48 protein-coding genes and 6 pseudogenes (2 of these 54 cut by a window edge) are annotated in these 57,334 nt (G+C 66.3%); 31 read left to right on the top strand and 23 right to left on the bottom strand.

Going from position 1 to position 57,334, the window contains the following annotated elements; translation table 11 throughout:
- The 6 genes from tssM to MNOD_RS14425 form a co-directional block, all read right to left on the bottom strand.
- Positions 1-44: the start of a type VI secretion system membrane subunit TssM gene (gene tssM, locus MNOD_RS14450; protein ID WP_015929661.1), read on the bottom strand. It extends 3,571 nt beyond the left edge of the window; 44 of the gene's 3,615 nt are visible here — the first part of the coding sequence; it begins with the start codon at positions 42-44; its stop codon lies beyond the left edge, outside the window.
- Between the two features lie 18 nt (positions 45-62).
- Complete coding sequence (gene tssL / locus MNOD_RS14445; RefSeq protein WP_015929660.1) at positions 63-1,532, bottom strand: type VI secretion system protein TssL, long form; 1,470 nt, start codon at positions 1,530-1,532, stop codon at positions 63-65.
- Complete coding sequence (gene tssK / locus MNOD_RS14440) at positions 1,529-2,866, bottom strand: type VI secretion system baseplate subunit TssK (RefSeq protein WP_015929659.1); 1,338 nt, start codon at positions 2,864-2,866, stop codon at positions 1,529-1,531. The genes tssL and tssK overlap by 4 nt, the downstream gene beginning before the upstream one ends.
- Positions 2,867-2,983: 117 nt before the next feature.
- Positions 2,984-4,285, bottom strand: a complete 1,302-nt coding sequence (tagH, locus tag MNOD_RS14435; protein ID WP_015929658.1) for a type VI secretion system-associated FHA domain protein TagH — start codon at positions 4,283-4,285, stop codon at positions 2,984-2,986.
- A 12-nt stretch (positions 4,286-4,297) separates the two neighbouring features.
- Positions 4,298-4,849, bottom strand: coding sequence for a DUF6931 family protein (locus MNOD_RS14430; protein WP_015929657.1), 552 nt, complete (start codon positions 4,847-4,849; stop codon positions 4,298-4,300).
- A gap of 9 nt (positions 4,850-4,858) precedes the next feature.
- Positions 4,859-6,694, bottom strand: coding sequence for a type VI secretion system Vgr family protein (locus MNOD_RS14425; protein ID WP_015929656.1), 1,836 nt, complete (start codon positions 6,692-6,694; stop codon positions 4,859-4,861).
- Positions 6,695-6,847: 153 nt separating this feature from the next.
- On the opposite strand from MNOD_RS14425, the gene MNOD_RS14420 reads away from it, so the two are divergent.
- The 8 genes from MNOD_RS14420 (at position 6,848) to MNOD_RS14385 (ending at position 17,578) form a co-directional block, all read left to right on the top strand.
- On the top strand, positions 6,848-8,143 hold the full coding sequence (locus MNOD_RS14420; protein WP_015929655.1) for a type VI secretion system protein TssA: 1,296 nt from the start codon (positions 6,848-6,850) through the stop codon (positions 8,141-8,143).
- Between the two features lie 135 nt (positions 8,144-8,278).
- The gene (gene tssB, locus MNOD_RS14415; RefSeq protein WP_015929654.1) at positions 8,279-8,815 is read left to right on the top strand and encodes a type VI secretion system contractile sheath small subunit; all 537 of its coding nucleotides are present in this window, start codon (positions 8,279-8,281) and stop codon (positions 8,813-8,815) included.
- 86 nt (positions 8,816-8,901) lie between these two features.
- On the top strand, positions 8,902-10,359 hold the full coding sequence (tssC, locus tag MNOD_RS14410; protein WP_425277511.1) for a type VI secretion system contractile sheath large subunit: 1,458 nt from the start codon (positions 8,902-8,904) through the stop codon (positions 10,357-10,359).
- A gap of 57 nt (positions 10,360-10,416) precedes the next feature.
- Positions 10,417-10,968, top strand: coding sequence for a type VI secretion system baseplate subunit TssE (gene tssE, locus MNOD_RS14405; RefSeq protein ID WP_015929652.1), 552 nt, complete (start codon positions 10,417-10,419; stop codon positions 10,966-10,968).
- On the top strand, positions 10,965-12,908 hold the full coding sequence (gene tssF, locus MNOD_RS14400; RefSeq protein ID WP_015929651.1) for a type VI secretion system baseplate subunit TssF: 1,944 nt from the start codon (positions 10,965-10,967) through the stop codon (positions 12,906-12,908). Before tssE ends, tssF begins: the two co-directional genes overlap by 4 nt.
- Complete coding sequence (gene tssG / locus MNOD_RS14395; RefSeq protein WP_015929650.1) at positions 12,905-14,062, top strand: type VI secretion system baseplate subunit TssG; 1,158 nt, start codon at positions 12,905-12,907, stop codon at positions 14,060-14,062. The genes tssF and tssG overlap by 4 nt, the downstream gene beginning before the upstream one ends.
- On the top strand, positions 14,059-16,770 hold the full coding sequence (gene tssH / locus MNOD_RS14390) for a type VI secretion system ATPase TssH (RefSeq protein WP_015929649.1): 2,712 nt from the start codon (positions 14,059-14,061) through the stop codon (positions 16,768-16,770). Before tssG ends, tssH begins: the two co-directional genes overlap by 4 nt.
- Positions 16,771-16,903: 133 nt before the next feature.
- Positions 16,904-17,578 (top strand): Crp/Fnr family transcriptional regulator, encoded by a 675-nt coding sequence (locus MNOD_RS14385; protein WP_015929648.1) that lies wholly within the window; start codon positions 16,904-16,906, stop codon positions 17,576-17,578.
- A 12-nt stretch (positions 17,579-17,590) separates the two neighbouring features.
- On the opposite strand, the gene MNOD_RS14380 is transcribed toward MNOD_RS14385, so the two are convergent.
- Positions 17,591-18,307, bottom strand: coding sequence for a response regulator transcription factor (locus MNOD_RS14380; protein WP_015929647.1), 717 nt, complete (start codon positions 18,305-18,307; stop codon positions 17,591-17,593).
- A 110-nt stretch (positions 18,308-18,417) separates the two neighbouring features.
- Here MNOD_RS14380 and MNOD_RS14375 point away from each other — a divergent pair, with 110 nt between their 5' ends.
- The 4 genes from MNOD_RS14375 to MNOD_RS14360 all read left to right on the top strand — a co-directional run bounded on the left by MNOD_RS14375 (position 18,418) and on the right by MNOD_RS14360 (position 21,381).
- On the top strand, positions 18,418-19,104 hold the full coding sequence (locus MNOD_RS14375) for a response regulator transcription factor (protein WP_244424735.1): 687 nt from the start codon (positions 18,418-18,420) through the stop codon (positions 19,102-19,104).
- Positions 19,105-19,244: 140 nt separating this feature from the next.
- Positions 19,245-19,448 carry a M23 family metallopeptidase gene (locus MNOD_RS14370; protein WP_043748727.1) on the top strand — a complete coding sequence of 68 codons (204 nt, stop codon included), beginning with the start codon at positions 19,245-19,247 and terminating at the stop codon, positions 19,446-19,448.
- A 396-nt stretch (positions 19,449-19,844) separates the two neighbouring features.
- A complete protein-coding gene (locus MNOD_RS14365) occupies positions 19,845-20,327 on the top strand; it encodes an Hcp family type VI secretion system effector (protein ID WP_015929645.1) in 483 nt (160 codons plus the stop codon).
- Positions 20,328-20,544: 217 nt separating this feature from the next.
- The gene (locus tag MNOD_RS14360) at positions 20,545-21,381 is read left to right on the top strand and encodes a peptidoglycan-binding domain-containing protein (protein ID WP_015929644.1); all 837 of its coding nucleotides are present in this window, start codon (positions 20,545-20,547) and stop codon (positions 21,379-21,381) included.
- 51 nt (positions 21,382-21,432) lie between these two features.
- On the opposite strand, the gene MNOD_RS14355 is transcribed toward MNOD_RS14360, so the two are convergent.
- Positions 21,433-23,550 (bottom strand): hybrid sensor histidine kinase/response regulator, encoded by a 2,118-nt coding sequence (locus tag MNOD_RS14355; protein WP_244424734.1) that lies wholly within the window; start codon positions 23,548-23,550, stop codon positions 21,433-21,435.
- A gap of 701 nt (positions 23,551-24,251) precedes the next feature.
- On the opposite strand from MNOD_RS14355, the gene MNOD_RS46545 reads away from it, so the two are divergent.
- A complete protein-coding gene (locus MNOD_RS46545; protein ID WP_157091467.1) occupies positions 24,252-24,854 on the top strand; it encodes a hypothetical protein in 603 nt (200 codons plus the stop codon).
- 73 nt (positions 24,855-24,927) lie between these two features.
- Here the strand turns inward: MNOD_RS46545 and MNOD_RS14345 are convergent, their stop codons facing one another.
- Positions 24,928-27,837 carry an ATP-binding protein gene (locus tag MNOD_RS14345; protein ID WP_015929640.1) on the bottom strand — a complete coding sequence of 970 codons (2,910 nt, stop codon included), beginning with the start codon at positions 27,835-27,837 and terminating at the stop codon, positions 24,928-24,930.
- Positions 27,838-28,461: 624 nt separating this feature from the next.
- Positions 28,462-28,983 (bottom strand): annotated as a pseudogene (locus tag MNOD_RS14340) (phosphohexomutase domain-containing protein); the annotation flags it as partial.
- A gap of 687 nt (positions 28,984-29,670) precedes the next feature.
- On the opposite strand from MNOD_RS14340, the gene MNOD_RS14335 reads away from it, so the two are divergent.
- From MNOD_RS14335 to MNOD_RS46530, 7 genes and pseudogenes are all read left to right on the top strand, one after another.
- Complete coding sequence (locus MNOD_RS14335; RefSeq protein ID WP_015929638.1) at positions 29,671-33,033, top strand: polysaccharide deacetylase family protein; 3,363 nt, start codon at positions 29,671-29,673, stop codon at positions 33,031-33,033.
- Between the two features lie 34 nt (positions 33,034-33,067).
- Complete coding sequence (locus MNOD_RS14330) at positions 33,068-34,423, top strand: polysaccharide biosynthesis/export family protein (RefSeq protein ID WP_015929637.1); 1,356 nt, start codon at positions 33,068-33,070, stop codon at positions 34,421-34,423.
- The gene (locus tag MNOD_RS14325) at positions 34,420-35,412 is read left to right on the top strand and encodes a glycosyl hydrolase family 18 protein (protein WP_015929636.1); all 993 of its coding nucleotides are present in this window, start codon (positions 34,420-34,422) and stop codon (positions 35,410-35,412) included. The genes MNOD_RS14330 and MNOD_RS14325 overlap by 4 nt, the downstream gene beginning before the upstream one ends.
- Before the next feature lie 554 nt (positions 35,413-35,966).
- A complete protein-coding gene (locus MNOD_RS46540) occupies positions 35,967-36,146 on the top strand; it encodes a hypothetical protein (RefSeq protein ID WP_015929635.1) in 180 nt (59 codons plus the stop codon).
- Complete coding sequence (locus tag MNOD_RS46535; protein WP_198157605.1) at positions 36,143-36,331, top strand: hypothetical protein; 189 nt, start codon at positions 36,143-36,145, stop codon at positions 36,329-36,331. Before MNOD_RS46540 ends, MNOD_RS46535 begins: the two co-directional genes overlap by 4 nt.
- A 16-nt stretch (positions 36,332-36,347) precedes the next feature.
- Positions 36,348-36,530, top strand: coding sequence for a hypothetical protein (locus MNOD_RS14320; RefSeq protein ID WP_015929633.1), 183 nt, complete (start codon positions 36,348-36,350; stop codon positions 36,528-36,530).
- 94 nt (positions 36,531-36,624) lie between these two features.
- Positions 36,625-36,720 (top strand): annotated as a pseudogene (locus MNOD_RS46530) (IS6 family transposase); the annotation flags it as partial.
- A 29-nt stretch (positions 36,721-36,749) separates the two neighbouring features.
- On the opposite strand, the gene MNOD_RS14315 reads toward MNOD_RS46530, so the two are convergent.
- The 3 genes from MNOD_RS14315 to MNOD_RS46525 form a co-directional block, all read right to left on the bottom strand.
- Positions 36,750-39,920: an efflux RND transporter permease subunit gene (locus MNOD_RS14315; protein WP_015929631.1), complete on the bottom strand. Its 3,171-nt coding sequence runs from the start codon at positions 39,918-39,920 to the stop codon at positions 36,750-36,752.
- Positions 39,921-39,955: 35 nt separating this feature from the next.
- Entirely contained in the window at positions 39,956-41,110 is a 1,155-nt protein-coding gene (locus tag MNOD_RS14310; protein ID WP_015929630.1) for an efflux RND transporter periplasmic adaptor subunit, read from the bottom strand.
- Between the two features lie 1,228 nt (positions 41,111-42,338).
- Complete coding sequence (locus MNOD_RS46525) at positions 42,339-42,479, bottom strand: hypothetical protein (RefSeq protein ID WP_157091466.1); 141 nt, start codon at positions 42,477-42,479, stop codon at positions 42,339-42,341.
- Positions 42,480-43,063: 584 nt separating this feature from the next.
- On the opposite strand from MNOD_RS46525, the gene MNOD_RS43235 reads away from it, so the two are divergent.
- Positions 43,064-43,321, top strand: coding sequence for a DUF6894 family protein (locus MNOD_RS43235; protein WP_015929628.1), 258 nt, complete (start codon positions 43,064-43,066; stop codon positions 43,319-43,321).
- A 149-nt stretch (positions 43,322-43,470) separates the two neighbouring features.
- On the opposite strand, the gene MNOD_RS14305 is transcribed toward MNOD_RS43235, so the two are convergent.
- Positions 43,471-44,199 (bottom strand): Crp/Fnr family transcriptional regulator, encoded by a 729-nt coding sequence (locus MNOD_RS14305; RefSeq protein WP_015929627.1) that lies wholly within the window; start codon positions 44,197-44,199, stop codon positions 43,471-43,473.
- A 743-nt stretch (positions 44,200-44,942) separates the two neighbouring features.
- Positions 44,943-45,464, bottom strand: a complete 522-nt coding sequence (locus MNOD_RS14300) for a Ros/MucR family transcriptional regulator (RefSeq protein ID WP_015929626.1) — start codon at positions 45,462-45,464, stop codon at positions 44,943-44,945.
- Positions 45,465-45,827: 363 nt separating this feature from the next.
- Here MNOD_RS14300 and MNOD_RS49970 point away from each other — a divergent pair, with 363 nt between their 5' ends.
- From MNOD_RS49970 to MNOD_RS46520, 4 genes are all read left to right on the top strand, one after another.
- Positions 45,828-45,962: a hypothetical protein gene (locus tag MNOD_RS49970; RefSeq protein WP_015929625.1), complete on the top strand. Its 135-nt coding sequence runs from the start codon at positions 45,828-45,830 to the stop codon at positions 45,960-45,962.
- 159 nt (positions 45,963-46,121) lie between these two features.
- On the top strand, positions 46,122-46,310 hold the full coding sequence (locus tag MNOD_RS14295) for a hypothetical protein (RefSeq protein WP_015929624.1): 189 nt from the start codon (positions 46,122-46,124) through the stop codon (positions 46,308-46,310).
- A 428-nt stretch (positions 46,311-46,738) separates the two neighbouring features.
- The gene (locus MNOD_RS14290) at positions 46,739-47,059 is read left to right on the top strand and encodes a DMT family transporter (RefSeq protein ID WP_015929623.1); all 321 of its coding nucleotides are present in this window, start codon (positions 46,739-46,741) and stop codon (positions 47,057-47,059) included.
- Between the two features lie 431 nt (positions 47,060-47,490).
- Entirely contained in the window at positions 47,491-47,670 is a 180-nt protein-coding gene (locus MNOD_RS46520) for a hypothetical protein (protein ID WP_015929622.1), read from the top strand.
- Between the two features lie 15 nt (positions 47,671-47,685).
- Here MNOD_RS46520 and MNOD_RS14285 read toward each other — a convergent pair whose 3' ends face one another.
- Positions 47,686-47,883: a hypothetical protein gene (locus MNOD_RS14285; protein WP_043748720.1), complete on the bottom strand. Its 198-nt coding sequence runs from the start codon at positions 47,881-47,883 to the stop codon at positions 47,686-47,688.
- A gap of 477 nt (positions 47,884-48,360) precedes the next feature.
- Here MNOD_RS14285 and MNOD_RS14280 point away from each other — a divergent pair, with 477 nt between their 5' ends.
- On the top strand, positions 48,361-49,632 hold the full coding sequence (locus tag MNOD_RS14280; RefSeq protein ID WP_015929621.1) for a serine hydrolase domain-containing protein: 1,272 nt from the start codon (positions 48,361-48,363) through the stop codon (positions 49,630-49,632).
- Positions 49,633-49,950: 318 nt separating this feature from the next.
- On the opposite strand, the gene MNOD_RS14275 is transcribed toward MNOD_RS14280, so the two are convergent.
- The 3 genes from MNOD_RS14275 to MNOD_RS14265 form a co-directional block, all read right to left on the bottom strand.
- Positions 49,951-50,391 carry a hypothetical protein gene (locus MNOD_RS14275; RefSeq protein ID WP_043751221.1) on the bottom strand — a complete coding sequence of 147 codons (441 nt, stop codon included), beginning with the start codon at positions 50,389-50,391 and terminating at the stop codon, positions 49,951-49,953.
- Positions 50,392-50,810: 419 nt separating this feature from the next.
- The gene (locus MNOD_RS14270; RefSeq protein WP_244424733.1) at positions 50,811-51,434 is read right to left on the bottom strand and encodes an HAD family acid phosphatase; all 624 of its coding nucleotides are present in this window, start codon (positions 51,432-51,434) and stop codon (positions 50,811-50,813) included.
- A gap of 976 nt (positions 51,435-52,410) precedes the next feature.
- A complete protein-coding gene (locus MNOD_RS14265) occupies positions 52,411-52,623 on the bottom strand; it encodes a hypothetical protein (RefSeq protein WP_015929618.1) in 213 nt (70 codons plus the stop codon).
- Between the two features lie 783 nt (positions 52,624-53,406).
- Here MNOD_RS14265 and MNOD_RS49030 point away from each other — a divergent pair.
- The 3 genes and pseudogenes from MNOD_RS49030 to MNOD_RS50620 form a co-directional block, all read left to right on the top strand.
- Positions 53,407-53,625, top strand: coding sequence for a hypothetical protein (locus MNOD_RS49030; protein WP_244424732.1), 219 nt, complete (start codon positions 53,407-53,409; stop codon positions 53,623-53,625).
- On the top strand, positions 53,622-53,768 hold the full coding sequence (locus MNOD_RS49965) for a hypothetical protein (RefSeq protein ID WP_280113459.1): 147 nt from the start codon (positions 53,622-53,624) through the stop codon (positions 53,766-53,768). Before MNOD_RS49030 ends, MNOD_RS49965 begins: the two co-directional genes overlap by 4 nt.
- A gap of 88 nt (positions 53,769-53,856) precedes the next feature.
- Positions 53,857-53,925, top strand: a pseudogene (locus tag MNOD_RS50620) (Cache 3/Cache 2 fusion domain-containing protein); the annotation flags it as partial.
- A gap of 472 nt (positions 53,926-54,397) precedes the next feature.
- On the opposite strand, the gene MNOD_RS46515 reads toward MNOD_RS50620, so the two are convergent.
- From MNOD_RS46515 to MNOD_RS14260, 3 genes are all read right to left on the bottom strand, one after another.
- The gene (locus tag MNOD_RS46515; RefSeq protein ID WP_015929616.1) at positions 54,398-54,538 is read right to left on the bottom strand and encodes a DUF6894 family protein; all 141 of its coding nucleotides are present in this window, start codon (positions 54,536-54,538) and stop codon (positions 54,398-54,400) included.
- Between the two features lie 441 nt (positions 54,539-54,979).
- Positions 54,980-55,282, bottom strand: coding sequence for a hypothetical protein (locus MNOD_RS46510; RefSeq protein WP_157091465.1), 303 nt, complete (start codon positions 55,280-55,282; stop codon positions 54,980-54,982).
- 105 nt (positions 55,283-55,387) lie between these two features.
- A complete protein-coding gene (locus MNOD_RS14260; RefSeq protein WP_015929615.1) occupies positions 55,388-55,792 on the bottom strand; it encodes a Ros/MucR family transcriptional regulator in 405 nt (134 codons plus the stop codon).
- A 799-nt stretch (positions 55,793-56,591) separates the two neighbouring features.
- Here MNOD_RS14260 and MNOD_RS43225 point away from each other — a divergent pair.
- Positions 56,592-57,063 (top strand): annotated as a pseudogene (locus MNOD_RS43225) (Y-family DNA polymerase); the annotation flags it as partial.
- On the opposite strand, the pseudogene MNOD_RS14255 reads toward MNOD_RS43225, so the two are convergent.
- A pseudogene (locus MNOD_RS14255) lies at positions 57,037-57,239 on the bottom strand (transposase); the annotation flags it as partial. The pseudogenes MNOD_RS43225 and MNOD_RS14255 sit on opposite strands and share 27 nt — an antisense overlap.
- A 17-nt stretch (positions 57,240-57,256) precedes the next feature.
- On the opposite strand from MNOD_RS14255, the pseudogene MNOD_RS14250 reads away from it, so the two are divergent.
- Positions 57,257-57,334, top strand: a pseudogene (locus MNOD_RS14250) (DMT family transporter) (it continues 289 nt past the right edge of the window).

Here is a 57,334-nt window from a genome sequence, read left to right as displayed (position 1 = left end):
AGAAGACCGAGCCAGAGAGGGCGGGAGCGGGGCAGTGTGATCATGGTGGGGATCCTTCGGCGTCAGCTGCCGCGGGGGATGAGGATCTCGACGCGCCGGTTGCGGGCGCGTCCTTCGACGGTGTCGTTCGGGGCCACGGGCGCGTCCGGCCCCTTGCCTTCGACCTCAAGGCGCTCGGGCTTCTCCGGCGCTGCCCGGATCGCCGCTGCGACCGCCTTGGCGCGCGCGACCGAGAGGTCGAAGTTCGAGGCGAAGCGCCCGTTGCGGACCGGCGCGCTGTCGGTGTGGCCGACGATCCGGATCGGCCCCGGCTCGCGGGCGATCAGGCCGGCGACGCGCTGCAGCAGCGGGCGGAACTCCGCCGTCACGGCCGCGTCGCCGGGTGCGAAGAGCGCGGCGGCGAGCCGCACGACGACCTGGGAGTTCGTCTCCTCGACCGTGACCCGCCCGGCCGAGGCATCGGCGGCGAGCGCGTCGCGCAGGGCCGCGGCCGGGCCGCTCGGAGGCGGCGGAGGCGGAGGTGGGGGCGGCGGAACCGGGGCGCGCCGCTGAATGCCGAGTTCGGTCGTCGGGTGGAGGGTGACGAGGGTCTCGGCGGTCGTGTCGGCGTCGCGCGCCAGCAGGAGTCGCAGGGCGAGGTAGAGGGCGAGCAGCGCCGCCGCCGTGACCGCCGCCACCGTCCAGAGCGGGACCGCCGGCCGGGCTGCGGCCGCCGGGATGTCCTGGCCCTGCCAGCGCGGCGAGATCTCGGCCGGGGCGGGGCGGGCCCGCCGCAGCGTCTCGTAGAGATTGCGCTGGATCGCCTGGAGCGCGGCGGCCCCGCCCGCGGAGGTGCGGTGGATGCCCTGGAAGCCGAGCGCGAGGCAGGCATGCTGCAGTTCCAGCAGCGCGTAGTTGCCGGCCGGGTCGAGCTTGGCCCGCTCCAGCTCCTCGAAGAAGCGCACGCCGCCGACGCGCTCGCCGAAGAAGCGGCTAAGCATCGAGTACTGCGTCCAGACGTGCCGGTCCTCGGTCGGGATGTTCTGCACCACGTCGTCGGCCGTGGCGCAGACGACGTACTTGGCGGTCCGCGTCTGCTCGGGCGAGGCGCCCGCGCCGCGCACCTCGCGCTCGAACTCCTCGATCGCCGCGGCGACCTGCTCCATCAGGTTGGCGAAGGAGGCGCGCGAGAGCTGGACGCGCAGGCGCCCGATCAGCAGGAGGAGCGGCCCGGCCGCGCGCAGGAACGGGTTCTCGTTCGGCGCCACCACCACGTCGCGCCTGAGCACCAGGGCGCGCCCCGGCGGCGCGGGCTCACGGGCGGGCGGCAGCGGATCGGGGCGCGCCCAGGCGTCCTCGCCCATCGCGGGCGGCGCCGCGAAGCTGGGCGCCGGGAAGGGCGCCTGGAGGCTCGCCGGGACGCGCCGGGCGACCGGCGCCTCGGGGGCTGGGCTCGTCGCCTGCAGGGCCGCCTGCGGCGCACGCCGTCCGGCCGGGTTCGGCAGGATGATGGTGCGGTCCGAGCGGCCGAAGGGATCGAAGGGCGCGTTCATCGCCGGCCCTCCAGCACCGCCCACAATTCGAGGGCGAGGTCGGGCCAGTCGCCCGAGAAGTGCATGCCGAGCGAACTCGCGACGCTGAATTCCGGCCAGAGCGGCGATTGCCGGTCGAGCAGGAAGTAGACGTGGTCGGCCATCGCCCGGATCTGCGGCGGGGGCGTCGGGAGGTGGACGAGGCCGACGCCCGGCAGGTGGGCATGCACGATCTCGTTCATCTTCGTGTTGGGCCCGATCTTGAACAGGTGCGGGAACTGCGCCTGGATCTCGGTGAGCGGCCGGCGCGCCGAGACTTCGAGCACGAGGTTGGCGTTGCGGAAGAGGTTGCGGTCGCGGATCGTCGAGACGAAGGCGTTGGGCGCCCGCTCGACGATCTCGAGCCGGATCGCGCGCCGGCCGATCTGCGCGGACAGGAAGTCCTGGATGTCGCGCAGGAGCGGGCCGAACACCCCTTCGAGGTCGTTCTGGTTGTAGACCGGATAGGCGCGGGCGCGCCGCTCTATGGTTGCGAAGGTCGCGAGCTCGCCCGCGATGCGCAGGAACTCCTCGTAGAGCCGCTCGGGATGGACGCAGCGCGAGGCCCGGAAGTGGCGCAGCACCGGGAGGTGGCGGTTGAGGAGCTGGAGCACGAAGTAGTCCGCGCTCTGGAGGCCGCCGCCCGCCGTCGGGTCGGCGGCGTAGCGCGCGAGTTCGTCGAGCCTGGTCTCGATCCAGCCGACCACCCGGTCGATCCAGCCGTCCGCCACAGGGTGCGCCGCGCAGGACAGCACCGGCGGGACGAAGCGCTCGTCGAGCACCACGGTGTGGTCGCGGACCTCCAGCACGCGGGCGACCGGCAGCACCACGTAGCCGGGCTTGGCCGTGCGACGCAGGTCGAGGGCGAGCCGGGGATGGGCGATCTCGATCTCCTCCTCGACCCGCAGCGGCGCAGTCGAGTCGATCAAGAGTTCAGTGGCGTGGACGTAGCGGCTCGCGGTGTCGGCCTCCTCCGCGTCGAGTTCGCGGGTATTGGCGGCGGCGACCGGCAGCGTCAGCCAGAGCAGGTGCTGGCCCGCGCCCTCCGGCACCTCGACGGGGGCCGGGAGCGGGGCATGGCCCGGCACGTCGAAGGGGGTTCCGTCCGGCAGGATGCCGGCCGCGCGGCGCAGGCCGAAGCGGCCCTGCTGCGCGAGATCGTGGTCGATCTCCAGCACCGAGAAGCCCCAGGGGTAGGGCGTGACCGGCCGCACCCGCGCCTCGACGAGGTGCTCGACGTAGCGGTCCGCCTGCTGCAGGTGCTGGGGCCGGAGGAACAGGCCCTCCGACCATGCGACCTTGCTCGTCCAGGACATGAGCGGATTCCTCTTGCGTTGGTCGGGGCGCCTGCGACGGCCGGGACCGTGGCCCCCGCGTGTTTCGCGGCCGTGCCGCGCCGCGCGGGGTCTGTTGCGCCGGGGTTGCAGTGAGGCTCAGGCCGCGCCGCCGCGGTCGTAGCACTCGGCGAAGAAGGTCATGAACGCGTCCTCGACGCCGCCCTCGTAGGGCGCGGTCATCGCCTGCCAACGCAGGACGTAATGGTCCCACAGCCGGCCGCGGCGTCCCCCGAGGAGACCGCCGAGGCCGCCGCCCGCGACGCTCTCCTCAACGGCGTCGGGGGCGAGATCCTGCAGCAGCAGGCGCAATGCCCCCTGCATGGCCGCGTAGGTCTTCATTTGATGGCCCTTCAGGTCGCAGAAGCCGTCGTCGAGGGCGCGCCGGGCGTCGAGGTAGCCGCTCGGGTCGGGGCCCGCCGCGGGGCGCGTGGCGAACATCAGCCGCAGGGCGTCCTCGACGCCGGGCGAGAACTTGAGCGGGTTGTTGTTGCGCGCCCGGATCGTCGTCTGCTGCGTGGCGCGCGCGACCCGCTTCGTTTCGGCGCGGGCGGCGAGCAGGTCCTTGAGGTGCTCGGCCGTCAGCCGCAGCAGCGCGCCCGCCTCTTGCGCCACGTCCCCCGGATCGCGTTCCGCGAAGACCTCCGGCGGGAGGCCGAGGCCCGCTGCGAAACGCGCCGCGACGTCGGTCGCGGCGGGCCGCGGGGGCGGGGCGGCGGGCTCCGGGGCAGGCTCGCTCGGGGCGAGCCGCGTCTCGGGGAGGACCGGGGCGGCCTCCTGCGGTCGCTCCCAGAACTCCGCCGGCACCGCGCGCCGGGGCGTCGGGACCGGGCCTAAGGGCGCGACCGTCCGGGCGGGCGCGGGCCGCCCGGCCCAGTCCTCGGGGGCGGCCGGCAGCGGGGGCAGCACGTCGACGATCCACTCGTCGAACCCGGCATGGACGGGCCGCGAGGCGCGGGCGGGGCGCAGCTCGGCCGCCGGGATCGGGGCCGCCGCCTCGCCGGCCGGCAGCCAGTAGGCGTCGGGGGCGACGGGCTCGGGCGCGCGCGCCGCCGGGGCCGGAGCCTGCGACTCGCCCGCCTCGCCCTCGACCCGCACCGCGATGATGTAGCGGCCGATCTCGAACCGGTCCCCGTCGCGCAGGCGGTGCGGCCCGGCCATGCGGGTCTCGGCGCCGTTGACGTAGGTGCCGTTGCTGGAGACGTCGTGCAGCCAGTAGCCGCCGTCGCGGAAGCGCACCTCGCAGTGCTTGCCCGAGATCGTGCGCGACGGGTCGGGCAGGCTCCAGTCGAGATAGGCGTCGCGCCCGATGTCGATGCCGCGCCGGCCCGTCACCCTGACGGACAGGGGGCCGCCGTCGGGCAGGCAGGTCTCGTTCTCGATCGTCAGGTCCAGGATCATGGCGGTCCTCCCTCAGGAGCGCGCGGGGTCGAGGAGGCCGAGCGCAGCCTCGACACAGGCGCCGAGGCGGGCGGCGCGCTCGCGCGCCGTCACCCGCGCGAGCGCGGTCAGGATGGCGATGGTGGCGGCCCGCGCGGTCATGTGCGGCAGGGCGGGGCGCGGCGGCTCGCCGGGTGGCGCGAGGCTGCCGCCCGACCACGCGGCGGCGAGCGCGAGCCACGCTGTCGCGAGGCGCCGGTCGCCCTCGCCGCGGGCGAGCGCCGCCCGCCGCTGCGCCTCGCCCGGGTCGCTCCCCCAGGCCTCGGCGGCCCGCAGGGCGTCGTCCTCCTCGCCCGGCCGGATGCCGAGGAGGGCCCGCACGCAGACGCAGGCCCACCACACGGCCTCGCGGCGCGGGAGCGCGTGGGCGCAGAAGGCCACCGCGTCTTCCGGGGTCGGCCCGGCCGCGAGCGCGCGGGCGAAGCGGGCCGGGGCCTCGTCTGTGGGTGGGGTGGCGATCATCTCGGCGACCGGCGGGAAGGCCTCGAAGACCTCGCGGGCGCGGGTGAAGCGGGGCTGGGGCATGGGACGGCCTCACCCGATGCTCAGCTGCGCGCTCGTGAGGGCGAGATGCGCCGCCCCGTCGATCGCGATGTCGCCGGATTCGATGCGGATCCTGGCGGGCTCCATGACGATGCGGCTCGCCCCGACCTGAAGCACGAGCCGCGTGCCGGCCTTGATCGAGACCGTGCCGGCGGCCTCGACGCTCCAGTTGCCGTTCTCGATGCTGAGCCGGTCGTCCCCGTTCCGGAGCGTCGTGGTGCGCGAGGGCGCGCCCGCGGCCGGCGCGAAGGCCTCGCCGATGGTGCGCGTCTCGGCCCGCCGCACCAAGGTCTCGTGGTCGCGCTCGGCCCGCAGCCGCACCAGCTCGCCGCCCTTGCGGTCGTCGAGTGCGAACTCGTTGTGGCCGTTGTGACCCTTGCTCGCGTCCGACTTGACGCCCGAGACGGTCTTGTCGTCGAGCAGCGCGTAGGGGAATCGGTTGTTCTTGTTGTAGACGGCGCCGACGACGAGCGGCCGGTCGGGATCGCCTTCGAGGAACTCGACCACCACCTCCTGGCCGACGCGTGGGATGACCTGCCAGCCCCAGGACTTGCCCGCCCACATCTGGGCGACCCGGACGGGCCGGGAGATCACGTCGCGCTCGCGGTTCCAGTGGAACTGCACGAAGACGCGCCCCTCCTCGTCCACGTCGATCTCCTCGCCCTCCTTGCCCTTGCGGGCGACGACGGTCGCGGTCTGCGGGCCGTGCACGAGGGCGCGCGGGGTGACGGGGGGCGCCCGGAACGGGATGTCGCTGCGCAGGAATTCGTACTGCCCGCGATAGGCGGCGCCGGCCGCGACCGGTTCGGCCCCGGTGCGGTAGGCCTCGCCCGCGAAGACGTGGCGGGCGCTCACCACGAGGTACTCGCCGTCGTCGGTCGGGTGGCCCTGCACCGTGGCGAGGCCGCCCGGCGCGAGGCTCACGGCGTCGCCCGCGACGTGCTTGCGGTGATCGAGCGCCTGCTCGGCCTGGAGCCGCACCCGCGCGAGGCGCCGGCCGCGCTCCTGCTCGGTGTAGCGGCCGGGATAGTCGTAGGCTTCGAGCAAGGCGCGCGCGTAGCCCTCGGAGGCTTGCGCGTCCGCCTTCAGGTCGGCGGCGGGCTTCATCGGGTCGAAGTCGTTGAGCGCCATCCGGCCGGTGCGGAAGCGCCGCTCGGCCTCCCAGGAGTGGATGTGCTCCGCCTCGGGCTGGTCGCTGCCGGCAAGCGCCACGAAGGGGATCCGCCCGCCCGCGGCGGCGACCGGCTTGTGGCAGGAGCGGGCATCGGCGAGGACGAGGACGTGGCGGTCCTCGCCGTGCTCGTGGAAGGTGTAGATCCCGTAGAGCTCCATCAGCCGCGACACGAAGGCGAGGTCGCTCTCGCGGTACTGCACGCAGTAGTCGAGCTTCGGGTAGTCGCCCCGGCTCGCCCGCACCTCGAAATCCGGGAAGCCGCCGCGCTGGAACACGTCCTCGATGATGTCGAGGGGCGTCTTGTCCTTGAAGATCCGGCAATCGGCCTTGCGCCCGAGGAGCCAGAGCCAGGGACGCAGGGTGAGCCGGTAGGCGTGGTAGGCCGACTGCTCGATCCCGGCCCAGCGCGCCTCGGTGAGCACGCCGTTGAAGTGGCGCGTCGCGCCTCCGTAGCTCGCGACCGACACCGTGCAGGTGCGGCCGAGCGCGCGGGTGAAGTCGAGGTTCGCCTGCGTGCTCAGCGCGTCGACGCGGAACTCGAACAGGGTGCTCAGGCCCTCCTCGGCCTCGAAGCGGGCGAGCACGAGCCGGTCCGCCCCGAGCGGCGTGGTCAGCCGGGCGATGCGCTGGGTCTGTTTCGGCTCGTCGGGCACGGTGGCCTCTCCTGCCTTTCGGGGCGGCGCGAGGGCGCCGGTTCATCCGGCCCGGACCCTCGCATCTCCGGCGGCGGGCTTCCGTGACGGCGTTCACAGACCCCGGCCGGCGGACGGGCCAGGGTTCGGGCGACTTCAGCGCGGATGCCGCCCATGCCGACCTCCGACCTCCCGTTCGCCGCCGCCCGCCTCCTCGACGCGGTCGCGCCCGACGCCCCCTGCGGGCCGGACCTCGACGCGGCGGGCGATCCCGACTTCCTGACCCTCGTGGCGCGGGCCGAGGGGCTGCTGCCCGCTTCCTTCTTCACCCGCGACGAGGAGGGGCGGCCGGTTCCCTTCGACCGCACGAGCCTCGATGCCGCCGCCGAGCTCACGGCGATCGGGGCGATGCTGGCGCGGACGCGCGACCTGCGGCTCCTTACCCTCGCGGCGCGCTTCGGCGCCCTCGACCGCGACCTGCCCGGCCTTGCCGCGTGCCTGACCGGCATCGCGGCGCTCCTCGCCGAGCGCTGGGACGGCGTGCACCCGCAGGCGGAGGAGGGCGACCACGCGCTGCGGGCCGCCACCCTGCAGGCGCTCGACGACATGCCGACCGTGGTCCTGCCGCTCCAGCACGTCGTCCTCGCCGAGAGCCGGCGGCACGGGCCGCTCACCTTCCGGCGCGTGATGGCCGCCGCGGGCGAGGTCGCGCCGGGCGCCGACGAGCCCCTCGATCCCGGCACGGTCGAGCGGATCCTCGCCGACGCCGACCCGGAGGCGCTCGCCGCGCGCCGCGCGGCGCTTGCGGAGATCCGGGACGCCGCGCAGGCGATCCGGCGCGTCACCGCAGAGCGGATCGGGCCGTCCGGCGCCGTGAGCCTCGATCGCCTCTCGGCGCTCGCCGGCCGGATGCTGGCGCTCCTCGGCTCCGCCGCGCCCGTACCGGCACCCGCGCAGGCCCTGGAGCCCGACGCGACGCCGCTGCCGCGGGACGAGACCGTGCCCCCCGGGAGCGTGGCGGAGGCCGCGGGCGCGCTCGCGTCCGTCGCCGCCTACTTCGCGCGGGCCGAGCCCTCCTGCCCGGCGGCGCTCCTCGTGGCGCAGGCGCGCCAGCTCGTGGGCCGCTCCTTCGCGGAGGCGATCGCGATCCTGCTGCCCGCCCACGCGGACCAGGCGCAGATCACGGTCGGGCGCCGGGGCGAGACAGGCTTCGCGCTGCCGGTCGCGCAACTCGCGAGCCTCGACGCGCCCGCGCCCCCCGCCGAGGCGGAGGAGGAGGCGCCCGCCGCCGCGAGCCGGGCCGAGGCGCTCGGCCTCCTGCGCCGCGTCGCCGCCTTCTACCGCTTGGCTGAGCCGTCGAGCCCGGTCGCGCTGCTCGCCGAGCAGGCCTGCGGCCTCGTCGACCGCGACTTCCTGAGCCTGCTGCGGGACGCCCTGCCGGGCGCCTCGCTCGCGGAGCCGGCTTCATGACCGGGGCGAAAATCGGGCTTTTCCCCGACATCCGCCTGAAACATCGAAGCTTCAGCCAGAAGACTGACTGATGGTGCGGCCGATCATCCAGCCTGAATACAGAACGGTGGATGATCAAAAGACAAGGAGAACGTCATGTCCGATACCGGTGGCAAGTTCATCAAGCGAAACCGTCCGCCGCGGGTGCACATCACCTACCAGGACCCGTACGACGCAGAAAAGAACATCGAGCTGCCGTTCGTAATGGGCGTGATGGCGGACCTCTCCGGCAACGATGCCGGGGTGGAGAAGCCGGACGTCGCCGAGCGCAAGTTCGTCGAGTTCGATATGGACAATTTCGACCAGCGCATGGCGGCGATCGAGCCCGGCATCGCGTTCCGGGTCGAGAACCGGCTCGGCGAGGGCGACGGGATGCTCTCGCTCAACTTGCGCTTCCGCAAGATGAGCGATTTCGGCCCCGCCGCCATTGCCCGGCAGGTGCCGGCGCTCGCCACCCTGCTGGAGGCGCGCGAGCAGCTCGCCAACCTCATGCGCTATATGGACGGCAAGGCGGCCGCGAGCGACCAGCTCAAAGCCCTGCTGAGCGATCCGCGTCTGATGCAGGCCCTGCGCGAGCGCACGGCCGGTCCGGAGGCGCCGGCCGAGGACGATCCGCCGGCCTCCGACGCCTGAACCCCGAAACAAGGAGAACCCCGATGTCCCTCGACGCCGTCGAGCGCGCCTCCGCGCGCGACCTCGCCCCCGCTCCGCCCCCCGGGATGCCCGACGCGGACGAGTTCAAGGCCCTGCTCAAGCAGAGCTTCCGGCCGCGCACCGAGCGCGCCGCCACCGAGGTGGAGAACGCCGTCTCCACCCTCGTCTCTCAGGCGCTCGCGGACGCGAGCCTCGTCAAGGACGATGTCCTCGACACGATCGAGGAGATGATCGCCCGCATCGACGAGAAGCTCACCGCCCAGGTCAACGCGATCCTGCACGCGCCCGAGTTCCAGAAGATGGAGAGCGCGTGGCGCGGGCTCCACTACCTCGTGTTCAACTCCGAGACGGACGCGACGCTCAAGATCCGCGTCATGAACGTCTCGAAGTCGGAACTCTCGCGCAACCTGAAGCTGTTTCCGGGGGCGCGCTGGGATCAGAGCCCGCTGTTCAAGAAGGTCTACGAGGCGGAGTTCGGGCAGCTCGGCGGCGAGCCGTTCGGCTGCCTGATCGCCGACTACCATTTCAGCCACGTCCCGACCGACATCCAGTTGCTGCGGGACTTGAGCAAGATCGCGGGCTCGGCCCACGCGCCGTTCTTCGCGGGCGCCGATCCGGCGCTCCTCGGCATGGACAGCTTCACGGAACTCGCCAACCCGCGCGACCTCGGCAAGATCTTCGAGACGCCGGATTACGGGCCGTGGAAGTCCCTGCGCGACGCGCCGGACGCCCGCTACCTCGGCCTGTGCATGCCCCGCGTGCTGGCCCGGCTGCCCTACGGGGCCAAGACCGAGCCGGTCGAGGAATTCGCCTTCGAAGAGGAGACGGACGGGCACGCGGGCGAGGCCTACGCCTGGATGAACGCAGCCTACGCCATGGCGGTGAACATCAACCGCTCCTACAAGGAGAACGGCTGGACCGTGCGCATCCGCGGCGTGCAGTCGGGCGGCGAGGTCGTCAACCTCCCCAACCACACCTTCCCGACCGACGACGGCGGTGTCGACCTCAAGTGCCCGACCGAGATCGCGATCTCGGACCGCCGCGAGGCCGAACTCGCCAAGGCGGGGCTCATCCCGCTCATCCACCGCAAGAACACCGACAAGGCGGCCTTCATCGGCGCGCAGTCGGTCTACCGGCCCAAGACCTATTTCGGCGAGAAGGGCGTCGAGGCGACCGCCTCCGACAACCTCTCGGCGCGCCTTCCCTACATCTTCGCGGTCTCGCGCTTCGCCCATTACCTGAAGTGCATGGTCCGCGACAAGATCGGCTCGACGAAGGAGAAGGACCAGCTCACGAAGTGGCTGCAGGAGTGGATCAACCAGTACGTCGACGGTGATCCGACCAACTCAAGCGAGCAGACCAAGGCGCGCAAGCCCTTGGCCGATGCCCGGGTGGACATCTTCGAGGACGAGGAGAACCCGGGCTACTACTCGGCGAAGTTCTACCTGCGGCCGCATTACCAGCTCGAAGGCATGGATATCGGCATGAGCCTCGTCTCGCGCCTGCCCGCGCCGAAGGAGTGACGCCACCCGCCCCGCCTCCGGGCGGGGCGCCCCTTCCCTCGACACCGCGACCAAGCCATGTCGTCCCTGCTGCGCGAACGGCGCGTGCGCGCCTCCCTGATATCGGCCTTCCGGACGGCCCATGCTGCGCACGACGCGCGCAAACCCGCGCCCGCGCGCGAGGCCGGCGGCGAGCGCGTGGTGGCCGGGCGCCGGAGCGCGGCCCGCGCGGCGATTCCCGAAGCCGAGCTGCGCCGGGCGGTCGCGGGCGACGTCGAGACCCTGATGAACACGATCCGCCTCGGGGCGAGCCTCGACCTCGCGGCGCATCCGCACGTCGCCCGCTCGGTCCTCAATTACGGCCTGCCCGACCTCGTCCACCGCTCCATCGACGAGGGGGCGGTGCGCGGCCTCGCCGAGGAGATCCGCGCGACGCTGGAAGCCCACGAGCCGCGCCTCGTCCCGGGCTCGATCCGGGTGGCGCGCGACCCCGCGGCGAGCGCCGCCGCGCTCAAGCTGCGCTTCCTCATCACCGCGGCGCTCGACGCCGAACCCCTCAACCTGCCGGTCGAGTTCGTAGCCGACCTCGAACGCGACACCGGCAAGATCGTGCTCGGGCGGCGGTCATGAACCGGGAATTCCTCGACCTCTACAACCGCGAACTCGGCGTCCTGAACGAGGACGCGCGTGCCTTCGCGCAGGAATATCCGGGCATCGCGGAACGCCTCGGCGGCCTCGTCGAGGACCGCGCCGACCCGATGATCGCCGGCCTCCTCGAAGGCGCGGCGTTCCTGGCCGCGCGCGTGCAGCTCAAGCTCAAGCACGAATTCCCCGAATTCACCGCGAGCCTGCTCGAACAGCTCGTGCCGCACTACCTCGCGCCGACGCCCTCGGTGCTGCTCGCCCGAATCGGGGCGCCCTACGGCGACCCGGCCCTGCGCGCCGGGCGCCGGATCGCCCGCGGGGCGATCCTGGATGCCGCCTACAGCGAGCGCGAGCGCCGGGTCGCCTGCCGCTACCGCCTGACGCGCGACGTGGTGCTGTGGCCCTTCGCGATCACCGCCGCGGAGTACTGCGCGACCCCGGCGGGCTTGAGCGCGCTCGGCCTCCCGGTCGAGGCGGACGTCGCGGCGGGCCTGCGCCTGACGCTGACGCACCGCACCGCCGCCGATCCGGCGCAGGAGGAGGGCGCGGACCCGGAGGCCGCCTCGATCGCGGGGTGCGCCGTCGACGACCTGCCGGTCCACCTCGTCGGCCCGGAGGCGGACGCGGTCGCGATCTACGAGGCGCTGTTCTCGGCCTCCGCGCGCGTCGCCTTCCGGGTGCTCGACGCCTTCGGGGACCCGGTCGTGGTGCCGGCGCCGCCCGGCTGCCTCGCGCCAGTCGGCTTCGAGCGCGAGGAGGCGCTGCTGCCGAACGACCTGCGGGTCTTCGAGGGCTTTGATCTCCTGCGCGAGTACTTCATGTTCCCGCGCAAGTTCCTGGGCTTCCGCCTCACCGGCCTGCGCGAGGTGCTGCCGCGGCTCACGGCGCGCAGCGTCGACGTGATCGTGACCTTCCGGGAGTGCAATGCCCGCCTCGCCGCGGCCGTGCGGCCGGAGGCCTTCGCGCTCTATGCGGCGCCGGCCGTCAACCTGTTCGAGATGACGACGGACCGCGTGCCGGTGCGGGCCGGCGAGCACGAGCACCACCTCGTGCCCGACCGCAGCCGCATGCTCGACTTCGAGCCGCACCGCGTGCTCGACGTCTACGCCCACGTCGCGGGCCGGTCCGAGAAGCGCCGGGTCGAGCCGCTGCACGCGGCGCAGGGCGCCGCGCGGGCGACGGGCCCATCCTATACTCTACGCCGCCTGCCGCGCCGCCGCTCGTCGGCAGAGCGGCAGGCGGCGCAGACCTCGGATTACTGCGGGACCGAGATCTTCCTCACCCTCGTCGACTCGGCGCGCGAGGACGAGGAGCGCATCGCCGAACTCAGCGTGCGGGCGCTCTGCTCGAACCGGCACCTGCCCGAGCACCTGCCGGTCGGGGCGGGCGGCACCGACTTCCGCCTCGCGGACGACGCCGACCTGGAGGTGCTGTGCGTCGCCGGCCCGACGCGCCCGCGCGAGCCCGTGGTGGCGCAGATGCGCGGCCGGGCCGGGACCGCCTGGACCGGCGAGGTGGCGTGGCGCCTCGTGAACATGCTGAGCCTCAACCACCTCGGGCTGGTGCGCCGCGGGGCGGGGGCGAGCGCCGAGGCGCTGCGGGAGATGCTGTCGCTCTTCGCCGACCTCTCCGACGCGGCGGTGGAGCGCCGCATCCGCGGCGTGCGCAGCGTCGACAGCCGCCCGGTGGTGCGGCGGCTGCGCCAGCGCCTCGGCACCGGCACGGCGCGCGGCACCGAAGTGACCGTCACTCTCGACGAGCGCGCCTTCGAGGGCACCGGCGCCTTCCTGCTCGGCGCCGTGCTCGACCGCTTCTACGCCGAATATGCCGGGATCAACCACTTCACCCAGACCGTGATCCGCACGACGGACCGCGGCGAGATCATGCGCTGGCCGCCCCGGGCCGGCGCGAGGGCGCCGCTGTGAGCGCCGCCGCTCTCCTCGCGGCCGGCACCGCGCCCGCCGAAGCCGCGGCGACCGAGGCTCCGCCCCGGGCGGCCCGCCCCGCCCCGCCTCCGGCCTCCGCGCCGCACACGGCCCCCGTGTCGCCCGCGCTCGCGGCGCGGCCCGGCGCGCACGACCTCTTCGCGCTGCTGCGGCGTCTGGAGCGCGAGCATCCCGACCGGCCGCGGATCGGCGACAGTGCAGCGCGGCGCGAGGAATACGTCGCGCTCGGGGAGGATCCTTTTCTCGACTTCCCCGCCTCCACGCTCTCGCGCGTCGACCGCGACGCGGACGGGCGCCTGCGGCTCTTCGTGCGGTTCCTCGGGCTCCTCGGCCCACAGGGAGCACTGCCGCTCGCCGTGACGGACGAGGCGCATGGCTGGCATCTTGCGCATGACGACGCCTTCCCGCGCTTCCTCGACATCCTCAACAACCGCTTCCTGCAGCTCTTCTTTCGCGCCTGGGCGGATGCGCGGCCCGCCGCTCAGGCCGACCGGCCGGACCAGGACCGCTTCGTCGCCTATGTGGGCTCCGCGATCGGGCTGGGTTCGGCGCCCTACCGCAACCGGGGCGCAGTGCCGGATTCGGCCAAGCTCGCCTTCGCGGGCCTGCTCGCCCCGAAGGCGAAGTCGCCGGCGCGGCTGCGCGCGGCGGTGGCCGGGCTGTTCGGGGTCGCGGTCGAGATCGACTCCTTCGTCGGCACGCAGCTCGCCTTCGAGCCCGGCGACCGCTCCCGCCTCGGGCGCGCCCATGCGCGGCTCGGCGCGGACCTCCTCCTCGGGAGCCGCGTGTTCAGCGTCGAGGACAGGTTCCGCATCCGGATCATCGCGGCGGATCTCGCCCAGTACGAGCGCTTCCTGCCGACGGGCGAATCCTGCGCGCTGCTCGCCGACCTCGTCTTCTTCCACCTCGGCGAGGAACTCGACTGGGAGCTCGAACTCGCGCTGCCGGCGCACGCGGTGCGGCCCGCCCGCCTCGGGCGCGGGGGGCGGCTCGGCTACACCGCCTGGATCACCCGCCCGCCGGATCCCGACGCCCCCGGCCTGCGCCGGGACGCCCGGCTCAATCCCGCCGAACGCATCCGGGTCCTTGAGGCCCACCCCAACCCCCACCGCACCGACAGGAGGCCGTCATGACCGAGATCAGCATCGAGACCGTCACCGGCAAGCTCAACCGCGTCGGTTACGACGCCTTCATCCAGGCCCTGCGCGCCGCCCGGGCGGCAGGCCACCGCAACGTCGAACTCGCGCACTGGCTCGCGCGGCTCCTCGACGCGCGCGACAGCGACCTGTCCCTGACGGTCGACCATTACGGCCTCGACCGCGGGCGCCTCTCGGCCGACCTCGCCCGCGCGCTGGAGAGCTTGCGGCGGGGTGGGACCGAGCTGCCGGGCGTGGCGCCCTCGATCATTGATGCCCTCGACCGCGGCTGGCACCAGGCGACGCTCTTGTTCGGCGAGACGCAGATCCGCTCCGGCCACCTCCTCGTCGGCGCCCTGCGCTCGGGCGAACTGCGCCGCGCCCTCCTCGCCCTCTCGCCCGAGTTCGGCCGCCTCCCGGTCGACGCGCTCGTCGCAAATCATCGCGCCATCTGGGCCTGCTCAGAGGAGGAGAACCTGCAGCCGATGGACGGAGCTGGCCTCGTCGCCGGCTCTTCTGACGCGGCGGGGCCGGCGGGCCGCACGGCGCTCGATCGCTTCTCGCAGGACCTCACGGCTCGGGCGGCCCGCGGCGACATGGATCCCGTGCGCGGTCGCGACGAGGAGATTCGGCAGGTTACGGACGTGCTCATGCGGCGGCGGCAGAACAACCCGATCCTCACTGGCGAGGCGGGAGTCGGCAAGACCGCCGTGGTCGAAGGCTTCGCGCAGGCCGTCGTGGCCGGCCGCGTGCCACCCACGCTCCGGGAGGTGCGCGTCTGTGCCCTCGATATCGGCCTCATGCAGGCCGGCGCGTCGATGAAGGGCGAGTTCGAACAGCGGCTGCGCGCCGTGATCGACGAGGTGCAATCCTCGCCCAAGCCCATCATCCTGTTCATCGATGAGGCGCACACCCTCATCGGCGCGGGAGGCCAAGCCGGAACCGGGGACGCGGCAAATCTGCTCAAGCCGGCGCTCGCACGCGGCGGCCTGCGCACGATCGCGGCGACCACCTGGGCGGAGTACCGTCAGCACATCGAGAAGGATCCCGCGCTCACCCGCCGCTTCCAGCCGATCCACATCGGCGAGCCCGGGATCGACCAATGCCGTGACATGGTGCGCGGGCTTATCGGGGTAATGGAAACGCATCATGGCGTGCGCATCGCCGAGGCTGCCATCGCGGCGGCCGTCCGGCTCTCTCACCGCTACATCCCGTCTCGGCAGCTTCCTGACAAGGCGGTCAGCCTGCTCGACACGGCCTGCGCGCGCGTCGCCGTGAGTCAGAACGCAGTTCCCGCAGCGGTCGAGGATGCGCGCGCCGCGATCCGGGCTCTCGAGGACGAGCGCGCGGCGCTGTCAGCCGACCGCGACCTCGGCCGCGACAGCAGCCAACGCCTGAATGCTATTGCGACCGAACTCGCGACCGCGCAGGAGGGCCTCGCCGACCTGGAGGCCGCCTGGGCCGAGCAGGTCGCCCTCGTGGAGGAGATCGGGACGCTGCGCCGGCGGCGGGAGGCGCCCGCCGCCCCACCTGATGGAATCACTCCGGCCGGTGAGATCTGCGCCGCCTTGCAGTCCCTCACCGAGCGCCTCGACGCGATTCCGCCGGAGCGCCGGATGGTGCACGCCCACGTGGATGAGGGGACAGTCGCCGCGATCGTGTCCGATTGGACCGGAATTCCGGTCGGGCGGATGGTGCGCGACGAGATCGAGACGGTGCTGCGCCTGCCGGAAATCATCGGGGCCCGCGTGGTGGGCCAGTCGCACGGCCTGGCGATGATCGCCCGCCGTGTCGAGACGAACCGTGCGGGCCTGGAGAATCCGAATAAGCCTGTCGGGGTCTTCCTGCTCTGCGGTCCGTCGGGCGTCGGCAAGACTGAGACGGCCCTCGCGCTCGCCGAAGCCCTGTACGGCGGCGAGCAGAACCTGATCACGATCAACATGAGCGAGTTCCAGGAGGCGCACACAGTGTCGACCCTGAAGGGTGCGCCGCCTGGCTATGTCGGGCACGGCGAGGGCGGGCGGCTCACCGAAGCCGTGCGGCGCCGGCCCTACAGCGTAGTTCTGCTCGACGAGATCGAGAAGGCCCATCCGGATGTCCACGAGCTGTTCTTCCAAGTCTTCGATAAGGGTGTCATGGAGGACGGCACGGGGCGGCGGATCGACTTCCGCAACACGCTCATCCTCATGACCTCGAACGTCGGCACCGACCTGATCATGCGCGCCGCGCCGCGTGCGGACTGCGCACCTCATGGGGAGAGCTTCGCCGAGGCGATTGCGGAGGCGCTGCGGCCAGAGCTGCTGCGCGTCTTCCCCGCCGCCCTCCTCGGCCGGATCGTAACCATTCCCTACCTGCCCCTCTCGCCCGCGATGCTCGAGGCCATTATCCGCCTCCAGCTTGATCGGATCGGAGCGCGGGTCCGCGCGGCACATGGCGTCGCCTTCTCCTACGACGCCACCGTCGTTACCGACATCCTGGCGCGCTGCGACGACCCGGATTCTGGCGGCCGGATGATCGACAACATCGTCACGAACACTCTGCTCCCCGACCTCTCGCGCGCACTCCTGAACCGGGCGCTCGCCCGGACGAGCGCGCGGGCCGTGCGGGTCACGGTCGCGGACGGCGCCTTCGTCTACGCATGGGACAACGCGGCGCCCGACGCAGGCCCGGCGGAGCCGACGGCCCGCGTGCACGAGGCCGCCTGACCGTGCGGTCTGTTTCGCGGCAGCATTGTGCGTGACTGTCGGAGTGACACCGCGCGGAAATACGGGCGGCATAGGCAGGTGAGGAGAGGCACAGCACGTGATCGCCGTGCCGTTCCATTGCCGAGGTCCCCCTATGCCGGACGTGTCCGCCCTGGCCCGCATGCTGCGAGTGAACGGCTTCTTCGCCAGCTTGCCGGCCGAGATGATCGCAACCATTGCCGAACTCGGCGTTCTGTGCCGGCTGGACGAGGGAGAGACCCTGTTCATGAAGGGCGACCCCGGCGATGCGCTCTACGCCGTACTGAAGGGCCAGATCCGCATCTCGACGAGCAGCGAGGAAGGGCGGCACTACACGCTCAACCTCCTTGGTGCGGGCGACGTCTTCGGCGAGATCGCCCTGCTGGACGGCCAGCCGCGCACGGCCGATGCCACGGCCGCGGAAGCTGCCGAGCTCTTCATGGTGCGGCGGCGCGACTTCCTCGACCTGTTGGCCCGCCGGCCGGATGCCAGCGGACAGATTATCGCCCAGCTCTGCAGCCGCCTCAGGTACATCATCGAGCAAATGGAGGAGGTCGTGCTGCTGCCGATCGGGGTCCGGCTGGCGCGCCGTCTCCTCGCGCTCACGGACGATTTTGGGGCCGAGCTGAACGTCTCGCAGGAGGTCCTCGCCGCCTTCGTCGGGAGCACCCGGGAGAGCGTGAACCGCCAGCTGCGCCAATGGCAGGCCGCCGGGCTCGTCCGTCTCGGCCGCAGCCGCATCCTCGTGCTCGACCGCGACCGCCTGTCCTGCGCGCACGAACCAGCCTGATTGGCCCGTCCGTCAGGCGCATTGCGGGACGAACACGTAGCCCTCGCCGCGCACCGTCTGAATCAGCGCGGGCTTGGTTCCGGTCTCGATCTTGCGCCGCAGCCGCGTGATGCGGATGTCGATGCTGCGGTCGGAATGGTCGCTCTCGCGGTATCCCTGGGCCATGGTCCGCAACTGCTGCCGGCTGAGGACCCGGTTCGGGCGGGTGGCGAAGGCGATCAGGAGATCGACCTCCATCGCGGTGAGCGGGACCGGAGTCCCGCTCGTATCGAACAGGGTGCGTCGATCGAGGTCGAGGGTAAAGAGGCCGACTGCCACGGTGCGCGCGGGGGCCGGCGCGGCAGGAGAAGCAACAGTCGAGCGTATCACGCGCCGCAGGACGCTGCGCACGCGCCCGAGCAGCTCGCGCAGGTCATAGGGCTTGACGACATAATCGTCGGCTCCGAGTTCGAGGCCGGCGATCCGATGCGTGGCGTTCTGCGCCGCGGTCGCGAAGATCAGGCCCGCCTTCGAGCCCCGGCTGCGCAGCCAGCGCGCGAGCGACAGCCCGTTCTCCGCCGGCAGGGCTATGTCGAGGATCACGACGTCGGGCTCAGCCTGATCCACCGCCGCCCGCAACTCGCGTCCGTCTGCCGCGCCGATGACCCGAAATCCCGCCTCGGTCAGGTATTCCTCGACAGCTTGGCGTAGATCGGCCTCGTCCTCGACGACGATTATGGTTGACGGCATGACTGCCCTCGCGGGATGATCCGCGTCCGTGTCGGGCGTGAACAGCCGGCTTCATTGGGTTTCGCATGACGCGGCGACCCAGGATAGCATTGATCGACGACGAGGTCGATTTGACCGCAGCCCTCGCTGAGTATCTCGGCGACGCTGGCTACGACGTGGTCACGGCCACGTCGGTCGCGACGGGCGGGGCAGTGCTGGCCGAGGCGGCTGTGGACCTCGTGGTGCTCGATCTCAGCATGCCGGGCGGGGGAGGGCTCGACCTCCTCCGGACCCTGCGGACCGGCGCGGCGAAGAGTGTTCCGGTGCTGATCCTGACCGCGTTGGCCGAGCCGATCGAACGGGTCGTGGGGCTCGAACTCGGAGCCGACGATTTTCTGGTGAAGCCTGTCGAGCCGCGCGAACTCGCCGCCCGCATCTCGGGCATCTTGTGCCGCCTCGGCATGGAGACACGGGAGACGGTGCCGTTCGAGCGGGCGACCGTGGACCTCACGACCTCCCGGCTGCTCCGCCACGGCGCGCCGCCCGAGCGGCTCGGGCCCGGGGAGGTCGTGCTGATCCGGATCTTTGCACGCAACCCCAACCGCGTCATGGCCCGCGAGGACCTTCTCGAAGCCGCGCCGGCCAACAGCCTGGATGCGAACGACCGCTCGATCGACACCCGCATCACACGGCTGCGGCGAAAGCTCGACACCGACGCGATCGTCACTGTCCGAGGCCATGGATACATGTTCGTCCCGCCGGTGCCCGACCTGCCCGCAGGCGCAACCGGCGACATCGACGCACCCGAGGAGGCCTGAAGCCGCCCAATGCCGTTCACGGTCGCGTGACCGCCGTCACGGTTCTCCTCTCTCTGTCGTGGCAGAGGTAGCGGCGCGAGCCGCGATCGGGGCCGACGTGCCGTGACGAAACCACCAGCACGTGCCGCCCCCCAAGGCGGATGCTCGCCGCGGGCGCACCCGTGGGTGCGGTCGGCTCTACCGGCCGGCCGACCGGGCCGCATCTCCACTACGAGACCCGCGTCGCCGGACCCCCAATTGACCCCGTCCGGCTCCTGCAGATCGGAGCCGACCTGTACGGCCTGTCCGCCGGCACGCCCATCCCGCAGCCGAGCAACACGGTCCACGACACGCAGGACGGTTGACCCGGGCAGGCCAGCGATCTGGTGACATTTTTTAGTTGGCCTCGAATCACCCGAGGCTGCTGATCCACTCGTTGAGAGAACTTCGGATGGCCGCCTGTGGGTGGCTGCGCGGCCCAGTGACGCTGGCCCCTCAGCATGAGGCTTGTGGTGGCTGCCAGATCAAGGCCGTCAGGTCGGCATCCTGACAGTCCGAGCTGCCCTGAACCTCAGTGATATCAATCACGGACGACGAAGGCGTCTTGGCCTAAGGTTCTCACACTCAAGTCGTCCAAAGCAGATGGTCGATGCAATACGTAAGATCGAGCGACGCTTGAGGTCGTTCATGCGCGACGACGAGATATGGATGGTCTCGCCAGCGCCCGACGGCAACCCTCATGAAAATGTTAGGAGAACACCATGGCTGTCGATATCTTTCTGAAGCTCGAAGGGATCAAGGGCGAAGCGCAGGACGCCAAGCACAAGGACGAGATCGACATTCTGTCGTGGTCCTGGGGCATGTCCCAGTCGGGGACAACGCATATGGGTTCGGGGTCCGGCTCCGGTAAAGTGTCGGTGCAGGACATCAGCCTGACCAAGTACATCGACAAGGCCTCGCCAACGCTCGCCCAGCACTGCGCCAACGGCAAGCACATCACCAAGGGCACGCTCATCGTACGCAAGGCGGGCGACAAGCCGCTCGAATACATCGTCATTGAACTCAAGGACATTATCGTCTCGCATGTCTCTTTGGGCGGCACCTCGCACGACGATCGCCTGCACGAGAGCATCACGCTCAACTTCCGTGAATTCGACTACAAGTACACGACCCAGGCAGCGAACGGCTCCGCCGGTCCTCAGACCGAGGTCAAATGGGACATCGCGAAGAACGTCGCGGCGTGAGTCGCGGCGGCTAGCGCCTCGGCGGGCCGTCTAGCCGCGACGCGGAGGTCCTGCTGCTCGCCGTGGGTGGCAGGACCTCGCGCGAAAGGACCCCCCAAGCCCTCGGCGACGCTCGGACCGCAGACGATCCCGGGCGAGTCGGCCGCGCAAGCTCGATCGATCTCACCGGACCCAGTGGCGTCTGGTCATCCTGCGCACCGCAAGCAAGGAGGCCGTCATGGCCGAGCTGACCTATCTCCCATTCGCCAGCAATGCCCGCATCCTCTCGGTCGCTGCGGGCGGTCCGCCCCTGCAATGGGGCGAGCCGGACCACGCCGCCGTCAAGATCCTGCAGCAGGCCATCATCGCCGCCGGGTTCCCGATCGAGAAGGGGGCGGACGGCAATTTCGGGCGTCTCACCGCCGAGGCTATCCGGGCGTTCGAAGCCAAGTACCGGCTCGGCCCGGTCAGCGGCGTGGCCGGCCGCGCAGTAATCGCCATGCTCGACGAGATCCTCGGCGGCCGGTCGGGCAGCGCGCTTCGGCAGGGCGTCACCGTTGTCTCGGCGACCCTCACCCTCATGCTCCAGCGCACGCCAGGCGCGATTCCGGTGAAACTCACACACTATCTCCAGCGGACGATGGAACTTTGCGATGAATATGGGCTGAAAGTTCGGTTCCAGGACCGGCAGCATCCCCCGATCGACTTCCCCGGCACCTATGACCCGGCTTTCGATGTCTCCCGGATCCGAAAAGCGTCGGAGAAGCACACGGTCGGCCAGTCCAGCGTCCTGCGGGTGATTATGGCGGCATTCGACGCCGGCAGCCTCGAATGGGGCGTCACGGAAGGCGCCGCGCGCGCTCAGATGCCGGTGCGCGACTTCGTCGTGCTGAACACCGCGAAGGTCAAGGTGAGCGGCAATACCCTGCTCCACGAGATGATCCACGCGACGGGCCTGTCGGTGCATGACAGCGATCCGGCGAGTGTGTTCGCGCAGGGCGAGGGCGGCCTCACCTTCAAGCCCGAGCATGCCGCCCGGGTGAGCACGGCCTTCTACTCAGACCGCCGGCCCTGAACGCAGCGCAGGCAGACCCGCGCGCCGCCGTTGCGGCGGCCATGCGGGCATTCACGGCTCCGCGGCTGGGGGCGTCAGTTCCTCCTGCGCGCGGCATAGGGCATCCTGGACGTCCTTCGCCGTAAAGGGCTTCTCCAGCAGAATTGCTGCCTCCGACCCTTGGATGGCCGCGCGCGGTCCGGCTACGACGTCGCCGGTGACGATGATTGTGCGTGCGGCGAGAGCGGGGTCGCGTGCGGCGATGCGGGCTCTCAGCTCGGCGCCATCGATGCCGGGCATCCGCAGGTCCACGAAGACGGCGTCGAAGCGAATTCTGTCGAGGTCGGCCAGGGCAGCGGCGGAGCTGTCCCGCACGCAAGTCCGATGACCCATATCGTCGAGGATCTCGGCGAGGGACCGGGCTACGTCGATCTCGTCATCGACCACCAGGATCGAGAGGCCGCCCGCCCGGCCGTTCTCTCCAGCGCCTGCCGGGAGCATCCCGGCATCGCGCACTGGCAGGACGACCCGGAACAACGCCCCGCCGCCGGGACGGTCCTCGACGGAGATCCGGCCACCATGGCTCTCGATCACGCGGTGCGAAATCGAGAGCCCGATCCCAGTTCCGGCTCCCACCGGCTTCGTGGTGAAGTACGGATCGAAAATGTGCTCACGGATGTCCGGCGGCACGCCCGGGCCGCTATCCGCGACCTCGAGCACGACCGCCTCGCCGTCGAGGGAGGTCCGTAAGGTGATGCACCGGTCGCCCCGGTGGTCAAAGAGGACCTGCGCGGCGTTGATCAGCAGGTTGGCCACTACCTGGCCCAGGAGATCCCGGTCTCCGGAGATCGGAGGCAGCATGGGCGCCAGGGCGAGCTCGAGCGTGACCCCGGCGCTGCGCCGGCCATAGGCCGTCATCTCGACCGCCACCTGCACGATATCGTTTAGGTCCACCGGCTCGCGTCGCGGCGGCTCCTGACGAGCCATTGCCACGAAGCTCTTGACAATGCGGCCGGAGCGCTCGGCTGCGGCGTGGATGCGCTCCGCACGGCGCTGCACATCCAACGTCGGCGCCTTGTCGCGTAGGAGCGTCGCCTGGGCGATCAGGATTGCCAAGGGGTTGTTCAACTCGTGGGCAACACCCGCCAGGAGGGAGCCCATGGCGGAGAGCTTCTCCATCTGGTGAATGCGCATGCGCTGTGCCTCGATCTCGGCTGCCGCTTGCTTGGCAGCCGAGAGGTCGCGCAGGTAGGCGGTAAACAGCCGCCGCTCCGGCAGTCGCACCTCCTTGATGGCGAGTTCCACAGGGAAGATGGATCCATCGGATCGCATGCCCTCGATCTCGATGCGGCGGCCGACGACGGAGCCCCGCCCGGTGACGAGGTAGCGCTTCAACCCTTCCACATGCCGCTGACGCAGGTACGGCGGCACAATGAGATCGCTGATCGGCTGCCCCAGCACTGCGGCGCGCGCGAGACCGAAGGTTGCCTCGGCGGCCGGGTTGAACTCGACAACGCAGCCCTCCTCGTCGATGACGATCACGCAGTCGAGCGCGGAGGTGACGATGGCCGAATTCAGGGCCTGGCTCGCCCGCAGGGCCTCCATCTGCTTCGCCAGCTCCTCCTCGCGCTCCTTCAACTCGGTGAAATCCCGCGTGAAGGCGAGAATCCCCTGGACGTCACCGGACGTGTAAAGGACGAGGCCTTCCTGGATGTAGCGCCGTCCGAATCTCGGGTACGTGACCCATCCCTCATTCCAGACAAGCCCTTCAGCTTCGAGCCGCGAGAGGACCGGCTGATAGGACTCGTAGACGACGTCGCCGAGAATCTCGGCGACGCGCCGCCCCAAAACCTCGTCCTCGCGGGCCCCGACGAAATCGAGGAAGGCCCTGTTGACGTAGCGATACCGATGGTCCGTGTCGACAAGGACGACCCGGGCCGGGCTTAGATCAATGATGGTGCGGAACAGCGCGGTCTCCGATGCGCTGGAACCGGAGCCGCCGGCTGCTAACAAATCTTTGGCCTGGTCCATGACTGCCCCGCAGGTTCGCCCGGCATCGGACTTGCACGGATCCGGCCCGCGGCGAGGGGTGGACGGCACCCCGCTATCATGGCCCACCGTTCGCGTCGGGACCGGAGTACTCTGCAGACACGGTGTTGGGTCGTCACCATCGGCGACCAGCCGCTGCACTCTTAGCTCGACTCATGTGAGGCGTATCCGCAAGGGGGTAGACAGCTACAAGTGCACGAACCGTCACGCCGCGGGTCGAAGGCGAGAAGATTGGAATCGAGGGCTGGTACCAACGGCCCAAGCTGCTGCCGCATTGGACTTTTGATCCATCTCAAATTTTCGATGCCAAGCCAAAATCTTGGCGGCAATTCGAGAGCGGAACCAACGGTCATTTCAAATGCCCGTTGGTGTAACTTTTATAGATCGCAAGCATTCGAGAGCTAGTTGCTGTCGGAGGATGTATATCCATCACATCCTGAATATGGGCAAGGCGTAGCGATATAACAATTGATGCTGGAATCATTGCTGCTGATACCAAGCCCACTTGGTATGCGCCACCGTGACTTGACCGTCTTAGGGCTGTTTAGTCGCAGACGCGCTTCTCTAGGACGGCGCTGAAGCGATCGCGACCCTGCCGCATATAGCATCCGCCATAGTCAGACACGCTTTCGATGGGGTCAGCGCTCCACCCACCATACCACCCGAAGCCATGGCTCCAGTAATGGCCGTGGCCCCAGCCACTGTGATGACTGCCATATGGAGTGCCTGGGTGAGGCTCGCCGACAGCGATGCCGCCGTGTCCGCCGTGGATACCACCACTATGAAAGCTACCGCTGTGACTACCGTGGAAGCCGCCTCCGAAGCCCCGGGCTTCCGCAGTGGTGGCCAATAAGGCCGCTGCCAAACCGGCGACGGAAGCTGTCCGAAGAAGCATTCTGATCATGTCCTGCTCCTATATGTGCGAGGTCTGGCCAGGATGCCTGCTCTTCGCGCCACCTTCTGTGATGGCGATCATAAAAGGGTGCCTGCGCTATAAGCTGATTGTTGTGGACGCGACGGGGATTGCGGCACAGTCTCACGGCGCCGTGTGGTCAAACGTCGCGGCTGCTCATTGCAGGCACGCCATCGAAGCGATGCCGTGTTCCTTCTGCTCATTGGTGATCTTTGGTCTGATTTATGCAAGATCGTTGTTGTCCTCGACGGCCGAAACGGTGTTCAAGATTGCGACGGACGGCACATTCAGCTGGAATCCGCATCAGTGCGGACGCCCATCGGTCGGGTCGAGGTCGTGGCCCCGGTCGCTCCCCTCGCCAGCTGTCTTGGCTGCCTCTAACGCGATTTCCTTCTTCCCGGGCCGCCGTGGGCGCACTGGCTCGGTCGCCACCATTGTCGCGGCCGTCGGCCGCAGAACCTTCCGGATCGCCGGAAGGCTGCCCGCTCGTGCTTTGGCGAACAGCAAGCTGACCACCTCGCAAAGTCGCTGAGCATGGCCGTGCGCGAGAGCATTGCGATATTCGCTCTGCAGGCGGAAAACCGAGATGCGGAGCGCTGCCGCAATCACCTCCGGCCTCGCCCTTCAGCGTTTCCGGCCAGAGCCGAACACAGCCGCTCGACGACTCCGAACAATTCCGTCCAGTTGATCGGTTTCCCGACGTGAGCGTCCATGCCACCTGCCCGGCACCGCTCCACATCCGCGTCCATGGCATTCGCCGTGAGCGCCACGATCGGCGTGGGACGGCGGCCCTGCGCACGCTCCCACGTCCGCACCGCAGCAGTCGCACTGATCCCGTCGAGCACCGGCATCTGCACGTCCATGAGCACGATGTCGAAAGCCGGCCCTGCCTTGACCGCTTCAATGGCCTGCGCCCCGTCGCTGACGAGCACCACGTCGTGCCCGCGGCGGCTCAGCACGATGCGAATGATCTCCTGGTTGATCTCGTTGTCCTCGGCGACGAGGATGCGGTATGCCTGGGCAACAGGGCCAGCAGTGAGGGCTTGCGACGCGGTCTCGCCCCGCCGATCAGCCCCTGCCGAAGCCAGCGGCAGCTCGAACCAGAAGGTCGAGCCCTGCCCAGGTATGCTCTCGACACCGATCGCGCCCCCCATGAGTTCTACGAGGCGCTTGCAGATCACGAGACCCAAGCCCGTGCCGCCGTACTGACGCGTGGTCGAGGTGTCGGCTTGACTGAACCGCTCGAACAGGAGGGGCAGCTTGTCGGCGGGGATGCCGATGCCCGTGTCCGTGACCTCGACCCGCACACGCCCTGTGCCCGCCGCGGAGCGAACGCGCAAGGCGATCTCACCCTGTGGAGTGAACTTCACGGCGTTGCTGGCGAGGTTGAGGAGGATCTGGCGCAAACGTGTCGGGTCGCCGACATACCAATCAGGCACGTCGCCTTCGATCTCCGCGACGAGCCGGAGCGGCTTGCCCTTGGCGCTCTCCGCGACCAACTCCCGGCAGCTCTCAACGAGCGCGCGCAGGGAGAATGGCACGCGTTCGATGGCCATCTGCCCGGCTTCGATCTTGGAGAAATCCAGGATGTCGTTGACGATGGCGAGCAGCGAACGCCCGGCCTCCTGCGCCAACCCGATCAGATGCCGTTGGGCCGCCGAAAGCGAGGTGTCACCGGCCAGGAGGTCGTGCACGCCAAGCATGCCGGTGAGCGGCGTCCTGAGTTCGTGGCTCATGTTGGCCAGGAACTCGGCCTTGACCCGAGCGCCGGCCTCTGCCGCCACCTTGGCCTGCTCCAAGCGGCGTTCCTGCCGGACCCGCTCGGTGACGTCGCGAATCGCGGTGATGATGGTGACCTCGCCGGCGTCCTCGACCCGTTGGAATACGGCCTCAGCCCAGACGTAATGCCCCGCCTTGTGCCTGAGGCGGTAAACGACGGAGGCGGTTGGCCTCTCCGGGGAGAGGCTCGTCGTTGTGGCGAACACCCGGCCCAAGTCCTCCGGGTGCAGCCACTCGCGCATACCGATCCGGTGCGCCTCCTCGACCGTGTAGCCGAGCATGGCGTGCACCGCGGGTGAGATGTAGGAGCGACGGCCGTCGGCATGGCCAAGGACGATAAGGTCGGAGACGTTGTCGGCGAGAAGCCTGTAGCGCGCCTCGCTCTCGCGCCGGGCCTGCTCCGCGCCATGCCGGGCGGTGATGTCGGTATAGGTACGCACCGCACCGCCTCCCGCAAGCGGCACGGTCCGGATCTCCAGAACGGTGCCGTTCGGACGCTCGCGCTCGTAGGTGTGCTCCTTCGGCTCAAGACCCGCCCTGGCCACCCAGGCGCGGAAGGCATCGTCGGACCGTACGAACTCGTTCTGCGCAAGCTGGTAATTGCGCACCGCGGTGAAGGTAGGTTTTTGCGCCATGAACGCCGCAGGCAGGTCCAGGAGTTCCAAGGCGCGCCGATTGCAGACCTGAACCCGATCGTCGGCATCAACCATCATCAGGCCCTGATCCATGTTCTCCAGCGTCACGGCGAGCAGATCCGCGCTCGCGCGCGCCTCGGCTTCGGCCGCCCGCACGCGCCGGTCCCGCCGCCCGAGACCGACGCCAAGCCCGACGAGAGCGAGCGCCACCGTGCTGATCGCGCCGGCCTGGATCACAGCCTCCCGGCGCCAGGGCGCGAGTGCGTCATCCCTTGCGATCGCAGCCGAGACCGTCAGCGCGGGGTACTTCACCAGCCGCTCGTAGGCGACGATGCGTTCGACCCCATCCACGGCCGCTGGCTCATCGTAGACGCCGGACGAGGCTTGGTGCAGGTTTTGGAAGAGAGGCGTGGCGGAGTAGTCCTTGCTTTGGCTCTCGATCGGCGCCGCCGGCTGTCGTGAGAGAAGCTGCCCCTCCGTGCTCCACAGCCCAATGCTACCTCGCTCGCCCAGGCCGAGCGTAGCGTAGAACTGCGCGAAGTAGTCCGGTTCGAGCGCGGCCATGACAACACCGGCGAACGACCCATCTGGATTGTTCAGCCGGCGCGAAAGGGGGAGAACTGACCTTTGCTCGTAATGGCTGCGCATTGGTGCGCCGATGACCACGGCGCTGTCTTCCGAATGGTCCCGATGCCAGGCGAAGTAGGGCCGGTCGGCACTGCTGATGGGCGGGTGCGGCGCAAGCGTGTCGACGACCCACAGGCCGTTGGCATCAGTGATGGCGATCACGCTCACCTGCGCGATGGTCCCTGTGCAGCGGACGAGAAAGCCTTTCACGGTCGTCCGATCGGGGTTGTGCTCGATCCACTCGGTCGTGCCGGAGAGGATCAGGTCGACGGCCTCGATCGTGCGCTCGGCGTGCTGGGCAAGCGACCGGCTGAGATTGCGCGCATCCTTGCGCGCATCCGCGAGGGCAGCCTCGCGCGAGCGCATAATCTGCCAGACGCCGATGAGCACCAGGAGCAAGGCGACGAGTAACGTCACGCCGGCTGAATTGCGCAGGGGGTAACCGGAGCGAAGACGGTTGGGCACGAACAGCATTGGCTATCTCGAATGACGCGACACGATCCATGCGCGGCCGCGATTGTAGTTAACGTGCTCTCCCAAACCGTTAATTCTATAGGATGCGGTACCACTCACCTTTAGCACCCTGCTAGCGCCGCCGTCCTGTGTGCCGCTCTCGGCTGCATAGGATCGGAAAGACCGAACGCACCATTCATTTACATGAGATAGTTTGCCGCAATTATCGCCGATGCTAATCGTGCGCCCTGGGAGGGACTGACACGCGCACATCGATTCGAAGAGTTATGCTGTGCTCGATTGATCACGCCTGATCGAGCCTCCAGTCCGCTTGGTCCTGTCGCGGCGGGCTTTTCTATTGGGTGGAACGTGTCGAGCAGTCCGATGTCGACCCGTCTCGGACCTTCGGGGCGTCCGCTTGCCGGCTACGCCGTGACGCCGAGCGTCTTAGCGAGCGAGCCCACGATCTGCCTGAACTCGACCGGCTTCCGGAGTCGACCCACCGCATCGAACTCGGGTGGGATCACCACCTCGTCGTAGCCCGTGATGAACACGAACGGGATGCCGCGCTGCTTCAGCTCGCGCGCGAGCATGGACAACGGACCTTTGCCCAGGTTGATGTTGAGGACGGCGCCCGTGGGCGTCGCGTCCACCATCTCGTCCCGCGTGCAGCGTCCGCTTGGCGAACTCGATGTAGCGGGCATGCACGCTCTCGATGCGCTTGGCGCGCCCGAGATCGGCGGATGCCGACAGCCGCTTCTGGAGATCGGAATCGATCAGGCGCTCGATCTCGTGCTCGACCTCGTCGCTGAGCTTGAAGCCGTCCGGCCCGAACAGCTTGATGCCGTTATCCTCGTACGGGTTGTGGGAGGCGGAGATCATCACGCCGAGATCGGCGCGCATGGAGCGCGTGAGCATGGCGACGGCGGGGGTCGGCATCGGCCCGAGCAGCAGCACGTCCATGCCCACCGAGGTGAAGCCGGCGACGAGGGCGGTCTCGATCATGTAGCCCGACAGCCGGGTGTCCTTGCCGATCACCACCCGGTGGCGGTACTCGCCGCGCTGGAACAGCAGGCCGGCCGCCTGTCCGACCTTGAGGGCGAGTTCCGGGGTGATGACGCCGTTCGCCCGGCCCCGGATGCCGTCGGTTCCGAAGTACTTGCGCATGCTGATACCTCACTCCACGGTGACGGACTTGGCGAGAAGACGTTGCCAGCAAATTCCCGACACTGGATTTGCGGCAGAGTCAAGGAAAGCATCCCAAACCCTGAACTGCACGCCGAATCACGGTCAACATCAAAATTAGAGACATTTTGATCGAGACATTTTGAGCATAATACCAACTCGCCTAGAGCATAATACTGACGCGCCTAGACACTGACAGGTGCGATCCAGGGGTAGTTGCAGAGTGACTGGATGCGCCCCGGCTCCGCCGTGAGCGCATTCCAGGCCGTGCAACAGGCATGCACGACGGTCTCGTCGTCGGCTCAGAAGCGTTGCGAGACAAAGCTACGGGCATACGGATGGCTGAGGCCCTCGCGGACAGCAACCGATCAGGCGGTCGTTGCTGCGTCGGAAATTGCCTCAAGAGTGAAACTACTGGCCTCGCCAGACTGATAGCAGCTTTTGTTTGTCAGGCAACAAGCTTCCAAAATCCGGTTTCAGGCGCTCTACCACTAGCCCAAAATAGCAATTCTGCACAATCCCATACACCAAAATCCCTGGCAGTCAGGTCTTGAGAGATCTTGAGATGTCTTGCGGATTGGTCTCTGGTGTGGCCCGTCTTAATAGTCGTTCTGAAAGAACGCACACCAGAGCACATTGTTCAGAACTGATGAAACAACGAGAATGTGTATGAGGCCGAACGCACGTCCAGTCTTCTACGGTGCAAGCGGCCGACGCGCTCGCTTCACGAATGCGGCGCTGCTGCTTATCTCGTTCCTCGCGGTGTTCGGACTCGCCAGCCTGATCTACGGAATGCTGGTTGCTCCCAATCTGCCCGCTTCTGAGAAATCAAGGCCCAAGGCTATAAATTCAGACACCGGCATCCGAGCCGACCGGGTTACGGCGACAGAGCCTGTCAATCCGACCTCGAACCGGCAGGTTCCGCCTACCGCGGCGCAAGCCTTGCGCTTCGCGTACCTCGCGAGCAACGACTATGCGCTCGCCTCCCTCAAACAGCATGCCGCCGAGCTCGACGGGATCATTCCGGACTGGCTTGAGCTGAGGCAGCAGGAGGGACGGATCCACATCCAGGTCGATGATAACAGCGTCGGCATTTCCCGGTGGCTGAAAGCGAACGCACCTCGGCTGCAAATTTATCCTCTGATCAACAGTGGCCTGACCACTCATCAAACGAACCTTGTATTTGCGATGAATTCTGCAAGAGAAAAGAGCATCGCTGAGATAATTTCTTATTTGGAGCGGAACGAATTGCCCGGGATTACCTTACAGGTCCCAAATGCCACCCCCTCTAACGAGCGAATCATCATCAATTTCGTCCGTGAGCTGAGGCGCAGGCTCGGCGAGCAGCAACGCAAGCTGATCGTGATGACGAGCCTCACCGACGGTGCCCCCCGCATCAGTGAACTCAGCAAAGCGTCGGACTATGTCCTCGTGACGACCCATGACAATACCCAGTACGGTCGGCCAACCCCGATCGTCCCCCAAGCATGGATCGAGTCGCAGCTAGCGGCTCTCTTCGCCCGGGCCGATGCAAGCAAGATCATCGTCAGTATCGGTTCGTTTGGAATCGATTGGGATCGATTTGGTCGGATGAAGCAGATCTCCGTACCCGCGGCCTGGACGCTTATGCAGAATGCTGGCACGCCGCTCAAGTTCGATCAACGCTCGCTCAACGCAACGTTGCGGTATCGCGATGCAAATGGGCAGCCGCACGAGGTCTGGCTGCTCGACGGCGTCACCTGCTTCAATCAGCTCCGAGCGGTTTTGGCCTACAAGCCGGCCGGAATAGCCCTCTTCGGCCTCGGCTACGAGGATGCGGGCATCTGGTCTATGTGGGCGCCGACCAAGCTTCCCGACGCTCACGCGCTGAAGTCGCTCGCAACCTTGCAGCCGGGGGGCGACTTTTTCGCGAGCCTCAAGGCGGCACTCGTTTCGGCGACCCCGGGAGGACCGGGCAAGCGAATCCTCGCCTACAATGACAGGCTTGGCCTCATCACCGGACAGTCCGTCACGGTGGCACCGGTTCAGGCCCAAGCAACCACGTGGTTTCCGGTTGCAAAAAACCTTGTCGCGCTGACGTTCGACGATGGACCGGATCCCAATTACACCGCGAAGATCTTGGATATCTTACGCGAAAAGGGAGCGAAGGCGACGTTCTATATCATCGGCCGCAATGCCGTGCAGTCGCCCGGGCTGCTCAAGAGGATCTACGATGAGGGGCACGACATCGGGAATCACACCTTCTCGCACGCGCGCCTCATGGAGAGCAGCGGGCGGGAACGGATCGCCGTCGAGCTGAACATGGCTCAGCGGATCATCGAGGCGCAAACGGGGGTCCGAACCACCCTGTTTAGGCCACCGGAAGCTTTCAGGAGCCTCTCCTTCCTCGACTTCTCGCCGCAGCTTGTCGAGGTCGCCACCGAGCTCGGGTACCAGATTGGAGCGCTCGACACGGATTCCTTCGACTGGGCTGCAGCCGCCTTCGGCGTCAAGAAGGCCAACGTCGTCGACCGGGTTGTGAGCAAGGTTGCGAACGGGCAGGGTCAGATCGTGCTGATGCACGATGCTGGTGGAAACCGGCAACTGACCATCGACGCCCTACCGGACATCATTGATCAGCTTCAGGCCAGGGGCTTTCAGTTCGTCACGACACACGAACTCGTCGGCAGGGCGCGCGACGCGGTCATGCCGCCGACGCGGGCGCCGAGCCTCATCGAGGCCTTCAACACGGAATTCTGGCGCATCGGATCCCAGACGGTGTCCTGGCTCTGCGATGCCATTCCGGCCGTCGCCATCACGACCACCGTGCTCGCGATCTTTCGCCTGACGCTGATCATCATCGGCGCGACCGCGCATGGCCTGAGAGGCAGCCGTCGAGACCCACCGGAGGGATGGCGACCGCGGGGAATTGCTGTCCTGGTGCCGGCATACAACGAGGAGATTGTGATCCTCAAGACGATCCAGACTCTGCTTGCGTCGACCATAGCAGAGCAGATCGAGATCATCGTTATCGACGATGGTTCGACGGACAACACGGCTGCGGTTGTTCGAACAGCTTTCCCGAATACAGCTGCGGTGCAGATCTACACGAAGGCGAATGGCGGCAAGGCTGCTGCTCTCAATTACGGTCTTCAGAAAACATCGACTGAGATTATCGTCGCCATCGACGGCGATACAGTGCTCCTGCCCGATGCAATTGAGCATCTGGCGCGCCATTTCGCTGATCCGAAAATCGGCGCCGTCGCCGGAACCGTCTCTGTCGGCAATCGGAAGACGCTCATCGCCCGTTTCCAGGCCCTCGAATACACGATGAGCCAGAACCTGGACCGCAGGGCCTTCCAGCTCATCAACGCCATCGGCGTCGTTCCCGGCGCGATCGGCGCGTGGCGGCGCGAGGCTCTGATGGCTGTCGGAGGCTACTCGTCAGACACGCTTGCGGAAGATGCCGATTTGACGATCTCGCTCGAACTCGCGGGCTGGAAAGTCGTGTGCGAGCCGCGCGCCCGCGCACTCACGGAGGCGCCCGAGCGCCTCCGCGCCTTCCTCAAGCAGCGCTTTCGCTGGATGTTCGGCACGCTGCAGGTCGCTTACAAGCACGCCCCGGCGAGCTTAAGGAGACCGCGGGGTATTTCTCTAATCCTGATCCCTAACGTTCTGCTGTTTCAGTTCCTATTTACGTTGCTGGCGCCCCTGATGGATTTGATTCTTATCTTCTCGGTCGTCTCTAGCGTTGTCGATATTACACTCATCGGCTCGAGAAGTGAGGGCTACGGGACGCTTGAACTGCTGATGGCCTATTGGCTCGTCTTCCAAGTCTTCGATTTTCTCGCAGGCTGTGCGGCGTTGCTTCTGCATGGCAAGTCGCCGGAGTGGCGCCTGCTGCCGCTGCTTGTTCTTCAGCGGTTCTGCTACCGCCAGCTGCTCTACATCACGGCCATTCGAACATTGCTGACCGCACTCAGAGGAACTTTCGTGGGCTGGGGCAAACTCGTCCGTACCGGAAGTGTCGATCTACCGGTCGCGTCGGCTTGAACTTGGTAACAACGCTGCAGAAGGAAAAGGGGAGATGAAAGCAACCGACCTGAGATTCGCCCATCCATCACGGAAAATGGTCCAGGCTGCGCTTTGCACCATCACGCTGGGCACAGCCGCCGTGGGTCGGGCTGAGGATCTGACCGATGCCCAGGCTCCTGCTCAGACGGCTAAAGTCGACAGCTTGTCGAGTGCAGAAATCAATCGCTCGGCATCCTATGCAATCGGCGACAAATTAAAAATCACGGTCTTCGAGCAACTGCAGCCCGACACGCGTGAGGGAGGGGAGCAGCGAGATATCGTCGCCTCGGCCATCGAGCGACCGGACCTGTCGGGCGAGTACATCGTCCAGGAGGACGGCAACATCTACATGCCCCTGACTGGCTCGGTCGCCGTCGCCGGGAGCTCGTTCCAGGAACTCGATCAAGCCCTCTCGACCGCATTGAGCGGCAAGCTGAACGGCGTGGTGCGGGTTGGCATCCGACTCGTTGAACGGGAGCCGGTCTACGTCCTGGGGCCCGTCGCACGGCCCGGTCCATACAAGCACATCCCGGGGATGAGCGTGCTGCACGTCTTGGCGCTGGCCGGAGCGGCCGACACGGCTCTGCAAGATCAATGGCGCCTCCTTGACACCGCGCGCGAGAGAGAACGCCTGCTCAAATCGAGCGAGCGGCTGACCCGATCGCTCGCGCGGCTCGCAATTCTTGTGACTGAGCGCGACGGAGCCGAGCCTGCGACCAAGCGCCTGTCGGACTTGGTCGGCCCGGTGGCCGCCAAGGCGCGCCTCGGCGAGGCGAACTCGTTTCGCGAAGTCGAGCGGTCAAAGCGCAAGAAGCAGGAAACCGCAATCGCAGCCGCCATCCAATCCTACCAGACCGAGCTGGCGATCCAGCGCAACAAGCTGGCACAGGTCGAATCAAATGTCAGCGATCGCAACCAGCGGATGGACTTCATTAACAAGCTTCGCGAACGCGGCGCGACGACGGATATCACCTACTACGCGAGCCTGATGGAACTCGGCGACGCCAAGGAGCGGTTTCAGGATGCCAAGGCGGTGATTGCGCAGACGGAGCACCGCATCTCGGATCTTCAGCACGAGCAGCTTCGGATCACCGTCGACGCTGAAGTCGATCGGGAGCGCGAGATCCGCGAGTTGCAGAGCGCAATCGACGAGGAGGAACTCACACGGGTCGCCGTCGGCACGGCGCTGGCTCAGCTTCCAGGCACCCTGGAGCGTCAGACGACGGGCCGGAAAGAGATGAGTTTCTCGATCCTCCGTCGGACCCAATGGGGTCTGATGCGGCGGCCAGCACAGTCTGACTCGCTCCTGGAGCCCGGCGACGTTCTGCAGATTTCGCCCTCCCAGGCCGCACGGGTGGCCACGCAATGAGGCTCGCTACCGTTCGCGCCGCCCTCGCTGCTCTGGCAATCACCACTGGGGCGGCTTCGGCGACGCCCCGACCGCAGCCGGTTCACCTCGCCACCTACTACGCAACGTGGTCGGCCGAGGCGGGACCGATCTCCGGCCTGGATGACAAGTTGGCCGGGGTACCGAGCGGGGTGACCGAGGTCCTCATCGCATTCATGAAGCCAGATGCAATCTATTCGGGAAACCTCGATCTTGCGGGCACAGGTATTGAGGTGCCCTATTCGGGGCCGGTCCTCAAGGCTTCGCTTGAGGCACTGAGGGCACGAATCCCGGGCATCAAGGTTCTCGTCTCTGTCGGTGGCGAGCAATACGCGAACTGGAGCCGGTTCAATCCAGGGGCCATTCGCCGCTTTATCGAGGATTTCGGGCTAGACGGGATCGACCTCGATTTCGAGCCCACCGCGCCGAGTTGTCGGAGCCTCTCCGGACACATATCTTGTGGCAGCGACGCGTTGCTCCGTGAGGTCGTCGAGGCAGCGCGCACCGCGCTTCCTCGCCCTCTTGCGGTCTGGCTCACGGCAACGAACACCGGCGCCTATGGCGAAGGTGTTTGGCGCGAGGCGCGCCCGACCGGGGGGCCAACCTATGGCGCGTTTCTGCCGCTGCTGCGCGACGCCGGCCGGAGGGTGCTGCTCGATGGCATCAGCATCATGGCCTACGACGCGGGGCCGAGCTATCGGCCACTCGAAGCCTACGCCGCCTACCGCAGCCATTTCGAAGGACCAATCCTCATAGGGTTTACTTCGCCGCCCGAAGCCTGGGGCGGGCACGTCTATTCCGTGGCCGAAACTATCGAGACGTTCAGATCGGCGGTGAAGCTCGGCGCGAATGGTGCGATGGTTTTCGCGATTGGGAAGGAGCCGCCGACTGCTCCGAGCCCGACCACACCGAGCCCGGATCATCTTATCGCAGCCCTCATCGATGCGGCCGGAAAGGCCACGACCGATTAGGTGCCCTCGTATGCAGATACGGCAACAACTACCAGCCACATCTGCAGGCCACCGTTATCTCTGTCTGGCGACACATTGTTGAATTTATATCATGTAATGCTTAAGAATCTGCATCAATTTGATTTTCAACATTGCTGCAAGCTGCAGAGCTGGTGTGATCAGCCCCCACGAAGCGGCTCTTCGCAATTTCGTGGATCCGTCTAAGCTCCTGTTGAGCCATGGAAAGCGGTCCGGTGCCGAACACGGGGCAGTCCCGCAACCGCCCACCAGGCCTTCATCTAGACCCAAGAACGCCCATCTGGGCCTTTGGCGTGCCGGTAGTTTGAGCTGCTTCCGCTCGTAGCTTCGCCCCACAGCCGTCTCCCGCACAACGACAGGTGCCGTAGACCCATTAAGAACCGCTCGACGTTGGGGCCTGATGAGCCCGTAGCGACAAGCCATCAGTCAATCGAACCAAGAAGGGCAATGTGATCCGTCTCACAGACGTACTCCTCGAAGCTGTGCTCTGCCTAACCGCAGTCGTGGCAACCATTGTCTTCGGGGAGCGCTGAACCATGCTGGTCATAACCATCTGCGCTGGTATGATCTTCGTTGCCAGCCTCCTGGCCTTGTGGGTTGAGGTGGACCTGCAGCGGCATCTCGGGGAGCGCGATCGGCGCCACCTCGTCCGGCAGGCCTATGCCTCGCTCGCTCTCTTCCTCGTCTTCACCTTCTGCGTGAGTCTGACCGTGTGAGGCGAACCGTGCAGAGCACCTATCACTTCCAGAAATTCGAGAGCGGCTGGTTCGTCGTGGTAGAGGTGGCCTCTCACAGCTATCTGCACAGGCCCACGCCCCTGGGTCGCTACAAGCCTCGCAAGGCGGCCCTCACGGCTGCACGGCTGCTCGCCGGCCGCCAGGGGACCATCGTGGCGCACTGAGGGGAGGGGACGAATCATGTACCTCCTCGACTTCTGGCTCGGCTACAATCCCGGCCCCATGCAGGAGGCCACGCTGGTGGGCGCTGCGGCCACCTTCGTGGTGGCCATTCAAGCCGTCGCCGCGGGCTTCTGGTGGCACATGCTGGGGGCCTTGGGCACGCTGCTGATGCTCTACGCCCTCAGCTTCTTCCCAGCTTAAGTTGTGTCTCCTGGCCGGAACCTTCGGTGGGTCCGACCGGCTCTGTCACGCGAACCCGTGGCGGGAGGGCTCCGGCCGGGGTAGGGCAGGGGGCATGCAGCCGATTTCGTACGCCCGCCATCATTTCCCAGCCGAGATCATGCGGCACGCCGTCTGGCTGTATCTCCGCTTCGGGCTGAGCTACCGCGATGGCCCGGGCCGAACCGCCCGCTGTCGCGCCTAGCTCGCGCCGGCCCTCTCACGCGGCGGGGTGGGGAGTCTGCTGGACATCCGGCGCCCCGAATCCCGTTTGGCCGCTCTAAAGCCCCGGAAGGCCGAGGCGATCAGGACATAGAAGAGCGGCGTGATAAATACCGCCAGAACCGTGGCCGTCACCATGCCCCCGAATACGCCGGTGCCAATGACCCGTTGGCTGTTCATGCTCGCGCCTGTGGCGATGGCCAGCGGGACTACGCCCAGGATGAAGGCGAACGACGTCATCAGGATAGGCCGGAAGCGCAGCTCGCAGGCCTCGATCACGGCCTCGCGGATGGGGCGGCCCTGCGCCACGAGGTCCTTGGCCATTTCGATGATCAGGATGGCGTTCTTCGTCGTCAGACCTACGACCGTGATCAGGCCCACCTTGAAGTACACGTCGTTCGGCATGTCCCGCAGCAGCATCGCGAACACCGATCCGACGACGCCGGTCGGCACCACAAGCAGAACAGCGATCGGGATGGACCAGCTCTCGTAGAGGGCTGCAAGGCACAGGAAGACGCAAAACAGCGACAGGGCGAGCAGGTACATAGCCTGGCTGCCCGAGAGCTTCTCCTGTAAGGACTGGGCGGTCCAAGCGTAGTCGAAGCCGGCCGGCAGTTGCGCGGCGAGGCGTTCCATCTCAGCCATGGCGTCGCCGCTGGCATAGCCCGGCGCGGCGCTGCCCGCGAACTTGATGCTCGGGTACCCGTTGTAGCCCACCACCTGCGACGGCCCCATCGTCCATTTCAGTCTGGCGAAGGACTGAAGCGGCACCATCTGCCCCTTGCCGTTGCGCACGAACAGATCGAGCAGGTTCTCCGCCTTCATCCGTCGGTCGGCCTCTGCCTGCACGATCACCCGCTGCATGCGCGCTTGGTTCGGGAAGTCGTTGACATAGGCCGATCCGAGGCTCGTCGACAGCGTGTCGTTGATGTCGGCAAAGGTGACGCCCAGCGCGTTCGCCTTCTGGCGGTCGATCACGAGCTCGACCTGCGGCGCGGTCGCCAGGGCCTCGACAAAAACATTCTGCAGAATCGGGCTCTGGCTCGCGGCCTTGAGCAATTGGTCGCGTGCGGCTGCCCGGGCGGCATAGCCCTGTTGCCCCTTGTCCTGAAGCCGGAAGCTGAAGCCGCTGGAAGTGCCCAATGTGTCGATGGCTGGCGGCGACAGCGACATGACGATGGCGTCGGGCAGGGTGCCGAGGACCGCATTGGCGCGGGCGCTCAGCGCGTCGGCACTGTCGTTCGGCCCACGCTCGTTCCAGTCCTTCAGGGTGATGAAGGCGAGCCCCGCATTCTGGCCCTGGCCCGAGAAGCCATAGCCGAGCAACGTGACCCGGTTGGCAACCGCCGGCTCGGCCGCGAAGTGCTCCTCGACCCGCTTGAGGACATCGAGGGTGCGGCCAGCCGCGGATTCCGGCGGGGTCTGCACATCGACGAGGACGTAACCCTGATCCTCGAGCGGCAGGAAGCTCGATGGCATCCGCAGAACGCCCCAGCCCAGCGTGCCCAGGATCACAACGTAGATCACGAGCGCGCGCACGGGCCGGCGCAGGATGCCGCCGACGCCGGCGCGATAGGCTCGCGTGCCTGTCCGGAACCACCGGTTGAACCAGCCGAAGAAGCCGCTCTCGGCGTAATTCTTCCCTTCGTCGACCGGCTTGAGCAGCGTCGCGCAGAGCGCCGGGGTCAGCGAGAGCGCGAGGAATGCAGAGAAGGCGATCGAGGTCGCCATGACGATCGAGAACTGGCGGTAGATCACGCCGACCGAGCCCGGGAAGAAGGCCATCGGCACGAACACTGCGACCAGCACAGCCGTGATACCGATGATGGCGCCGGTGATCTGGCCCATGGCCTTGCGGGTCGCCTCACGCGGTGGCAGCCCCTCCTCGGCCATGATGCGCTCGACGTTCTCGACGACCACGATGGCGTCATCGACCAGGATGCCGATCGCCAGCACCATGCCGAACATGGTCAGCACGTTGATGGAGAAGCCAGCGACCAGCAGGGCCGCGCAAGTGCCGAGCAACGCCACCGGCACTACGATGGCCGGGATGAGCGTGTAGCGGATGTTCTGCAGGAACAAAAACATCACGGCAAAGACGAGGACCATCGCCTCGCCCAGCGTCATCAACACCTTCTGGATCGACACCCGGACGAAGGGCGTCGTGTCGTAGGGCACATCGACCCGCACGTTCGCCGGTAACGTCTTAGAAAGGTGAGCGATCTTGGCGCGCACGGCCGTAGCGGTCGCCAGCGCGTTGCCGCCCGGGGCGAGTTGGACGCCGATGCCAGCGGCAGGGTGCCCATCAAGACGCGATTGATACTGGTATGTCTGACCGCCGAGCTCGACCTCGGCAACGTCCCGCAGCCGCACGAGCGAGCCGTCAGGATTGGCACGCAGCACAATCTCCTCGAACTCGCGCACCGAGGTCAGCTGCCCCTTGACCAGGACGCTGGCGGCGATGCGCTGGCCCTCCCTGGCTGGCGGCGCGCCGATGATGCCGGAGGCGATCTGCGCGTTCTGGGCCCCGACCGCGGCGGTGACGTCGCCAGCCGTCAGGCTTAGACCGACAAGCCGGGCCGGATCGATCCAGATCCGCATTGCCTTCTCGGGTGAGAACATGGTCGCTCGACCAACGCCCGGCACCCGCCGCAACTCGCCGAGGATGCGCCGCGTGGCGAGGTCGCCGAGCTCGATCTCGCTCATGGATCCGTCACGGGAACTCACCGTGACGAACTGAAGGAAGCTGGTGCTTGCCTCCTCGACCTGAATGCCCTGCTGAATCACGGCCCGGGGCAGGCGCCCTTCAATGCGCTTGATTCGGTTCTGGACCGCCACCATCGCCTTCGCCGGGTCGGAGCCCGGCGCGAAGGAGGCTGTGATTTGAGCTTGGCCGGAGGTGTCGCTGGTCGACTCGAAGTACATCAGCCCCGGGATGCCATTGAGCTCCTCCTCGATGATGCGGGTAACGCCATCATAGAGCGGCTCGGGCGGCGCTCCTTGATAGGTCGCCGTGACTTGGATCGTGACCGGGGCGACGTCTGGGTACTGGGAGATCGGCAGGAAGGCGATGGAGATCGCCCCGACCAGCATGATGAAGATGGAGATCGCCCAGGCGAAGATCGGACGGTCAATGAAGAACGAGGTCATTGGGAGCGGCCTGCGCGTGCGGGGCGACGGCGGGATCAGGGCCTGGCCGAGGTCTCGGCGGTCCGGCTGCCCTTCCAGGGCACCGGCTTCACGCTGACACCCGGCTGGATCTTCTGGAAACCCTCAACCACGACGATCTCGCCGGGCCGCAGCCCTTCCTCGACGATCCAACCCGCGTCCGTCAGCGCACCCGTATTCAGGGGACGCAGCATGACCCGATTGCCCTCCTCGACGACGAAAGCTTGCGCCTCGCCGGCACTGCTACGCTGGATCGCCTGCGCCGGTACAATAGTAGCATCGGCCTTCACGCCCTGGGCGACGCGCACGCGCACGTATGTGCCCGGCAGCAGAGCGGCTCGCGGGTTGGGGAACGTCGCCCGTAGACTGACCTGCCCGGTGCCAGGATCGACGCTGGCATCCGTAAAGAGCAGCTGGCCCGTATCCGCGTACGGGGTACCGTCGGAATCGACCAGTCGCACTTCTGTTGCCTCCTTGCCGGCAGCTCGTTCGGTGAGCGGGCTCGGGTCGGATGCGGATTGCATGAAGTCGGCATAGATCGGATCGATCTGCTGGATCACGGCGAGGCGCGTGGCGTCGTTCTGGCTGACCAGGGCGCCCTCGGTCGCGAGGGCGCGCCCGATGCGTCCGCCGATGGGCGCGCGCACCGTGGCGTAATCGAGCTCGATCCGGGCGCGAGCGAGTTGAGCCCGTGCGCTTGCCACGTCAGCCTCGGCTTGGCGCAGGGCCGCGACGGCGATGTCGTGCTGGGCGCTGCTCGTCGCCTGCCTCTCCAGAAGCGTCTCGGCGCGCTCCGACTGGCGCAGCGCCTGATCGCGGGTCGCCTCGGCTCGGTCGAGGGCGGCCGCCCGGGCATCGACCTCGGCCTTGTAGACGGCCGGGTCGATGCGGAAGAGAACATCCCCTTTGCGCACGAGGCTGCCTTCCTCGAACATCCGCTCCTGAATGATGCCGGAGACCTGGGCACGCACCTCGGCCACGCGCGTCGGGGCGAGGCGTCCCGGCAAGTCGAGCGTGAGCGGCACCGTCGCGGCTGCGGCCGCCACGGTGGACACCTCGGGTACCGACGCAGCGGAGGACGAATCCCTGGAGAGCGGCTGGCAGGCGGCGAGCGTCAGCCAGAGCGGGACGACGAGCGGCAGGGCTCGGCTTGTAGGGCGATGTATCTGCATCGGCGATCCGTGCGGCGGGCGCTGAGCGCCCCAAGATAGTATCGAACAGTCGCATTCGATTTTACATGAGCCAGCAGGGAATAGAAAGCTACTGTGCGGTATCGGCCGATCAGCTCCCACCGTGTAAATACTGCGTGACAGTTATAGAATGAGGAAATTCAAAGCACATTGCGAGAGATTAACCGCATATATTCATAAATACTAGTGTAATAATGCATCATTCACAGATATTTTTCCGGAGACCGTCAATCAGCTATAAGCTGATAGGCGCAACCGTGATTGCGTAGCCTGTCGGGTGAAGCTTGGGGCTGCGATGACAAAACGCACGCGGTCGCACGCTGACAGGTTTCCGGTGCCGAGCCCAACTGCGAGGCCCGTACGGATCCCCGGCCCCCAGCCCGAGCGTGGTCCAGCCGACCACCTGCACCGGCGCGACGCCCCACACGCCTTCGCCGATCGCCCGGACGCCCCGCCCAATCCCCGTAACTCGTTCGGCACGCGCAGCCCGTTGTTCCGCGGTTCCCTTCCCTGGAGGCTTTCGGACGCCGGCCCTCCGCCACGTCAGATCCGTCCCGTTCGGGCCGGCATCCGAAACCCTTCACAGGAGCCAACCCTTAGTATGCGCAGCCTCGATGTCTGCTACTTGGCGCGGTGCGGCCTCTTCGCATCGAGAAGGAACAATCACCCAGCTTTGCCGGACGGTCAGGAGCTTGGCTGATCGGCCGCTCTCGCCAGAGCCGACGAGGTCGAAGCGACAGATACGCCCGCTGAGGCCGGGCGTTCCGACGCCGCACGAGCGCCGCGGTCGTCCGGCTCGCGGCGCTCGGAACTGACGGTACGATCCGTCGCCGGCGCCGGAAACACCAGCCGACTCATCCGGCCTTCGTTAGGCCGCCCCGCCCGGCCAGCGCGCGACCAACCGGAGACCTCCCAGCCGGCGGGAATGCCGAGCGAACCGCTCTGCCGATCTGATGTCCGACCGTGACCCAGCCGCAGGTGACGCAGAAACGACCCGCGCTGTCGGCCGCCTCATGGCCAAGGAGAGGCCGGGGCTTGCAACGAAGGCTCCGATATGTGGATCTGGCCGGAGTGTTCCAAGCTCGATCTCCTCTAGAAATAAAACTTGCGGCACTTTTCAATAATGAGATGGCCAATGCGGGCCCGCATCGACAAAGCGTCGCCGCATCGGCAAATCTCTGAGAAGGATAGATGCTACCATGGTCATCTCTCAGGGCCTGTGCAGGACGATCAGCAAGGCGGCATTGAGTGAGGGCGGCAACTCACGCAAAACCGCTCGGATGTCATCGAGGCCCTTGTTGCCGGAGGCGCCGATTGCCACGAACCAAGGACCAGTGATGCGCTCTGTCATCGTGGCAGCTTAACACACGTTAGGCCACCTCCTGACATACGGCCGGTTTCACCCACCGCGGACCGCGGGTATGGGTATCAAGCGTCTGATTTCACCCACTAAGCGCCTCAACAGCATCTGGTGGACCGCGTCCGACACGGATGGGCTCTTCAAGGAGGTGAGAATGTCCAAGAGCCGGCAGATGGCGCCGATTGATTGGGCGCCGTAACGGATCGCGCGACCGGCAAGGGTTCGCTGTTCCACGAAGTCGAGATCACCAAGATCCGCTAGCGCCGTGCTCGTTTCGGTTGAGACGGGCACGGCTCTTCAGTCTTTGATTTGTCTCGCTCCCTTGCGCCGAACCGGCCTTCACTTCGGCGGGGAGCGCTCTAGATGGGCCAGCTGAACTTCGATGCACGCAAGAAGGCTGAGGCAGTGTAGCGCCTGTCCAACACGGACGGGCTCTTCAAGGAGGTCAACCTGTCTGAGGGCCGGCGAAAGGCATCGGTTGCGCCGTATGCTGCCGCGACCGCGATGCGCGCCCGACAGAACCCAGCGGCCAATCAGATAGTTCTTTTCTACTCACGGACGTTAGGGAGGTGCCGATGCCACGCTACTTTTTCGACGTTCATCATGGTATGCTGAGCCGCGATCATGAGGGTAGCGAGTGCGCCAACCCCGAGGCGGTTCGCCAGCAGGCGATACTGAGTCTGGCCGAGATCGCCAAAGAACTCATCCCGCGTGGCGGAGATCATCAAGCATTTCTGGTACTCGTTAGAGATGAGAAAGATAGCATAGTTTATATCGCTTCACTGAATTACAACGGCACATGGTTCGACAAATCCACTACCGACCGGCGGTAGCAAACGCCTAACGCTCTCAAATGCACAACACTCCGTTGCCTCAAAGGGCAGAAAATTGGACTATATACTTTAAATCATAATAGACATATCAATGGTATCCTGATGAATTTTCTGATCTGACGTTAGATTTGCACTGGCGGCTCTGATCACTATTCATGCTGCGGAGCTTTATCTCTGAACGGACCGATCAGGCGCTCATACTCAGCCTCCGCTACACCGTAGCTGTCGCCAGCTAATCGGCAGAGCTGCTCCCGATCAAGGACAGTGATCAAGCCGCGCTTGGCTCGGATCATCCGCTGTCCCTCCAAAGCCTGTATCGCGAGAGTTACTGTTGTCCGCTGCACCCCGAGCATGAGCGACAGAAATTCGTGAGTGAGAGGCAAATCGTCTCCCTGCAGACGATCATGGCACATCAAGATCCAGCGAGCCAAGCGTTCCTCGACTGAGTAGGAACCGTTTGCTAACGCCGTATGACTTAATGTTAGTGTAAAGATGTGGGCATAACGCATCAAAAGCACGCGCAGAGTCGGGCTGATCTGAATAGCGCGCTGCAAATTTTCAACGCTGATCCGCAGCCACGGTCCGCCCACTTGGACCATAATCTCATGCGGCGCGCGGTCAGATCCTAGAGCTGCAGCGATGCTAACCATTCCCTCGAAGCCGAAGCAGCCGACCTCGATCCGGCGACCGTCGCTCGTTGTGGCCAGGTTCGAGGACAGCCCTCCCTCGGGGAAGTAGGCGAACACGAGGGGGGCGCCCCTGCGCACGAGGACCTCCCTCTTGCGCACCTCCACCCGATCGAACCGCGGCCAGAGTTGCTCAAGCTCCGAAGGTGGAAGGGCTCGGAGGAGGCGGTTGCGAGTGTCAGGCATCGTCATTCTGGCACTCTCCCCTTCCACAGGACCGCTTCGGATCTCGCCTCCCTGCGGTGGCGTAATAGCCACCAGCCGAATGATACTCTCATCAGCTTGCTTTCGCTTGTACTCTTTTGCGCCGCCGCTTATCGAGCTGACTCACTGCCTCTGTTGAACAACTCAGCCGTTCATCCGCTGGATCCGCACGGGCCAGTAGCCTCGCTGCCTTCTCAGAGCCCGTTGGGAAAGAGCTATTTCATAGTGAACTTCCCGAATGGGATAGGGCCGTGGTCGCCCAGTCCCCGCTGCAACTGGAAGCAGTGGCGCCAATGTCAGCCACTCTTCATTCGTCATACGCAGGGATAACTTTGATCGCGGCGGTCATATTGCGGCCTATTTTCAGTGGTCCAGACCACGGAAGAGCCATCGATTCATTCAAGAAGGGCAGACATCCTCTAGCATCTCGGATTTTCTCTTGGTCACCCTTTCCCAACGGACTCTCAGACGCTGAGCAAGAGCATTGGCCCGTGGGTTCGGGCTGTAGCCCAACCACGAAGAAGGCCCCGCCGCCGGTCGGTGCCGAGCGCGCGAGGCCATCTCCACGTCTGGTCTCTGTTGATCCGGGTCGTTGCCTGGCCGCCTCGGGTTCTGCCTCCCAGCCCCGAAGTCGTGGAGGCAGAGTAGGTGGCAATCTTGAACCGTCAGCTAAGAAGCGCGGTGAACGGCAGGGCAACGAACCTTGACGAAGCCTTGCCGGCCTGTCCGCCCTACTCTGAGGCCGCAGCCTTGCGCGGCCGTCCACGGCCCTTCTTCGGCTCGGACGTGACCTTCGCGTCCTCTGCTGGCCGCTTCTCGGCAGCGCGCTGGCGGCGGCTCTGGCCGAGGCCGCTAGCCTTGGCGAGTTCGGAGCGCTGGGCAGCGTAGTTCGCCGCCGTCATCGGGTAGTCGGGCGGCAGGCCCCACTTCTGCCGATACTGCTCAGGCGTTAGCCCGCGCCCGGCGAGGTGCCGCCTGAGCGTCTTGTAGGGCTTGCCGTCCTCCAGGCTGATGATCGCGTCCGGCTTGATGGTCTTCTTGATCGGCACTGGCGGGACGAGCGGCTCTGGCGTGGGCTCGGCCGGCTTGATGAGGCGCGTCAGCGAGGCATGTACGCTGGTGATGAAGGCAGGCAGGCCGCCTGCCGGGATTTGGTTGTGCGTAATGAAAGCCGAAACGATGCCGACTGTCACCGGGATCAGATCGGATGACCCGGTGTCATTCGCGGCGGTGATGGTGATATCGTCGGGCATGGAACCCTCCCTATCCGGCATGCAGATCCTGCATCCTCGCGAGTGCAACGATGCAGGGTAGGATGACGACTCATGCCCTATCCCGCATCAGCCGCGACGCTGCAATGGCAAAATACACTAGGCCGTGACATTTGGCGCTTATAGACGTTAGTTTTGACAAGACGTCTGGTGAGACTCCCATCAGGGAATGCCCCCACCTGGAACGTTAGAGGTTAGTTCTAAGTCCTCGCACTCGGGAACGGCTTCTCGGGCGCACGGGGGACGCTCGACCGGGAGCGCTACAAGGCGAGACCAGCGGCCGTCATGCGCGCCTGCTAGGGTCGAGAGCTGGGGCGAGGCTTTTACTCGCGAGGAGCTGCAGGGATGGCCAGCACCGAGAGCATCGACATCGTGGCCGAGTTCGACGCCCAGCTCTTCCAGGCCGGCAGCATCTGGGACGTGCGGGACCGGGAGAGAGGCGCGAAACGGCGGTGCTCCTTGCACAGAATGTGCCCCTAGATCAGCGCAGTACATCCGCCGGCCCGTGAAGTGCCCTGGGCCTTCGTTCGGCCCGCCGCGAGCGCCAGAGGTGTGTCCCATCACACGGACATAGGGAGCGGCGGGGATAGCTTGTGTCGCATCTCAGCGCACCGAGCACCCGACCAGCGGAGCAGTGCCATGGAACTCTTCAACCGCCGGCCCAAGCAGATGACGGATGCAGAAGCGCTCTCCGACATCGATCTCGATGCCATCAGCGGCGGGATCATCGTTGTTGGCGGCATCACGAGCCGCGGCCTCACGATCAGCAGCTCTCCGGCCTGGTTCTCGGCGTTCAGCGCGATCAGCAAGAGCTTCTTCAAGGGGTAATACGGCACACCGCCGGCCGGGCCTTCCGCGCCGGCGTTCCTTTGCCCCGATCGAGCGGACCGAGCCCTTGGAGCGCCCCGACAAGCCCTGCCCGCCGCTCGCCGGAAGTGTGCGATGGCACAAAGTCTCGCACAGACTAGCTGCCGGCCCGCGAGGCGCCACCGGAGGCCGATAGACTGAACCCTCGACGGAGCGCGCCACGGCGCCGCGCTTGAGATCTTCGGAAGACTGTTCGGAGGGGTGGTTTCGCGTTCCATAAAGGCGCCTTACGCGTCCCGGGCAGCTTCACGCGCGCGAGACTGCGTCCCGGGTGCGCAGTTGATCCGCTCACCCCGTCACGTTACCTGAGCGGCGCGATGGCCACGTCCTCGCCCCGCTCAGGGTGTCAAGACCGGGACGGCCCGGCAGCCAGTTCGATGGAGGCTGCTGTGGCTTGGGTGGTGCTCGTACTCGCGGGTCTGTTCGAGATCGTCTGGGCCTTTGCGATGAAGCAATCGGACGGCTTCACGCGCCCCTGGCCTACGATGATCATGGCAATCGCAATGCTGCTGAGCGTCGGTCTTCTCGCCTGGTCGATGCGCTCGCTCCCGCTCGGCACCGCGTACACGGTGTGGACCGGGATCGGCGCGGTGGGTGCGTTCGTTGTCGGCATCGCCGTTCTGGGCGAGACGGCCAGCCTGCTGCGGGTACTGGCAGCCGTCTTCATCGTGAGCGGGCTCGTGCTCATGAAGCTGTCCAGTTCGGACTAGAGCGTCAATCGCGCCGCCGTACTGTTAAGAGCGTCGGCTCAGGGCCGCGGTCCCGGCCTACTTGGCTTCCATAAACCCGCTTTACGCATAGCGCGCCGCCTCGCGCGCGAGGGGCAATCAAGGCAAAGGAAGGCCGCTCTTGCGGAGCGGCCCGAGGTCTAGGGAGATCCCGAGGAGGCATGCCCCGCTGCGACGCCAACGCGGCGGGGCATCTGCGGTGTGCCATACTGTCGTGGGCGCCGCTTGATCCGATGGGACTCGACCATTGCCTAGCCCGCCCCGTCCTGCCGTGGCGGGCTTTTGTGCGTTCTCGGCTAACTTGGCTGAAATTTCCGCTCACGCGGCCGTGAACCAATGGCGCTCACCCGCTTTGGAAGGTGGTAGGGCTTACACAGATTAAGCCGCGCAGTATCTTTGGTACGGAGCGGAGGATGGAAGAGGAAATCCGCCTCGAAGCGAGGCCGAACGGCACCTACACGCTCGTCAGCGGCGGCCGTCCACTCGTGCATGGCATTGATCCTAATCTGGCATGTCGCCTTGCGTTTGCACTCGACGGCGACATTGACCTTATCGTCATGCCTCACCCGCATCATCGCCAGAGCGGCAAGTAGCCTCCCGGCCTTCGCTCATATGGGCCTCGCCAGCAGGATCGCGGTCCTGACCACCATGCGCCGCTGCGCTTCGGGCGCGTTCTCCCGTGCAAGCACCTCGCGGGCATAGAGGTGAGCCAGCATGACCGCAGCGAGGTCGAGGGCGACACTGGCTGCTGATCCGGCCCACCGGCACGCCCCGGCCTCGACGCTGGCGCCTTCGCCTGCGCCCACCTGCTCTGGGCCGTCTTCCTCGGGTTTGTTGTCTTCGGTGACTTGCCTGACCGCTGGACCCTGCTCTGCGGCGCAGTGGCGGCGGCCTCGGGCCTCTACCTGCTCTACCACGAACGTCGCGTTACCACGCCGCCGGGCGAGCAGGGGTCGGTCTGAGCCGGCATCGCCTTCCTGCGCCAGGATCTGATGCGGGTCATCGATTCGATCAGCCGACGTGCCTACCGGCAGGGCCGGCAGGTCGAAACGGTGATGTCAGTCGCCAAGCGCTGCTGGGTCCCGAGACCCGGTTCGGAAATCACATGTCCGGAAAACGCGCGAAAGCGGCCATCCAGGTCGCGGGGCGCGAATGTCTGGAACAGGTCACGAGTTTGCGTTCGGCTTCGGGCTAGGAGCCAAAGTCTACTGGATCCGATTGCAACGTCCCTGGCCTAGCCGCTACCGGATGCCTATGCTGTTCCGAAAGGGAGGATATGAACGATGCGAAACGCCAAGCGCGTGGCGCCGCTCTCGCTCGCGGCCATGCTCTGGACCGGGCTAGCGCTCGCCGCCGACGAGGCACCGGTCCAAGAGGGCTTCTCGACCGAACGGCTGGCGCGCATCGCGCCCGTGATGAAGCAGGAGATCGAGCAGGGGACAATCCCGGGTGCGGTGACGCTGATCGCCCGCAACGGCAAGATCGTGCATTTCGAGGCGCACGGCTTTCTGGATTCGGCCAAGACGAAGCCGATGACCCGCGATGCTGTGTTCCGCGGCTTCTCGATGACCAAGCCGATCGTGGCCGTGGCCGCGGTCGCCCTGATTGAGCAGGGCAAGCTCAGCCTGCGGGATCCGCTCTCGCAGTACTTTCCCGAATTCAAGGACATGAAGGTTTACGCGGAGGTGCGCGACGAGCGCGGGCGAACGAGCCGCGTCGCCGTTCCGGCAAAGCGCCCCATCCTGATCTGGGATCTGTTTCGCCACACCGCAGGCTTCACCTATGCCGGGACTGCACCCTTCCCGGAGATGAAGGACGCCTACGAGCAGGCCGATGTCGAAAGCCTAAACTCCGACCTCTCCAACGACGAGTTCATCAAGCGTCTCTCGGCGATCCCGCTCGCCTATGAGCCTGGAACGCGCTGGGAATACTCCGTCGCAACCGACGTGCTGGGCCTCGTGGTCGAGAAGGTGACGGGCAAGCGCCTCGACGTCTACTTGGAGGAAACGATCTTCAAGCCCCTCGGCATGACCGAGACGAGCTTTCAGCTGAGGCCCGACCAAGCCTCGCGGTTCGCCGACGCTTACGATGCCGACCCGCTCAAGGCCGGCCTGTGGAAGCTTGCCCGCAGCGAGCAGGACCCCGGCAAGCGCTACGTCCATGGCGGGGCAGGGGCGCTCGTGACGGCGAGAGACTACTTTCGCTTTGCCCAGATGGTCGCGAATGGCGGCGAACTCGACGGCGTGCGCATCCTGTCGCGGGAGTCGGTCGAGTTCATGCTGTCGAACCACCTCCAGGGTCTGGAAGGCTCGCCATTCCCGACCACAGGTCCGGGCTACGGCTTCGGCCTCGGCTGGGGCGTGCGCCTTGACGAGGGCGGTGCGTGGATCCCGGGCTCGAAGGGCGACGCGATGTGGGCAGGGGCGGGCGGCACGAGCTTTACGGTCGATCGCAAGGAGAAGATCGTGGGGGTCTTCCTGTCGGCCGGACCCAGCACCCGCCAGAAGACGCGCTTCCTATTCAAGAACCTGCTCTACGGCGCGCTGGTCGATTAGAGCGTTTTCCGACGAAGGATATGCTGGTTCGTCTCAGAAAATGTAGCAAAATTAGAGACCCCGAGCATCAACTGTATCCAGAGCGGAGCGGCTTTTCGCCCGCTCCGCGCCAGGAGCCGACCTTCGATCGCTGCAACACGGCTCGTCGTGCCCGATCCGAGCGCCGTCTCCCAGTCCTCATCGCAACCCTCTCCGCCAAGGCATTGCGACGATCACTCGAATCCGCGCACAATGATCTGGTTTGATTGATGCACTGAGCGCGCAGACAATCCTGAGGTGGAGGTGGACGTCGATCCAGCGTTCGCAGCCAGTCAGTCGCTACGGGGCGGGCCGCTGCCGATACTGCTCTGGAGGCTGTGGGTTATTGGCCGGGTTCGTGTCGTGCTTTGACATGCGCTCGATCACGCCAGCGCCGATGAGGGGCTGCAAATCCGCCTCAAGCGCGTCTGCTTCCGCTTTGCCGTAGATCTCCTCGCCGTTCACACGAAGGGCAAAGGCTTTGAGGTGCTTGGCTCGCTTGATCGGATCCTCGATCGTCGCCTTGGTCCAGGCATACAGCGGAAACCCGGTCACGCCGTGTCGTTCCGCTTCCGCGACGTAGTCTGCAAACGCATCAAACTGGCACTTCAGCGACGCACGATGTTTCGCCAGGACATCGCCAAGCGGCGCGAGCGCTGAACCATCCGGATTCGCTCGGGCGACCTCGACAAGGTCATCGGGCAGATAGATTCGCAGCTGATATTGCCACTCGGCGCTCATCGTGCAGCCCATCGGTGCGCAAGGTCCCGATCGTGATCCTTCGCAGGCCCGAGGTCAAATCACGCTGATCGGTAAAACAGGCTGCGCACGGGGCGTCAGGCGGTCGGCCATCCGAGCGCTCCTTGGCGCACATCGCGGCGAACCCAGGGCACCGGTTGGGGCGCCGAGGACACGCCCCAAGGGTGCGCAGGAAGGCGGCCCGCGGGAACTCCGCACGGCACGCATGGCGACGAGGAGAGGCGGCTTGCCCAGCACGTGTGAGCCGAGGAGCCGTGTCGGATCGTGGCGGCCGCGGCCCACCGGGACGTGTCCAGCGCAGCACACTGCCTCACTCGCCAATCAGGGCCGCGGGTGATGGCCCCGGCAGTCGCCCGGTGGGTTCTCGGCCGGGTCGTGGACGCAACGGCGCGCGGACAGCGTCAGGGAATGCGGTAGAACGGGTTCGGCAGCAGGAAGATGCGCTCCGCATAGCCACCCGCGAGGTCCGACGGCTGGTCGCCGACATTCGCGATGATCCGATACCCTTCGGCCTCGATGGCAGCGCGTCGGGGAGCCTTGAAGTCAGCGGCCGAGGTGTAGCGGGCACCGAAGGCCGGCATGTCGAGTCGCACGTATTCGGTGTAGCCGGCCTCCTTGAGGTTGCGCTCGGTCGCGGCCCGCTGCGGCTCGTCCCGGCCCGTGATGAAGAACACCGCCACGCCCTGTGCCCGGGCGAGGGTATAGAGTGCCAGGGTCGCCGGCAGGACGGGGCTGCGCCCCAGAAGGTCCCAGTTGACCCAACCACACGGGCCTTCAGGCAACGCCTCGCACGGGCCGCCGAACACCCGGCCGAAATCGTCGGCCTGGATCACCTCCCAGTTGGAGAGGGCGGTGTCGTCCACGTCGAGCACGAGCGCCGGGCGCTCGACTTGCCGGGCCCGCTCGGTCAGCCACGCACCCGCACGCGCCGTCACGTCCGCCAGGTCGCGCATGTAACGGCCGGTCTCGTAATAGGCTCTCGCCGCCCGCTTCGCGTCGCCCACGTTGGCGGGTTCGCCGGGCACCGCGGCTGGCTTTGTGGCAAGAGGCTCCGCCGACCGGACCGGGGCGGCCGTTATCGCAAGTCCAAGCCAGGCTGCGGCGGCGAGCGCGCGAGAACAGGTGAGCAACGTCATGTCAGCCCCCTCGGTATTGGTCGGCGCGTATTGGGTGGCGACCAAGGCGAGCGCCACCGCGCCGACGCCACTGCCGACGTAGCTCGGGTCCTCCCTGAGCGTCAGCCGGTCACACGTAGCAGCCGACAGTGCCAGTTCCTCGGCCGCGGCATGTCGTAGGCGTAGCCTTAGCAGCAATTGTGCGCGTCGTATTGCTCAATAAGTCCGCTTGCCACCGCAAAGGCAACTTCAACTTGAGGCTGTCGAGTGTCTGCAACGGGTCAGCCCCGGTCATTACAGGCGAAGGCGCAGAAGGCTGCTCCCCACCCCTTGCGGCCCTTCCATAGCCAAGCTGACTGGGCTTTGACCCTGATGCGTCCCGTGCCCAGCGCCAGCAAGCCCGCCCGGCTCGGCCGAGGCGGGGCTTTTCTCGTCAGGACTTCTCATCCGGCCATGGCCCGTCCCGCCCGCCGGCCTTGTAGTGCGCCGGCAGCGGGCCGGCCGATCCCATACCCCAACGGTTCCGCTCGGCGATCCGAGCGTAATGCGCCAGGATGTCCCGGCGGCGGATTTGTCCGGGGAGGCAGCGGGCCGAGCGCCCAGGTCCCTCACCCGACCCGCTGGTGACGCTGTGGTGGGATCACTGGCTCTGAGAGGAGAGACAGGCAACGCCACGCGCTCCGTGTCGCGTCGGCCGCGCCGGCCGTCTCTCACCCAGGTTGAACGTCGCCGCGAGCGCTCAACCGCGCTTGCCCGTCAGCGAGGATCTGGTCTCGTCAGATCGATTGAGGGAACGCCGTTCGGCGCTGCCGCGATCAGGCGCATCGTTGAAGCCCGGACCGACGACGCAGGTGCAGCGCGAGCTGGCCCGCCTGGATGCTGCGCTCTAATCGAGCGAGCGCCCTTTGATGATCGGCTGCTCGCCGAACTCAGCCTCGATGAAGGCGAGGGCCCTCAGCGACGCGAGAAGTGCTATGGCGGTCTCGCGCGACAGCCCCGTCTGTACCCGCCCATTCACGCGGACCGGCTTGCCCGTGTGCACGGCATAGACGCACCAGCCATAGCGCCCCCTCCGCACGGTGTACCCGCGGTTCGGCATGCGCACCTCCGGCTGCAAATTGTTGCTACTTTGATGCACTCCATCGTTTGAGGCAATGGTTTAATCCAACTGTTTAAAGAAAAATAGCGCTGCCGTTTCTTGTACATTAGTCCACCCTGCCGACCGGAATGCCATTGTAATCGTTTCAGGGCGCCTCCATTGGCCCACTAAGCTTTGCAGATAGTGTGTAGCGCTCGAAGCCGAGTGATGCCTGCCTACGTTGGCCTCGCCAGCAGGATCGCCGTCCGCACTGCCATGCGCCGCTGCGCCTCGGGCGCATTCTGCCGTGCAAGCATTTCGCGACGCTGCGCGTGGAAGCCGCGGACCGGTCTAGCCGGTGGTGGCCGTGCGGTTTCTGTCCCGCCCCCGGACGTCCGCGGCGCACATTCAAGAGTTGGAGCCTCCGCGAAACCCGGGGCGCTTCATACCCCAAGCTCAACCAAAGGCGGACGGCCGAGCCCAATCCGCGCAATTGCGCGAAGAGTCACTTTGGCGAGTCAGGACCGCCTCCGCTCCTGCCGGATCAGCCACCCCGCCATAATGCTGCTGAAAGTGGGCTACTAGAGCATTTTCCGACGAAGTGGATGCCGGTTCGTCGCAGACAATGCGACAGACCCGAAAGAGCGAGAGCAGAAGCCGTTCCACCGTGAACGGATCCTGCTCCAGGGGATCGGCTGATTGACAAAAGGCGACGGCAGGCGTGAGTTTCTTCGCATGACTGAGATGGGCCTCCACGCCCGATGTCCGCCCACCGAGGTGCTGTGAGGCTGGTGGGAGGCAAAGATGAAAAAGTCTACCGTCGCCTTCGCACTGGTAGCTTTGACTGCCATGTTCTCAGGAGCGGCGCCGGCACGAGTGTTAGTCGGGCCCGCTGAAGATGTTCAATCTGCAATGCAACTTCTCAAGTCAAAAGCCGCTGCAATTAGCGCGCCAAGCATTAAAGGCGAGGAAGAGTTGGTAGTGAAGAAGGTGCCCGTTCTTTACTTTGGAAGCACACGATGAACGGAAGCTTCACGCTTGTTGAAAAAATCCAAAAAGAAAAGGGCGACACAGCAAATATATTTGTGAAAGATAGAGATGAATTCATCCGAGTAACAACGAATATGAAAAAGAGGACGACTCGCTGGCGATTGCCGCGAACTTAGGCACGGCAGGCAAGGCCATTGCGGCCATCAGAAAAGGCGAAAATTTCTTTGGCGATGTAGATATTTTGGCAAGCCTTACACAACGGGCTACGAGCCAATCCGGGATGCTCGAAGCGAAATTTTAGGAATTTACTACGTCGGCTATCCGAAGCAATAGCGGCACACCAAAGGGATTGTCCGGATGACCTTCGTCTCGGAGCGGCAGGCCCGCGCCACCTGCGAGACCATGAACGCCAAGGCTCGCCGGGAGCAATTCAAGGTGGTGTGGATGGGCGCCTGAGGGCCCGGAACCATCGCAAGCCGCTGCGCGATGCGCCCGCTGCATGGGTCTCAGTTTTGGCGCCGGCCGGGTTCCCCCACCCGTGCTGGCGTTCTTTCGTGTCCGGCATGCCCTGCGGATCGGAGGGTGAATAGGTGTGGCGGCGGGACAGTCACTGCGGCCCGCTCGCCGGCACGATCGGGATCGTGGTGAGGTTTACATTGGCCCTGATGCGAATGACGAGCCTCCAGCCCTCTTCGAAGTCGGCCAACTCGCCAGCAGCTCTCATCTCCGCCAGCGCGGCCTCGGCTTGCTTTAGAGCGCTCCCCGCCGAAGCGGATGCCGGTTCGGCGCAAGGGAGCGCGAAAAATCAAAGACTTGAGAGCCGCGGCCGTTTCAACCGAAACGGGCACGGCTCTAGCGCGTCGGCTAAGTCGTCAGCCTCCACGCCCTCGTCGTCGCGGATGGTGGTGAGCCCATCGGTGAGGTCGAAGTAGAAGCGCTGTGCCACGGAGCCTCCTGCGGTCCGTACCACAGGACCAGTCCGGAACTGTCTACCTACGTAGTCAACCACCGGCTCTCCCCGTCTCGAGCGAACTTCGCTTATCTACACGCTATGCAACCGATCGTAACACGGTATTTTCACTTACTTGTGATGATTCGGAGTAGGCAGTAGGCTATAAGTGATTAGGTGGCATTGACGGGAATCCGCGCCGCCCTAGATACCGGTTATTCCCCATCGGTATGGAGACAAAAGTGATTTTCGCACTGTCTAAGCTCGAAGACACTTACATAAGCCAGGAATCATCTGAGCACAGTGACAAAGTACGCGCGCACGTTAAAAAGATCATTAGGAGGTTGATCGCCTCTCACGGCAGAGAGAAGTCACAAAAATAGGTCAGCGGCAGATTTGCAGCCCGGCTCGCTTTATTTTTATTGCGCTTTTCAATATTTAAGTTATCTCCGAGGTCAGATCTTGCTTTTTCTGGCCTATTTCTGAATTTGGAATAGCCCTGTCAAGTGCAGGCTTACAAGTATCAGCGAACTGTTCTTGCTTTGTATCATCTCTGGAGAATTCTGTAGCGGATTTGAGCAAATCCGACAAGTTGCCCAATTCCAATATGCGTATTTCGCGATTAATATGATCAATCTTTTCAATGCTATTTCTCTCCACGCAGCATTCTGCTGCGTGAGCGCTCATAGGAAGGCAGAACAACCCGCGGCGGGGGAGTTTGGCAAGGTGACCCTTGTTCATGGTCTGTCGGTCCGGCCACTGGCCACGGCACCCAGCGAGTCCTCAAGGTCCCGGAAGGCGCGCAGGACGCTTGGGTGCCAGGACCTGCTGAGACTGGCTTCGCCCTCAGCTCGCCTTCCTACCGAGGCCGATCCTCTTGGCGAGTTCGGAGCGTTGCGCAGCGTAGTTCGCCGCCACCATCGGGTAATCCGGCGGCAGGCCCCACTTCTTGCGGTATTCCTCGGGTGTGAGCCCGCGCGTGCTGAGATGGCGCTTCAGCGACTTGTAGGGCCTACCGTCCTCCAGGCTGATGATCGCGTCCGGCATTACCGTCTTCTTGATCGGCACCGGCGGAACGAGCGGTTCGGATTCCGGTTCGGCAGGTTGTCCGAGGCTTCCGAGCTGGTCGGACACACTTTGGATCAGCGTCGGCAGCTCACTCATCGGCACGCTGTTGTGGGACACGTACGCCGAGACAATATCGGTCACCAAAGTGATCAACTTTGAATCCGGTTCAGTTCCAAGCGCCATGCAGCCGCTCCCACCAATGTTCATCAGCCTCACTCTGAGAGGAGGCTGCCATGTGCAGCGATGCACGATACTCCACCATTCTGTCAATGGTGGCGTTATACCACGTTTTATGCGGATCATGGCAGACCATAATCTGCGGTTTATCAGATGTAATCGACGCGCTTGGCCGCTTCATACGCTTAATTTATCCAAAGTATTCGTTTGCTTCGAGGTGGCGGCGCAGGCGAACGGATCGCTACCACCGGGTAGTGGGCAGGTTCAGAGGGTGGTTCGGCACAAACCCGTAAGAGCTACGGGTTTGTGCCCGTGTTAGCTCTCGACGTCCTCGCCGCATCCTCCACACGGTGCAGCCCCTCGGTACTCGGGGTACATCACTAGTTTGGTCGACTGCACGCAAGCTCATGAAAACCCCGCTCGAATGGGCGCTGAAGCCTCTCCAGCCGACCACGGCGCTGCTTCTCCGCACGAATCTTGCGACCCGCTTCGGCTACCGCCGCCCTGCCCCCTCGGCAGCCGTTTGAACGGCTCCGCCGGTCTCCACGAGGCTCGTCTATCTCCTTGAGTACTCAGGGTGGTCACGGATTGACCCCACCTCCGAAACCCGTGGACCGAAGCGTTAGACGGTTCCAAGCCTGCCACTCGCGGGAGACGATTCGGACGATGGTCGAGAGGTTGCTCTATCTGCGCTTCAGGCCGTCTCATCCGGCCACGGCACGTCCCGCCCGTTTGTACTCTTTTCGTTCTAACGCGGAGGGCGGCGTGAGTCTCTACCGGGTCGGCGAGCAGGCAGCAGACTGGAGTGGGCTATTGCGCATCCCCTTCATGCTTTGACCCGCGCCTCACGGGTGTGCCGGGGATCGTGCTGAGCAACAACGGTGGCTGCGCCATTGCCCGTACCAGCGAGGCCAAGGCGCTCGGGATCAAGATGGGCACGCCCTGCTTCATGATCCGCGACCTGTGCCGACGCGAGAAGGTGCGGGTGTTCTCGTCGAACTACGCCCTCTACGGCGACATGTCGGCGAGGGCCAATGCCGTCCTACCGGACCTTCGCGCCCGACGTGGAGGTGTACTCGATCGACGAGAGCTTCCTCGACCTGTCGGACGTGCGCGAGCGGGAGAGGCTGGAACTCGCCCGCGACCTGCGCTCGACCGTGCGGCGCTGGACGGGCCTGGCCACCTGCGTCGGGATCGGGCCGCCCAAGACCCTCGCCAAGCTCGCCAACCATATCGCCAAGAGCATCCCCGAGCTCGGCGGCCATGTCCTCCTGACGATCAGCTGGTGGCTGTTCCATCTCTCGCTCGCGACCGCGGTCGATCCAGGACCGCAGGTCGACAGCCCGATCCCGAGATCGGCCGCGCGCTCGCGCCGCGAGCGCCCGCTGGCCTGGGCAAGCCGCACGGCCTCGGCACGGAACTCGGGGGTGAAGCGCTGCTTCGGTTCTGCCATCGGAGACCTCGTCCCTCATGGAAAGAGCTCTCCACTTGTCCGGCGCAAGTCCATTCATGAGCTACTTCGTCGGGGGCGTGTGCATGGCGCTGCTC

The sequence above is a fragment of the Methylobacterium nodulans ORS 2060 genome (assembly GCF_000022085.1).
Taxonomy (GTDB): Bacteria; Pseudomonadota; Alphaproteobacteria; order Rhizobiales; family Beijerinckiaceae; genus Methylobacterium; species Methylobacterium nodulans.
This window is presented reverse-complemented; position numbering and strand designations above follow the sequence as displayed.

Bases quoted from the DNA above. Each gene is read 5' to 3' on its own strand.
- tssL (WP_015929660.1), bottom strand. From the start codon at position 1,532: ATGAACGCGCCCTTCGATCCCTTCGGCCGCTCGGACCGCACCATCATC.
- tssK (WP_015929659.1), bottom strand. From the start codon at position 2,866: ATGTCCTGGACGAGCAAGGTCGCATGGTCGGAGGGCCTGTTCCTCCGG.
- tagH (WP_015929658.1), bottom strand. From the start codon at position 4,285: ATGATCCTGGACCTGACGATCGAGAACGAGACCTGCCTGCCCGACGGC.
- MNOD_RS14430 (WP_015929657.1), bottom strand. From the start codon at position 4,849: ATGCCCCAGCCCCGCTTCACCCGCGCCCGCGAGGTCTTCGAGGCCTTC.
- MNOD_RS14420 (WP_015929655.1), top strand. From the start codon at position 6,848: ATGCCGACCTCCGACCTCCCGTTCGCCGCCGCCCGCCTCCTCGACGCG.
- tssB (WP_015929654.1), top strand. From the start codon at position 8,279: ATGTCCGATACCGGTGGCAAGTTCATCAAGCGAAACCGTCCGCCGCGG.
- tssC (WP_425277511.1), top strand. From the start codon at position 8,902: ATGCCCGACGCGGACGAGTTCAAGGCCCTGCTCAAGCAGAGCTTCCGG.
- tssE (WP_015929652.1), top strand. From the start codon at position 10,417: ATGTCGTCCCTGCTGCGCGAACGGCGCGTGCGCGCCTCCCTGATATCG.
- tssF (WP_015929651.1), top strand. From the start codon at position 10,965: ATGAACCGGGAATTCCTCGACCTCTACAACCGCGAACTCGGCGTCCTG.
- tssH (WP_015929649.1), top strand. From the start codon at position 14,059: ATGACCGAGATCAGCATCGAGACCGTCACCGGCAAGCTCAACCGCGTC.
- MNOD_RS14385 (WP_015929648.1), top strand. From the start codon at position 16,904: ATGCCGGACGTGTCCGCCCTGGCCCGCATGCTGCGAGTGAACGGCTTC.
- MNOD_RS14380 (WP_015929647.1), bottom strand. From the start codon at position 18,307: ATGCCGTCAACCATAATCGTCGTCGAGGACGAGGCCGATCTACGCCAA.
- MNOD_RS14370 (WP_043748727.1), top strand. From the start codon at position 19,245: ATGCTCGCCGCGGGCGCACCCGTGGGTGCGGTCGGCTCTACCGGCCGG.
- MNOD_RS14365 (WP_015929645.1), top strand. From the start codon at position 19,845: ATGGCTGTCGATATCTTTCTGAAGCTCGAAGGGATCAAGGGCGAAGCG.
- MNOD_RS14360 (WP_015929644.1), top strand. From the start codon at position 20,545: ATGGCCGAGCTGACCTATCTCCCATTCGCCAGCAATGCCCGCATCCTC.
- MNOD_RS14345 (WP_015929640.1), bottom strand. From the start codon at position 27,837: ATGCTGTTCGTGCCCAACCGTCTTCGCTCCGGTTACCCCCTGCGCAAT.
- MNOD_RS14335 (WP_015929638.1), top strand. From the start codon at position 29,671: ATGAGGCCGAACGCACGTCCAGTCTTCTACGGTGCAAGCGGCCGACGC.
- MNOD_RS14330 (WP_015929637.1), top strand. From the start codon at position 33,068: ATGAAAGCAACCGACCTGAGATTCGCCCATCCATCACGGAAAATGGTC.
- MNOD_RS14325 (WP_015929636.1), top strand. From the start codon at position 34,420: ATGAGGCTCGCTACCGTTCGCGCCGCCCTCGCTGCTCTGGCAATCACC.
- MNOD_RS46540 (WP_015929635.1), top strand. From the start codon at position 35,967: ATGCTGGTCATAACCATCTGCGCTGGTATGATCTTCGTTGCCAGCCTC.
- MNOD_RS14320 (WP_015929633.1), top strand. From the start codon at position 36,348: ATGTACCTCCTCGACTTCTGGCTCGGCTACAATCCCGGCCCCATGCAG.
- MNOD_RS14315 (WP_015929631.1), bottom strand. From the start codon at position 39,920: ATGACCTCGTTCTTCATTGACCGTCCGATCTTCGCCTGGGCGATCTCC.
- MNOD_RS14310 (WP_015929630.1), bottom strand. From the start codon at position 41,110: ATGCAGATACATCGCCCTACAAGCCGAGCCCTGCCGCTCGTCGTCCCG.
- MNOD_RS46525 (WP_157091466.1), bottom strand. From the start codon at position 42,479: ATGACAGAGCGCATCACTGGTCCTTGGTTCGTGGCAATCGGCGCCTCC.
- MNOD_RS43235 (WP_015929628.1), top strand. From the start codon at position 43,064: ATGCCACGCTACTTTTTCGACGTTCATCATGGTATGCTGAGCCGCGAT.
- MNOD_RS14305 (WP_015929627.1), bottom strand. From the start codon at position 44,199: ATGACGATGCCTGACACTCGCAACCGCCTCCTCCGAGCCCTTCCACCT.
- MNOD_RS14300 (WP_015929626.1), bottom strand. From the start codon at position 45,464: ATGCCCGACGATATCACCATCACCGCCGCGAATGACACCGGGTCATCC.
- MNOD_RS49970 (WP_015929625.1), top strand. From the start codon at position 45,828: ATGGCCAGCACCGAGAGCATCGACATCGTGGCCGAGTTCGACGCCCAG.
- MNOD_RS14295 (WP_015929624.1), top strand. From the start codon at position 46,122: ATGGAACTCTTCAACCGCCGGCCCAAGCAGATGACGGATGCAGAAGCG.
- MNOD_RS46520 (WP_015929622.1), top strand. From the start codon at position 47,491: ATGGAAGAGGAAATCCGCCTCGAAGCGAGGCCGAACGGCACCTACACG.
- MNOD_RS14280 (WP_015929621.1), top strand. From the start codon at position 48,361: ATGCGAAACGCCAAGCGCGTGGCGCCGCTCTCGCTCGCGGCCATGCTC.
- MNOD_RS14275 (WP_043751221.1), bottom strand. From the start codon at position 50,391: ATGAGCGCCGAGTGGCAATATCAGCTGCGAATCTATCTGCCCGATGAC.
- MNOD_RS14265 (WP_015929618.1), bottom strand. From the start codon at position 52,623: ATGCCGAACCGCGGGTACACCGTGCGGAGGGGGCGCTATGGCTGGTGC.
- MNOD_RS49030 (WP_244424732.1), top strand. From the start codon at position 53,407: ATGAAAAAGTCTACCGTCGCCTTCGCACTGGTAGCTTTGACTGCCATG.
- MNOD_RS49965 (WP_280113459.1), top strand. From the start codon at position 53,622: ATGAACGGAAGCTTCACGCTTGTTGAAAAAATCCAAAAAGAAAAGGGC.
- MNOD_RS46510 (WP_157091465.1), bottom strand. From the start codon at position 55,282: ATGAACAAGGGTCACCTTGCCAAACTCCCCCGCCGCGGGTTGTTCTGC.
- MNOD_RS14260 (WP_015929615.1), bottom strand. From the start codon at position 55,792: ATGGCGCTTGGAACTGAACCGGATTCAAAGTTGATCACTTTGGTGACC.